This window comes from Acinetobacter sp. ABJ_C4_1 (assembly GCF_044538495.1).
In the GTDB taxonomy this organism is placed as follows: domain Bacteria; phylum Pseudomonadota; class Gammaproteobacteria; order Pseudomonadales; family Moraxellaceae; genus Acinetobacter; species Acinetobacter nosocomialis_A.
On the sequence record NZ_JBIUCQ010000004.1, the window covers coordinates 172,289 to 229,959 of the forward strand.

Consider the following 57,671-nt stretch of genomic DNA (forward strand, 5'->3'; position numbering starts at 1 on the left):
GCCCAAGGAATTTCTACTTCCCCACGGAGTAAGTCGTTAAATTTACACACGCCTTCTTCTGGTACTTTCATACGAATGACATGAGGTTCACCCGCTTCGAGACGGCGAGTGACTTCTTCTTGAGAAAGCTTTAAGCCACGGCCATCATATTTTGGTGTTTCACCACGTGCTTGCTGTTCAGCACGCATTTGGTCCAGTTCTTCTGCTGTCGCGAAACAGTAAAAAGCATGACCTTTTTCAACAAGTTCTAACGCGTATTGCTTATAAATTCCCATGCGCTCTGATTGGCGATAAGGTGCGTGAGGCCCACCCACATCTGGACCTTCAGACCAGTTTAAACCTAACCAACGTAAAGAATCTAAAATCATTTTTTCAGATTCTGGTGTAGAGCGAAGTTGGTCTGTATCTTCAATTCTTAAAATAAATTCCCCGCCATGTTGTTTCGCAAAACACATGTTGAATAAGGCAATGTAGGCAGTACCAACATGAGGGAAACCAGTAGGAGAAGGTGCAATACGAGTACGAACTTTCATAGATAATGGGTCAAAATAAAAATTGAAACTATTATAACGAAAAAGCCCAGTATTCTGACGTTTTTATTTAACGGCAGACTGGGCTTAATTTGAAACGATGAGGGGCCGTTTCAAATATTAAGAAGTATGTGGCTGGAAGATTGCCTGAACAAAACGTGAAAAACGTTCATGCTGTGCAGCAAGAAAATTTTGAGTAGGTGTCACACGAATAGTGTTAAGTACTTTTAGCTCATCATCTGTAGATGGTAAGGCTATAGTATTGCGTTTTTGTTGGTCTAGCGCTTTTTCAATAAGCGAAGACTGACGGTCCGAAACGCCTTTGCTCGGTGTATCTTTGAGTGCTGCGGCAACAGATAATTGTGATGCAAAACTGAGCACCAAACCCAAACTCAAAGCTTTTCCATACTTAGTTTTCATTTTTACTCATCCCCTCAGTACGTACATTTCGTCTATTTTTTGAGTTTAACCAAATGTAAAATTACGGTAACGCTACGATTCAAACATAAATTTTAATAAAAAAGTAGAACTATGTCACACTTTTTACAAAAAATACCTTTATTTTACGTTGGTATCTTTTAAATGTAGCCTATCTGTATCCATTACGTCTCATTATTTAACAAATTAATGTGTAGATAAAGTGAAGACTATAAATAAACTATAAGAATAATTACAAAACTTTTCTAAAATATGAATAAAAACTAAGCAAAAAGTATATCATTTAAAGTGATTAGCAAACCTTGAATTGTTATAAGTATTTGATGGAAAAATGAAAACATAAAAATATAGTATAGTTTAAAAATGAAATTGGTTTTTATAAATGAAAAGAATAGCAATAATTGCGGTTGCTACATATATGGGGTTAGCCGTAAGTGCAGTACAGGCTGCGACTACATTTTTAAATGTTTCTTATGATCCAACTCGCGAATTTTACCAAGAATATAATCAGGCTTTTGGAAAATTCTGGAAGCAACGTACAGGTCAGGACGTTGATTTTAAACAATCCCATGGTGGTTCTGGGAAACAGGCTCGAGCTGTAGCGACAGGCCTTCAAGCAGATGTGGTGACTTTGGCTTTAGCAAATGATATTGATGAAATTGTTAAAGCCGGATATATCCAGCCGAACTGGCAAAAAGAGTTTCCTAATAACTCGGCACCTTATACATCTACAGTTGTTTTTCTGGTTAGGAAAGGTAATCCAAAAAATATTCGTGATTGGAATGACTTAACTAAACCTGGCGTTGAAATTATTACGCCTAATCCGAAAACGGGTGGAGCACCGCGCTGGATTTATCTTTCTGCATGGGGATATGCTTTAAAACAGCCGGGTGGAAATGATACCAAAGCAAAAGAGCTGGTTAAAAAACTTTATCACAATGTCAAAGTGTTAGATTCTGGGGCACGTGGTTCGCTGACTACATTTGCTGAGCGTGGAATTGGAGATGTTCTACTTTCATGGGAGAACGAAGCATTATTGGCAACCAAAGGCCTTGATAAAGATAAATATGAAATTGTTTATCCATCCATTTCAATTTTGGCAGAGCCTTCTGTTGCTATTGTAGATAAAACAGTCGACAAGGACGGTAACCGTACTTTGGCAAAAGGCTATCTCAACTTCTTATATTCACCTTTAGGGCAAGAGTTGGCCGCTAAACATTATTTCCGTCCACGTAATCCTCAGGTCGCTGCAAAATATGCAGCACAATTTCCAAAAATTAAATTATTTACGATTAACGATGTTTTTGGTGGGTGGGCAAAAGCTCAGCAAACTCACTTTGTCAATGGAGCCATCTTCGATCAGATTTATGAAGGAAAATAGTAGAAATAAATATAGCTAGAGTATCCGTTAAAAAATTACTTAAACTTTTAATATTGAAGCAAGTGAACCTGAAAAGGTGAGCTTGCTTTTTTATTTTGCTTAAAAAATGCAAAGAAAACGGTTTTCTCTATGAAAAATTAATATTTTCCTACAAAAAGCCGTTTGGTGTTCATCATAAACAAGGTGATAATGTGCAGTTACATTTTTACGCTATGATTTAACTCCTATGTCGCATATTTCTGTCTTACTTTTTGAGACCGTTGAAAGCTTATTGGCAGATCGCACAACTGGGGTGTATATCGATGCAACCTTTGGACGGGGCGGGCATACGCGCTTATTATTGTCTAAACTCGATGAAAATGCCCGAGTATATGCCTTTGATAAAGACCCTCAAGCTCTGGAAGTTGCGGCTGCTTTAGCACAAGAAGACCCAAGATTTACTATTATTCATGCAAGTTTTGCTGAAATTAAAGAAAAAATGCAGGAAATTGGGGTGCAAAGTGTCGATGGAATTATGGCAGACTTAGGTGTGTCTTCTCCTCAATTAGATCAAGCTGAACGCGGCTTTAGTTTTATGCAGGATGGTCCTTTGGACATGCGTATGGATAACTCTAAAGGATTGACGGCTGCCGAGTGGTTGCTTGAAATTGAAGAGGAGCAGTTGGCGAATATCATTTATCAATATGGTGAAGAACGATATAGTCGACGTATTGCTAAAGCAATTAAACAGGCTGGAAAATTAGATACGACAGCACAATTGGCTGAACTTGTAAAAACAGCCCACCCAAAATGGGAAAAACATAAGCATCCGGCTACGCGTACTTTTCAGGCAATTCGTATTGCTATTAACAAAGAACTAGATGATATTGAAGTGTTTTTGCCGCAAGCTGTAGACTTGCTTAAACCAGAAGGACGTTTGTCTGTGATCAGCTTCCATTCGCTTGAAGACCGGTTGATTAAACAGTTTATTCAAAAAGAATCAACGCTTGCAGAGGACTCTGGTTGGGGCATGCCTCAACAACAGATTGATACGAGAAGATTAAAGAAAATTTCACGGGTTCGTGCGAGTGAAGAAGAAGTAAAAGCGAACCCACGTTCACGTAGTGCATGGCTTCGGGTTGCTGAACGCTTGGAACAAAAAGGCGCGTAATGAAAAGCAGTGATGAAATCGAAACCACAGAAAATAAAGTGGTCAAAAAAGTTGTGGTATATACAGTCATGGTGGCATTGGTTTTCATCAGTGCCATGATGGTGGTATTACAGGTATTTGAATACCGTCATGATTATAGAGAGTTAAGCTCTTATATGCGTGAACGTGACGACCTCAATGCTGAATGGGGACGTTTATTGATTGAGCAACAAACATTTGGTGCGACTGCTCAAATTGGTACGCGTGCTGTGACACAATTACGAATGTTTTCGCCACCGGCTGCAGAAACGGTGGTAATTTCTTTACCGATGACCTCAGAGCAAAATAAGTAAGGCCTTGCTGTATGGTAGATAAGCGAACAAAGCAAACACGAAAAAAACAGCAGTCTATTTCGGAAAAACCAAGTCTTGCCTTTGATATGTGGCGGTTTTATCTGCTCTGGGCAGTGGTGCTCCTGTGTTTTGTGGTATTAATTGCACGTGCATTTTACGTTCAAATCATTAATAAGGACTTTTTACAAAATAAGGCCAATGCCAATATTTTGCGTACTGAACGTGTAGAAGCCATGCGTGGTGTGATTAGTGATCGTCACGGCGTACCTTTAGCGATTAGTAGTCCAATCATGAAAATTGTGATGGACCCACGTGATTATTTTGAAACCAAACATTTATACGATCAAATTACCGCTGAACTAAAACAAGATCCGAAGAATCGTAAATTAAAACGCCAGTTACCAGATAAAAATTTGAACCTAGATGAGCTTGCCGATGTGGTCGGTGTTGACCGTGCTGATCTTAAAAAACAGATGAATGCACGTCCGCGTTCTCGCTATTTGGTTTTGAAAAAAGAAGTACCACCGCAACAAGCCGACCTCATTATGAAAGGTAACTTCCAAGGGGTTTACGCAGAAAAAACTTATAAACGTTATTATCCGCAACCACAGCCAAATGCTCAAATTATTGGCTTGACCAACAGTGAAGGTCAGGGGGTTGAAGGCTTGGAAATGCAGTTGAATAAACAGCTTTCCGGAGTAGATGGCGAACAAAAAATTATTCGTGATAAGCGCGGTAACCGTTTAAAAGTTTCTGAAGTAATCCGTGAGGGTGAGCCGGGTGAAAATATCACTTTAAGTATCGACTCTCGCTTACAGTACATTATGTACCGTGAATTGACGGCTGCTGGTGTCGCGAATAATGCACGTTCAGCAACGGCTATTGCGGTTGATGTTAAAACGGGTGAGATTTTGGCTATGACCAGTTGGCCATCTTATAACCCGAATGATAAGAATGGATTGTCTAATAAAGATGCTATGCGTAACCGTGGTGCGATCGATATGTTCGAGCCAGGTTCAACCATGAAGCCATTCACAATTTCTGCTGCTTTAGAAACGGGTCAATACACACCAAATACCATTGTAAATACCTCTCCTGGTTCAATGCGTTTAGGTTGGCATACCATTCGTGATACCCATAACTACGGGACTTTGACCGTAACAGGTGTCATTATTAAGTCTTCAAACGTGGGTTCTGCAAAAATTGCTTTATCACTTCCAAAAGAGACATTGCCAACCTTCTTTAATCGCGTTGGTTTTGGTAAGCGTTCTGCTGTGAAGTTCCCAGGGGAAAGTTCAGGTTTAGTACTTCCTGTAAGTAAGTTAAACTCTTCTCAAATTGGTACTATGGCTTATGGTTATGGTCTAAACGCAACTATTCTTCAATTGGCTCAAGGCTATGCCATGCTTGCAAATCATGGCGTAAAAATGCCATTAAGCTTGCATAAATTAGATCAGGCACCTAAAGGTGAGCAGGTTCTTAATCCGAAAATTGCTGATCAAGTCTTGTTAATGCTTGAGCAAGTGACTATGCCGGGTGGTACAGCGACACAAGCCAATATTCCAGGCTATCGAGTAGGTGGTAAAACAGGTACCGCTCATAAATTGCGCGCGGATGGTAAGGGTTACTCAAATAGTGAATATCGTGCTTTATTTGCCGGCGTTGCACCAATCAGTGATCCGCGTTTAGCTGTTATTGTGGTTGTGGAAAATCCACAAGGTCGTTATTACGGTGGTTTGGTTGCTGCCCCAGTTTTTGCTCGTATTATGCAAGAGTCGCTACGTTTAATGAACGTGCCGCTTGATAAGCCACTTAATACTCCACAGAATCCTACTCGCAGGTAAGCTATGACTGTTTCTTTTCAAGAAATTAATCCAATCGAGATTGATGCACAATGGCCTCATCAGCCATTTCATGGCTTTGGTTTAGATAGTCGTAAAATCGAAACAGGCCAAATTTTTATTGCTTTGACCAGTTATAGCCAACCTGAAAAAACACGTACATTTGCTGAAGCAGCTTTAGCAAATGGAGCGCTCGCTGTTATTAGTGAAACCGAATTAGCTGTGGCAAATGAGTGGGTATGTCCTGATGTGCGCCAGCGCATGGGTGAGTGGCAAAAACGTTATTTACAACAGACTGATACAGTTAAACCATTACGGATTATTGCTGTAACAGGGACGAATGGTAAAACGACTATTTCCCGCTTAATTGCTGAGTTAATTAGTTCACAACAGCAGCGCTGTGCTGTGATGGGGACGACTGGTAATGGTATTTTACCGGACTTGACACCTTCTACGCATACCACTCTTGATGCTCTACAATTACAAAACGAATTACATGCTTATGCTAAGCAGGGGGCAACTTTTGCTTCTTTAGAAGCAAGTTCACATGGTCTTGAGCAAGGCCGACTAAATGGTTGTGATATTGAAATTGCTGTTTATAGTAATTTAAGTCGTGACCACCTCGACTATCATGGCACCCTAGAAGCTTATGCAGAAGCAAAGGCTCGTTTGTTCCAGTTTAATTCGTTAAAAGTTGCTGTGATTAATCTAGATGATGCTCATGCAGATTTAATGATTAAGTCTGCACAGAATAATCCTGCACAACCTAAAATTTTGACTTATTCGCTTACTCAAAATACAGCCGATTATTACATTACCGATTTAAGTTATAGCTTGGCAGGTGCAACCTTTAATTTGGTAAGTCAGCAAGGTTCATTTGCGGTAGAAAGTCCGTTATTAGGTCATTTCAATGTTGAAAACCTAATTGCAGCACTTATTGCTGCTGAGCAAGCTGGTTTCGATTTACAAGCATTAGTTGATTTTGTTCCTAAACTAGTTGGTGCCCCAGGCCGAATGCAAGTCATTCGTGATGATGAGCGACTATTTGTAGTCGATTATGCGCATACGCCAGATGCATTGATTCAAGTGCTTAAAACATTAAAGCGTCATGTTTCTAATGAGCTTTGGGCAGTATTTGGATGTGGTGGTGATCGTGATCGTGGTAAGCGTCCACTTATGACTCAAGCCGCTTTAGATGGCGCAAATCCGGTTATTTTGACTTCAGATAACCCAAGAACAGAAGACCCTGAACAGATTTTTGCTGACATGAAGCAAGGAATCGATTTTTCAGGGCATCGTATGCATGAAATTCATGACCGACGTGAAGCCATTAAATTTGTTGCAGAGCAAGCTCAAGCTGGTGACATTGTGGTGATTGCCGGTAAAGGACATGAAAATTATCAAGAAATTAATGGTGTGCGTCACTGGTTTGATGATGTGGTTGAAGTGCGTTCTGCGATTGATGCACAACATCATACGGTAGATGCTGCTTACCCTGCACAATAGGAAAAATTATGCATACTTCAACCACCAGTACCGTGCCTTTGGAACCGTGGACAGCTCAACAATTACAACAGGCAACGCAGGGTTACTGGCATAAAGACCAGATCCCTCAAACTGAAATTAAACGTATTTTGACTGACTCACGTCATGCAGAAAGTGGGGACGCCTTTTTAGCACTAAAAGGTGAGCGTTTCGATGCACATGATTTCGTTGCACAAGTTGCAGCAAATGGTTGTCAAATCGCTATTGTTGAACGTCCATTAGATGTTGATATTGCTCAGCTTGTGGTTGCTGATACTCGTTTGGCTTTGGGGCAATTAGGTGCTTATCGCCGCGAACAAAATGCTCAATTGAAAGTGATTGCTTTAACAGGCAGTAGTGGCAAAACCACCACCAAAGAAATGCTAGGAAGCATACTGTCTCGTTTAGCACCCACACTCATTACCCGAGGCAACTTAAATAATGACCTAGGCGTGCCGATGATGCTGCTCGAGCTTCGTAAGGAACATCAGTATGCAGTGATGGAACTTGGCGCAAGTCATCAAGGTGAAATTGATTACACATCAAAACTTGTTCAGCCACACGTCGCTGGCATTTTAAATATTGGAACTGCTCATTTGGGTGAGTTCGGCGGGCGTGATGGCATTTGTCGTGCTAAATCGGAAATTTATCGTCATATTTTGCCTCAGGGCGTTGCTATTGTTCCGCAACAAGATGACTTCACTACCGAGATTCGTGAAGCAGCGAAAGATCATCAAATCTCTACCTTTGGTACAGGTGGTGACGTCTTTGCTACAGATATTGAATTATTGCCACAGTCTGTCAATTTTCAGTTACATACGCCTCAAGGTTCTAGCTTTGTAAGATTGCCATTTGCTGGTGAGCATAATGTACAAAATGCAACGGCAGCCGTAGCGTTTGCTCTAGCGCTAGGGATTAGCTTAGAAGATATTGTAAAAGGTTTAGAGCAAGCGCAAGGTGCGAAAGGTCGTTTGAACTTTATTCAAAAAGCGCCTTACTTGTTTATTGATGACACTTATAACGCTAATCCAACGTCCATGCGTGCTGCGGCACAAGTATTACTTCAACAAAATGGCATTAAAGTCATGGTGATGGGGGATATTGGCGAGTTAGGCGATAGCAGTTGGCAAGAACATCACGATTTAGGTCGCGACCTCGCCGAGCTTCCTTTAGACCATATTATTGCAGTGGGGCAGTTTGCCTCAGCAGCTCTCGAAGGTGCAGGCCTTCATTCTAATAAATTGAAAGCATTTCAGACTCAAGCTGAGGCGCTTCCATTTTTAATCAATCTAATCCAAACACATCAACCACAGTCCATGAGTTTCCTGTTTAAAGGTTCTCGCTTTACTCATATGGAAACGTTGATGGCTGATTTGATGGAGAAACTTTAAATGCTGTTATGGTTGTTTGAACACCTTGCGGGCTATCACAGTTCGTTTCAGGTCGTTCGTTATTTAACATTACGTTCTTTACTCAGTGTATTAACCTCACTGACCATTGGTTTGGTTCTCGGGCCGATCATGATTCGTAAATTACAGGCGTTAAAATACGGTCAGGCAGTAAGTTCATTTGCTCCTGAAAATCATGCTAAAAAAATGGGTACACCGACGATGGGTGGGATCTTAATCCTACTTTCAATCGGTATTAGTACTTTGTTATGGGCTGATTTATCTAACCCTTATGTTTGGATTGTGCTTGGTGTAATGGTTGTATTCGGCGCAGTTGGCTGGGCAGATGACTGGATTAAAATTCGCTATAAAGACAATGCTGGTTTACCTGCTCGTAAGAAGTTCTTCTGGACTTCTATTGCGTCACTCGGTGCTGGTATTGCCTTATATTTAATTGCAACTGAACAATCTAATGCAGAACACACTGCAAATATGCTGGATTTATTGATTCCTTTCTTTAAGAATCTTTCTATTCCACTTTCTATTGTTCCTTTAGGTTTGGCATTTATTGTATTTACTTATTTAGTGATTAACGGTGCGTCTAATGCAGTTAACTTAACTGACGGTTTAGATGGTTTAGCCATTATGCCAGTCGTTATGGTTGCTTCTGGTTTAGGCGTATTTGCTTACTTATCTGGCGATATCCGTTTTGCTAATTATTTGCATATTCCATATGTTAAATATACTTCAGAACTGGTTGTAATCTGTTCTGCCATGATTGGTGCGGGTTTGGCATTTCTTTGGTATAACGCGCATCCAGCTCAAGTCTTTATGGGGGATGTGGGTGCTTTAGCTCTAGGCGCAATGCTTGGAACAATTGCCGTTATGGTACGCCAAGAAATCGTATTTGCGATTATGGGTGGTGTTTTTGTGATGGAGGCTGTATCGGTCTTCTTGCAAATCGGGTCGTTGCGAATGCGGAATAAGCGCGTATTTTTGATGGCACCATTGCATCATCACTATGAAAAACAAGGGTGGAAAGAAACCCAAGTGGTTATCCGGTTCTGGATTATTACGATTATGCTAGTTGTTTTAGGCCTAATGACCTTAAAATTGCGCTAGAACTTATTTTGGTGTCAATATAAAGCCAGTTTCTACTGGCTTTTTTTATTGGAGAGGTAAATGACAAAGGTTGTTGGGCTAGACCAATTATCTGTAATTAACCAAAAAGTGGTTAGTGATGGGGAAGTGTTACCTCAAGTTGTACTTAAAGATGGCAGTCAGGTACAAACTGGAACAGTAGCGACGATGCTGCATAACATTGATTTGTATAATGCGGGGCAAAGAGGCCAAATTGAAGAGGAATTAAAAATTGCGATTCCGACTTTAATTAAAATTGGTTTATTTGATTTGTTTGAAGTAGATGAATGGATTAATGGAACAAATGCGGGCCGTACTTTTGTTGGTACGCAAGCAAAGGCTTATTTACAACAAAAAGAACAAGAGAATAATTAGAAGTGACTATGCAAAATTTAATGTGTCCAGTGTGTCGTCAGAGACTCGAATTAGTAAGTAAAACTTGGCGATGTGATCGGGGCCATAGTTATGACATTGCAAAACAAGGTTATGTGAACTTACACGTTGTACAGCATAAACACAGTAAAAATCCGGGGGATACTCCCGAGTCTGTAGATGCGCGCCGTGCCTTTTTACAAGGTGGCTATTATCAACCTCTACAGCAAGCTGTAGTTGATTTACTGAAACAGCTTAAAGCCAAAGCTGTACTTGATATTGGTTGTGGCGAGGGTTATTACACCAGTGCAATGCAGCATGTTGTTGAGCAGTGTATAGGCGTAGATATTGCAAAAAATGCAGTACAACGTGCAGCAAAGTTAAATGACAAAGTGACTTGGGTCGTCGGTACAGGAGCAACTTTACCTGTAATCGATCAAAGTATGGATGTGTGTACCAGTCTTTTTAGCCCGATTCCGCAAGCAGAAATTTTACGTGTGCTAAAAGATGATGGATATCTAATTGTTGTCACGCCTGCAACTGAACATTTATATGCGATGCGTGAAGCACTGTTTGAGCAGGTCAATCCGCACACACCGCAAAAATTTATTGAACAACTGCAAGATTTATTTGAGTTGAAAGAACAGCAAGTTATAGATGCTCCTTTATTGCTTGACCAGCAAGCTTTAAAGAACCTGATTGCTATGACCCCATATGCATATAAGGCTTCTCCAGAGCGTCGTATGCAATTAGAACAACAATCACACCTGCAAGTAACAGCATCATTTCAAATCTATCTTTTCCAAAAGCATAATAAAAAAGCCATCTAACGATGGCTTTTTTATTTTTACTCAATTTGATTAATCAAGTTTTCTAATTCATCTTTGTCACGCTTCGGCGCTGATCCTTGTGAAGGCTTCATTGCTGGAGGCGCTGCTTTAGATGGAATTACAATTTCCTCACCAGGTAAGTCATCAAAGTCATTATTGGTGTTAGCTTTCGGTTGTGGCGGTGCAGGACGATAGAGTGGACGTGCTAATGGCGGTGCAGCACGATATGTTTTCTTATCTGTTACTTCAGTAACGACAGCTTGTTTGTCACGAGAAATCGGCGCCTGAGCATCTTTATCTAAACTCACCCAAGCTGCTGGAGTACCTTTTAGGGATTGGTCCATAAAGTTAATCCAGATTGGCAATGCCGCAATACCGCCATACTCGCGACGACCAAGAGTCGTCGGTTGGTCAAAGCCGACCCATGTAATCGCAACTAACTTGCCATTAAAGCCCGCAAACCATGCATCTTTTGCATCGTTGGTTGTACCTGTTTTACCACCTAAGTCACTACGACCAATTTTAAGCGCAGCACGACCTGTACCATGCTCAATTACATCACGTAAGATATTTGCCATATCATAAGCTGAGCTTGATTTTAAAATACGCTGAGCTTGACGATATTGGCTGTTATTTTTATCAGTTTGTTTAAGGTTAAGCTGTTTAGCTGCCTTTTCTTTCTGCTCTAATTCTTTATTGGTAACTTCAACAACTTGATCATCTGGTGTAGTTGTCTGCGCATCACCTTTGGTTTCAGAGGCATTAATACATGGAATACATGCATATTCTGGTTTAGCTTCGTAAATAACTTTGCCGTATGCATCCTCAATACGTTGGATGAAATGTGGTTGAACACGGTAACCACCGTTTGCAAACGCTGCATAACCTGTTGCCATTTGAATTGGTAACACTTGAGGTGTACCTAGAGCAATCGTGTAGTTACGCGGAATTTGATCTTCTTGTAAACCAAAATCCATGAATAACTGGCGAGTACGTTCAATCCCTACTGTTTGTAAAAGTCTTACTGATACGGTATTACGCGACAAATACAAAGCACGACGTAAAGGGATCATACCTAGATAACGGCCATCAGAGTTCTTCGGTGTCCATTTACCAATGGTAATTGGACTATCGTTGACCATGCTGTAAGGAGTCATACCACGCTCTAACGCTAAAGCATAGAGGAATGGCTTGATGGTAGAACCAGGCTGACGCCAGCCTTGTAGAGCACGGTTAAATTTTGATTGATAGAAATTATAACCACCAACAATGGCTTCAATTGAGCCGTCATTTGGGTTAATTGCAATAAGCTGGCCTTGAACTTTTGGTACTTGAACTAACGACCATGCAGTTTTGGTATCATTTGGTCGTAAACGAACAATATCTTTCACTTTAACAATTTGAGATGCACGTGAAGGTGCGCCACCTACACTATTCGCATTGCGATAGGGGCGTGCCCATGACATGCCAGACCATTGCACAGTAACTGTTGAGCCATCTTGCATTAATGCTTCAAAAGAGTTGCTATTTACTTTAGTCACTTCTGCTGGATAGGTGTTGGCATAAGCTCTAAATTGGCTTAATGGTTTGTCATGTGCTTCAGCTCCACGCCAGCCATGACGACGGTCATAAGCTTCTAAGCCATCTTGTACAGATTTCTCTGCAATAGCCTGACGTTGGGCATTAATAGTTGTATAAACCTTATAGCCTGAGTCAATTGCTTGTTCACCAAAGTGTTTTACAAGCTCTGAACGGACCATTTCACCTGCATATGGGTGAATATTATTTAGGTCGCGGTTAGGCATGTTCAAGTTAATTGGCTCTGCAACAGCCTTTTGATATTCTGCTTGAGAAATATAACCGAGCTGCAACATACGTCCTAAAATCCAGTTACGGCGTTCAAGTGCGCGCTCTGGGTTAACAACCGGGTTGTATTTAGACGGTGCTTTCGGTAAGCCAGAAATCATAGCCATTTGAGCAATGCTAAGCTCATTAATACTCTTGTTATAGTAAATTTTTGCAGCAGCTGCGATACCGTAAGCATTTTTACCCAAGAAAATCTTATTGACATAAAGACTTAAGATGTCTTCTTTAGATAAGTTTTGCTCAATTTTTCGAGCCAAAAAGATTTCTGTTAGTTTGCGTTTTAATGTTCTTTCTGGACTTAAATAATAGTTCTTTGCAACCTGCATGGTGATGGTCGAACCACCTGTTTGCACATCAGAACCAGTCACACTTTCACTCAAAGCACGACCTAAACCTTTAAAGCTAATGCCACTGTGTTCAAAGAAAGAAGAATCTTCTGCTGCTAGGAAGGCATGAATAAAAGTAGGAGGAATTTGTTTGTATTCAACCGGAATAGAAAGCTTACCACCGTACTCAGCAATAAGTTGGTTGTCGGCTGTATAGACTTGCAATGGCTTTAAAAGCGGTGCTTTTTTTAGTGAACTCATTTCCGGGAGGGTTGGGGCAATATAGAGATACATGCCATAAAATCCCATCGGAAGTGAGACTAAGATAATAATAATGATCAAAAAAATTGGACGCACGAAGCCCAAACTGGATAGCTTTTTCATGATAAGTAAGCTTTAATAAGATCGAATACAAACTAATTGTGGTCAGTATAGCCTTTAGACATGCGGATTGTTAGATGAGATATTGTATCCGTGTAAAAATAAAGACCGAGATTATTGGTTTGTAATTTTTTTTGGGGATAAAAAAATAATAGGACAATAGTGTGCTCAGGTTATATCGTAAACCTAATAAGGGGTTAATGGGCGTCGATATTAGTTCGACTTCTGTTAAGTTGTTAGAGCTCTCTGTCAAGAACGGTAAATATTGGGTGGAAAGCTATGCTTTGATGCCTTTACCTGAAAACAGTGTAGTTGAAAAAAATATCTTAAATCCAGAAGCAGTGGCAGAGGCTTTGGAACGGGCGATGAATTTAGCAAATCCCCAGACCAAAAATGCTGCAATTGCTGTTCCGACATCGACGGTTATTCATAAAACTATCGAAATGGATGCAGATATGAGCGATGACGAACGTGAAGTTCAGATTCGTGTGGATGCGGAGCAGTACATACCGTTCCCGTTGGATGAGGTGAGCCTTGATTTTGAGGTTTTGCCTGATCGTCTTTCAAATCCAAATCGTGTAAATGTTCTTTTGGTCGCAACAAGAACTGAAAACGTTGAAACACGCGTTGAAGTTCTTGAGTTGGCAGATTTGAATCCTAAATTGGCAGATGTCGAGAGTTATGCGGTCGAACGTGCTTTTAGTGTGTTTGCTGATAGCTTACCGATGGGCGCAAATACGATAGGGATTTTAGATATTGGCCATACCATGACGACATTATCTGTCATGCAAAACGGCAAGATTGTTTATACCCGTGAGCAAGTCTTTGGTGGCAAGCAACTTACGCTTGAAATTCAAAGTCGTTATGGTTTGTCTTTAGAAGAAGCAAGCCGAGCGAAAAAAGACCGCACTTTACCAGATGACTATGAAATTGAAGTGCTAGACCCGTTTCTAGATGCTGTAGTTCAGCAGGCAGCTCGCTCTTTACAGTTTTTCTTTTCTTCATCGCAATTCAATGAAATTGACCATATTTTGCTTGCAGGGGGGAATGCGAATATTCCAGGCCTCGCCAAGCTTTTGCAGCAAAAATTAGGTTACCGAGTCACTATTGCCAATCCATTTTTACAAATGGGCTTTTCTCCTCAAGTCGACGTTCAAAAAATTGAAAATGATGCTTCATCTTTAATGGTGGCGTGTGGCTTGGCTTTAAGGAGTTTTGATTAATGGCAACAATTAACTTACTACCTTGGCGTGAAGAGCTGAGGGAGCAACGAAAAAAACAATTTATAACTTTATGCTTTGGGGTGGTTGTTTTGGGGATTACAACCGTATTTGGGGGATGGTTCTATTTTGATCATAAACTAGATGATCAAACGCAGGCAAATCAACTGATTACAAGTACAAATCAAAACCTTGATCAGCAATTAAAAGCATTAAACGGTTTACAAGAACAGCGTGATGCCATTATTGAGCGCATGAAGTTGATTCAAGATTTGCAGGGTCAACGTCCAGTAGTGGTGCGACTAGTTGATGAGCTCGTTCGAGTCACACCACCAGCAATGTATCTCACTAAATTTAGCCGAACCGGAGATAAATTTACAATAGAGGGTAAGGCTGAAAGTCCAAATACGGTAGCTGAATTACTCCGTAATCTTGAAGCATCTCCTTGGTATCGTAATGCTTTTATGAGCTCTTTCTTGGCGACTGAAGATAAAAAAGATAAGACTGCGAGTTCTCTTCTTCCTAGAGTAGAAGATCATTATGGCAGTTTTGTTGTGACTGTCGATTTGGGGGAAATGGGCGTGACCACAACGAATAAGGATGCTGATAAGCCAGCCGTAGCTAAAGACACGGGGGCAGCTAAATGAGTCAAGATGAACTTCAAGAATTATCATTAGAGCAATCAGCTTCAAAGAAAAAGAAATTCAATTTAGATAAATTCCTTCAGCAATTTAATACGTTGGATATGAACAACTATGGTAGTTGGCCAATATCTGTAAAAATTACTTGCTGGATTTTTATTTTCTTTGCTGTGTTAGCTTTGGGATATTTTGTTGCTATTCAGCCAAAGCTACAAGCAATTGACAATGCTCAAGCTCAGGAAAGTAATTTATTAAATGAATTTCGAGAAAAAGACTCGAAATTACGTAACCTTCAACAGTATCAAGTGCAGCTTCAAGAGATGCAGGCAAATTTCAACCAGCAATTAGAACAGTTGCCGAAAGAAACAGAGATTCCAAGTTTAGTTGAAGATATTAACTTAACTGGTGTGAACTCTGGATTGAAATTTAAAAATATCCGCTTAGAAAATGAAGTGAAGCAAGAAATTTTTATCGAACAACCTATCGCAATTGAGGCTACAGGGGACTATCACGCATTTGGAGCTTTCGTAAGTAGTATTGCTGCTTTACCGCGTATTGTAACCATGCACGATTTTACTGTTGATGCATCACCAGCCAAAGATAGTAAGTCGGATATTCCTGTACTGAATTATTCTATTAAAGCGAAAACCTATCGATATGTAGAAGCAACAGATACACCGACACAATCGGCCCAGGCTCCAGCAGCCTCTGCATCAACTAGCACTTCTGCTCAGCCGAAATAGGAGAGTGATGATGAAAATTAAGCAAATTACTCTTTATGTTTTGGCTTGTGCTGCCCTTGTAGGATGTGATTCAAGAATCGATGCTGTGAACCAGCAAATGGCAAATATCCGTAACCAGCCACCATTACCTATTGAGCCAGCCCCAATTTTTACTCCGGTACCACAATTTAATTATGCTGCTCATCAATTGAAAAGCCCATTTATGCCAAGTTCTCTGGCTGCTGAACTCAAAATTATGGCTGGAAAGCGGGTTTATCCAAATTTCTCACGTCCGCCGCAACCACTCGAAAGTTATGCACTTGAAGCTTTAAACATGAAAGGAAGCATGCGTAATAACCGTGGCCAAATATTGGCTTTAATCCAGACGCCAGATCAGCAGATCGAACGGGTACAAGTGGGTAATTATATAGGCATGAATCAGGGTCGTATTACCCATATTAGTCCGACCCAGATTGATCTGGTCGAGATCGTACCAGATGGTCGAGAGGGCTATGTCGAGAGACCGAGAACGTTGGTCTTGATTGGGCCTGCACCCTAAAACTTAGGGAATAACAACGAAAAAGTATTTTTAAAGATTATTTAATTGGGGATGGTCAGACAATGAATCAGGTATTCCGTCAGTTTTCTTTGGGGGTTGTAGCTGTTGCAATTATGCAGGCTGCATCTGCACAGGTCAGCATGACTAATATTGTACCAACGCAAATAGCAGGTCAGGGCACAGAAATTAGAGTCATGTTTAATGGCTTACCACCACAGCCACAAGCTTATCAACTTGAAAATCCTTCACGTTTAATACTAGATTTTGATAAGGCACAGCAAAGTTTAAAACAGTCTAAAATTGCAGTTGCAACCAATGAAGCAAGTTCCGTTGATGTGACTTCAGATGACCAGCGTTCACGTTTAACCGTAAACCTAAAAGATGCTGGCGCTTTTACAACACTAGTGGAAGGTAATACTTTCATTTTAAAAATTAATTCGGCTCAAACCAGTAATAAGCCTATACCTGTAGTAGCTAAACAACCACAAGGCGTTTCAAATATTGGTTTTCAACGTGGTAACCAGGGAGAAGGCTTAGTTGTTGTCGACCTTTTGGGGAGTAATACACCTGTAGATGTTCAACAACAAGGTAGTAAAGTTGTTATAAAAACAATAGGTACAAAAATTCCGACACATTTAGCGCGTCGTTTAAATGTAAATGACTTTGCAACTCCAGTTTCAAGTATTGATGCTTATAATGAAAAAGGCACTGGTGTGATTACAATTCAGTCATCTGGTAGCTATGAATATATGGCATATCAGGCGGAAAACAAGCTCACGATTAGCCTGAAACGGCCACAGGATAAAAATATAACATCTTTGTATAAAACTCCGAATTATTCAGGAAATAAACTTTCATTAGATTTTCAAGATATTGAAGTGCGCCGAGTGTTACAGCTCCTTGCTGATTTTACAGGCATTAATATGGTCGCAGCTGATAGTGTGCAAGGTAATATCACGCTACGTTTAAAAGATGTGCCTTGGGATCAAGCACTTGATATTATTTTAAAAACAAAAAATCTAGATAAACGTCGTAATGGGAATGTGATTTGGATTGCTCCAATTGCAGAGTTAATCAAAGCTGAAGAGGAAGAAGCGAAAGCTGTTGCGCAAAGTGTTAAACTTGCTCCATTACAAACTGAATATATTCAACTTAAATACGCTAAATCTGGCGATATCATGGGTTTGATTACACAAGGCTCAAATAATAATAATGGTTTACAACATACATCAGGTGCAGGTACTTCAACTTCAACTAATCTAAATACTGGAGTTGATAGCTTAGGTAATAATGTGGGAAGTTTATTGAGTCCACGTGGTACGATTACTCAAGATGATCGAACCAATACTCTCATTATTAATGATACAGCTCAGTCAATTGATCAGATTAGAAAAATGATTGATTTGCTTGATGTGCAAGTTAAACAGGTTATGGTGGAAGCGCGTATTGTTAGAGCCTCTACTTCATTTACCAAAGAACTTGGGGTGAAGTGGGGCATTCTTTCACAAGGAATTACTAATAATAAAAATTTGTTGGTTGGTGGTAGTGAAACAACCCTGTGGAATTTGCGTGAGCCTAAAAAAGATGAGACTACGGGAGGCTATAAATATACTATTGAGCGCCCTGATAACTTAAACGTTGACTTGGGAGTTTCTAATCCAGCGGGAAGTATTGCCTTTGGTCTCATCAGTATGTCTGACTTCATGTTGGATCTTGAGTTATCTGCTTTACAAGCTGATGGCTATGGTGAAGTGATTTCAACACCTAAAGTCATGACTGCTGATAAACAAACTGCGAAAGTAGCCACTGGTCAGCAAGTTCCTTATCAATCTACAACAAATTCCGCTGCAGGCTCAACAGCTACTACATCTTTTAAAGATGCATTGCTAAGTTTAAATGTGACACCAAGTATTACACCTGATGGTAAGATCCAAATGAAGTTGGATATTTCTAAAGACTCTGTAGCAGGTGCGGCTCCAAATGGTGAGCTAATTCTCAATAAGAATAATATTAATACTAATGTGCTCGTTGATAATGGAGAAACCGTCATTTTAGGTGGTGTATTTGAGCAAACAACTACGAATTCTCAAACTAAAGTTCCTTTCTTTGGTGATATTCCTGTAGTTGGGCGTTTATTTAGAAAAGACGTAAAGTCTGATGATAAACAAGAGTTGCTGATTTTCGTTACACCACGAATTGTTAATGACACTTTAGCGAGAAATCATTAATATATTTTTTAATGAAAGCAATTGAAATAGGTGGCGCCTTGCCAAGCAAAGCGTTTGAAACCCTACCAAATATTTATTTGGTAGGGCCCATGGGGGCAGGAAAAACAACCGTTGGACGTCATTTAGCAGAACTATTAGGGCGTGAATTTTTAGATAGTGATCATGAAATTGAGCGCAAGACAGGGGCAACTATTCCCTGGATTTTTGAAAAAGAAGGAGAAGTTGGATTTCGTACCCGTGAAACTGTGGTCTTAAATGAACTTACTTCACGTAAAGCATTAGTGCTTGCAACGGGTGGCGGGGCTATTACCCAAGCACCTAATCGAGAATTTTTAAAGCAACGTGGAATTGTTGTTTATCTCTATACTCCTGTCGAATTACAACTACAAAGAACCTATCGCGATAAAAACAGACCTTTATTACAAGTTGAAAATCCTGAACAAAAACTACGGGATTTATTAAAGATTAGAGATCCTTTGTATCGCGAAGTTGCACACTATACGATTGAAACAAATCAAGGTGCTGCACGTGATCTTGCACAAAAGATTTTGCAACTTATTCTATCGAACAAGTTAAAATAGACGAACTGACTAGTGGTTTTATAAATTCATGCAAACTTTACATGTTGAATTAGGCGAACGCCGTTATCCTATTTTTATTGGTAGTCAACTTGACCCGAAACAATTACTAGAACCATATATTCATGGTCAACAGGTCATGATTGTAAGTAATGTTACGGTTGCGCCTTTATATTTAAGCCACTATCAGGAAGCTTTAAAGAGTCTAGGTAAAACGGTTGCGACCTGTATTTTACCTGATGGCGAAAAGTATAAAGATATTCAGCATTTAAACTTAATTTTTGATGCATTGCTTGAAGCTGGTTTTAACCGCGATTGTACGGTTTTAGCTTTAGGTGGTGGTGTCATTGGTGATATGGCTGGTTTTGCTTCTGCTTGTTTCCAACGTGGCGTTTACTTTGTACAGGTTCCTACAACCCTGCTTTCACAAGTAGACTCAAGTGTTGGTGGAAAAACAGGAATCAATCATCCGCTTGGCAAGAATATGTTAGGTGCTTTTCAGCAACCACAGGTTGTTTTGGCTGATATGGCACAATTGAATACATTACCAGAACGTGAGCTTTCAGCGGGTTTAGCTGAAGTGATTAAATATGCACTTTTAGGTGATGTAGATTTCTTGGTTTGGCTTGAGGAAAATATGGATGGCCTTGTTGCAAGAGATGCTAATTTACTTGCAGAAGCTGTCTATCGTTCATGTGCTCATAAAGCGCGTATTGTTGCGAATGATGAAAAAGAACAAGGTGAGCGCGCTTTACTTAATTTAGGCCATACTTTCGGTCATGCGATTGAGTCATATCTTGGTTATGGTACTTGGTTACATGGTGAAGCTGTAGCAACCGGTATGGTCATGGCGGCAGATTTATCACAACGTTTGGGCTGGATCTCAAATGAAGATGTAGCTCGTACAAAAAAAATCATTCAACGTGCGAATTTGCCGATATCATGTCCACAAATTCCATTGGATGATTTCCTTGGATATATGGCTCATGACAAAAAAGTTCTCAATGGGCAATTACGTTTGGTGTTGTTAAAGCAACTTGGGCAAGCAGTAATTACCAAAGACTTTGATGTCGAATTGATGAAACAGGCTATTTTGGCAAATCAACACGGATAACAAATAAGGTAAAGCATGACTGTATCACGTACACTTTGGCAGAATGTTCAACAATATATCTGGTTGGTTGGTGGTATTGCCTGCTTATTCCTTGCTTTTATTTTTTGGGTAATTACCGATAGCAAAAAACTGGTTGAAGTTGAAAAGTCGGCAGATTCTGAGGCACCTGTACAAATTCAACCAGAGAAAGTTTCTACAACTCCTAACCTGGGTGCTTTAGCGGATGAAGTTCGTCCACTCGATTTGACCACTCGTACAGTTGCTTCGGGTGAGCATGAGCCTGAGTTCCGTGGTACAAAGTTTATTAATGAAAATCAAAAACAATGGACGCTTGAGCTATTCCGTGCCTCTGATGAAGACATTATTAAAAACTTTTTAAAAAACCGTACCGACCGTAATAAATTTATTTATTTCCGCTTAAGTGGGGAACAACAAGCAGAGCAGTATGTGTTGGTTTATGGCACATTCAAACGTTCAGAAGATGCAATTCAGCAATTAACACAAATTAATCTGCAATTACCTGAGTCAGTTAAACCTCAGCCACAACAGTTCTCAAGTTATGCCTCACTGGTAAATGATTTGGGGGCAGATGAGATGAAAGGTGGTAATAATCAGCTTTATGAAGTTCGATTGCGTCCAGCAGCTTTGCCTACAATTGATGAATCTTTATTGATGGCAGGTGCTACCAGTAGTGCTACAAATGCTCAGCCGAAAGCGGCTAGTACAAACTCAGCTACAAAAACGACGATAGTTCGTCGTGATGCAGAAGGAAATGTGGTTGATGTACAGCAATCAAATTCCAATATTGATCAACCTAATAGAACTGCGCAAACACGAATAAATGATGGACAACAGAAAAATGCCACAAATGAGGGCACAAAAGGGAATTAATCCACCTCGTAATGTGCGCAAAAATGGTGCAAATTAGTTAAATAATAATATTTTTTGACCAGATGTGGTGCATATTTAGTCATTTTCTTACATGATAACGTGAATAAAATAACTATATTTATAATAAATATAAGGGTTTAGTCTTAATTTTTTAATATGGCACACTTTTTGCTTTATTGTTGTGCTTATTAATGTGCTGCAAACTATTTTAGCCCTCTAAGAAGTGAATTCTATGCAGAGTCGTGGGGTCGAACTGCTTTAAAAGAGTGCGAAATAAGTCAAAACATTTTTCTAGCAAAAACCAGTGTACGTAAAAATGGAACAGCGTATATTGGCTTATCAGCCCAAAATTTTTTGTTTGCGAAACATTGAGCTAACTATCATCCGTAGGCACTATCGCAAAAAGAAGTTGTTTGTTTGACGCTCGAAAGAGCCTTATTGAAAGAAGGGTACGCTATGCACATGCCATCGCCTAATACTGTAGCTCCCGCTCAAGGTTTATATCAGCCTGATGAGTTTAAGGATAACTGTGGTTTTGGACTGATTGCCCATATGAAGGGTGAATCAAGTCATCATCTAGTAGAAACCGCGATTCACAGTTTAAGTTGCATGACGCACCGTGGTGGTATTGCCGCAGATGGCAAGACGGGAGATGGTTGCGGCTTATTATTGGCGATGCCAAAGCAATTTTTCCGTGATGAAGCAAAAAAACTAAGTGATATTACACTAAGTGAAATTTTTGCTGTGGGTACGGTATTTTTAAATATTGATCCAGCATTAGCACAGCACTCTAAAAATATTTTAACGAAAGAAATCGAGTCAGAAGGTTTACGTGTTCTCGCTTGGCGTATCGTTCCTACAAACAACGATGCATTAGGTGAAATTGCACTTCAATCTTTACCAGCTTTTGAACAAGTCATTGTGAACTGTCCAATGGGTGTAACTGAGGTTGAATTTAACCGTAAGTTATTCTTGGCGCGTCGCCGTGCGGAACAACAACTCCAAAAAGATCCGTTATTTTATGTGACTACGCTTTGTTCAACAGTCATTAGCTATAAAGGCTTGATGATGCCTGCGGCAATTGCTGAGTTCTATACAGACTTAGCAGATGAGCGCTTAAAATCGCATATTGTGGTATTCCACCAACGTTTCTCTACAAATACATTACCGCGTTGGCCTTTGGCTCAGCCATTCCGTTACCTTGCGCATAATGGTGAAATCAACACTATTACAGCAAACCGTAACTGGGCATTAGCGCGTACTCCTAAATTCGAAAACCCATTATTACCAGGTCTTACTGAGCTTAATCCGATTGTAAACCGTACAGGTTCAGATTCTTCAAGCTTGGATAACATGCTTGAGATCTTGGTGGGTGGTGGTATGGATTTATTCCGTGCTTTGCGTATGCTCGTTCCACCAGCTTGGCAAAACGTTGAAACTCTAGATGCAGACTTACGTGCATTCTATGAATTCAACTCTAAGCATATGGAAGCTTGGGATGGTCCTGCTGGTCTTGTTATTCAAGATGGTCGTCATGCAATCTGTATGCTTGACCGTAATGGTTTACGTCCTGCACGTTGGGTCATTACCAAAAATGATTACATTACCTTGGCATCTGAAATCGGTGTTTGGGGCTATGAACCTGAAGACGTAGTTTCTAAAGGTCGTGTAGGCCCAGGTCAGATTTTGGTAGTTGATACCCTAACAGGTAAAGTACTTGATACTAAAGATGTTAGTACGCATTTGAAGAACATGCGCCCATACCGTGAATGGTTACGTGATCATGCGATTCGATTAAATGCAAACCCAGAACTTGAAGAACAACTTGTTGATAAAGGTTTAACTGGCGAAACATTAAAAGCAGCTCAAAAAATGTTTATGGTGACATTTGAAGAGCGCGACCAGTTATTACGTCCAATCGCTGAAAGCGGTCAGGAAGCAGTTGGCTCTATGGGTGACGATACACCAATGGCTGTATTGTCTCGTCAAGTTCGCCATGTGACAGATTATTTCCGTCAACAGTTTGCCCAAGTTACCAACCCACCAATTGACCCACTGCGTGAATCAATTGTCATGTCGCTTGAAACCTGTTTAGGTCGTGAGCAAAATGTATTTGAGCAAGGTCCTGAGCATGCTGATCGTATCATCATCTCTAGTCCTGTACTGTCAAATTCAAAAATGCAGCAAATCCGTAGCATTGAGCGTCCGGGTTATGAAGCAGTTGATATTGATTTGAACTATGCTGAAACAGAAGGTTTGCAAGCTGCAATTACACGTATTTGTGAAGAATCTGCACAAGCTGTTCGTGATGGTAAAACTCTAATTGTTTTAACTGATAAAAACATTCGTGAAGGTTACTTACCTGCAAACGCTGCACTTGCAACGGGTGCGGTACACCATTACCTCATTAAAACTGGTTTGCGTACTGATGCAAACATTATGGTTGAAACTGGTTTTGCACGTGATCCGCACCAATTTGCGGTATTACTTGGTTTTGGTGCGACTGCTGTTTACCCATACCTTGCATACGACGTAATCAATGACTTGATTGCGAAAGGTGAGCTTTTAGGTGATCCGATTCATGCACAAGCAAACTTCCGTAAAGGTATTGAGAAAGGCTTATTAAAAGTTCTTTCAAAAATGGGTATCTCTACAGTTGCTTCTTACCGTGGTGGTCAGCTTTTTGAAGCAGTAGGTTTATCTTCTGAAGTTGTAGATCAGTGTTTCTTGGGTGTTCCAAGTCGTATCCAAGGAGCAACATTTGCTGATCTCGAAAATGATCAGAAAAAATTAGCAGCAACAGCTTGGTCAAGTCGTAAACCAATTGATCAGGGTGGTTTACTGAAATTCGTATTTGGTAAAGAGTACCATGCGTTTAACCCAGATGTGATTAACTCATTACATAAAGCGGTTCGCTCTGGTAAATACGAAGACTTTAAAGAATATGCTGAATTGGTAAATAACCGTCCAGTAGCAACTATTCGTGACTTATTTAAGTTAAAAACAACTAACCCGATCCCAGTTGAACAAGTTGAATCGGTTGAAGAGATCTTGCCTCGTTTCGACTCAGCAGGGATGTCTTTAGGTGCGCTTTCTCCAGAAGCTCATGAAGCTATTGCAATTGCGATGAACACCATTGGAGGTCGTTCAAACTCTGGTGAGGGTGGTGAAGACCCTGCGCGTTACGGCACAATTCGTAACTCGAAAATCAAGCAAATCGCATCTGGTCGTTTCGGTGTAACACCTGCATATTTAACTTCTGCTGAAGTATTGCAAATTAAAGTTGCTCAAGGTGCAAAACCGGGTGAAGGTGGTCAGTTACCAGGTGGTAAAGTGAATGGCTTGATTGCACGTTTACGTTACTCAGTACCGGGTGTGACACTTATTTCACCTCCGCCACACCACGACATTTACTCAATTGAAGATTTGTCACAACTTATCTTTGACTTGAAACAAGTTAACCCGAAAGCCATGGTATCCGTGAAGTTAGTATCTGAACCAGGTGTAGGTACGATTGCTGCTGGTGTTGCTAAAGCATATGCAGACTTTATTACTATTTCAGGTTATGACGGTGGTACTGCTGCATCTCCGCTTTCATCAATTCACCATGCGGGTTCGCCATGGGAGCTTGGTCTAAGTGAAGCGCATCAGGCACTTCGTGTAAATGACTTACGTGGCAAAGTACGTGTACAAACTGACGGTGGTTTAAAAACTGGTCTTGATGTGATTAAGGCTGCAATTTTAGGCGCTGAAAGTTTCGGTTTTGGTTCAACACCAATGATCGCTTTAGGCTGTAAATACCTCCGTATTTGTCACTTAAACAACTGTGCAACTGGTGTTGCAACTCAACAAGATCATTTACGTCAAGAACACTATATTGGCGAGCCAGAAATGCTCATTAATTTCTTCCACTTTATTGCGGAAGAAACTCGTGAATGGTTGGCAGCATTAGGTGTTTCTTCATTGAAAGACTTAATTGGTCGTGTGGACTTGCTTGAAGTATTACCGGGTGAAACTGAAAAACATGCTCACCTTGATTTAAGTGCGTTATTAACTTCTCATCCTTCTGCTGAAGGTAAAGCGCAGTACTGTGAAGTTCAAGGTAATGCACCATTTGATAAGGGCGTATTGGCTGAGAAAATGGTTGCAGAAATGCTTCCTGCAATTGAGTCAAGTGCAGGTGGTCAATTCAACTTTAACGTCGTGAACTGTGACCGTTCAATTGGCGCACGTGTATCGGGTGAAATTGCTCGCCGTTATGGCAACTTGGGTATGGAAGCACATCCAGTTGTAATGAACTTAACAGGTACAGCTGGTCAGTCACTTGGTGTATGGAACGCTGGTGGTTTGCACATCCGTCTTGAAGGTGATGCAAACGACTATGTAGGTAAAGGTATGGCTGGTGGTCGTATCTCGATCTTCCCACCAAAAGGTTCACCTTTCCAAACTCAAAATACAGCAATTATTGGTAATACCTGTTTATATGGTGCAACAGGCGGCAAGTTATTTGCAGCTGGTACAGCAGGTGAGCGTTTCGCAGTTCGTAACTCTGGTGCGTTCGCTGTTATTGAAGGTGCAGGCGACCACTGCTGTGAATATATGACTGGTGGTGTTGTGACTGTACTTGGAAAAGTGGGTCATAACTTCGGTGCAGGTATGACAGGCGGTTTTGCTTATGTACTTGACCTCGATAATGACTTTGTAGATTACTACAACCACGAGTTAATTGACTTGACTCGTATTTCAACAGAATCTATGGAAGATCATAAAGAGTTCTTGTTGCGTATTATCGATGAGCACATCAAAGAAACAGGTAGTGCTTGGGCTTATAAAATCCGCAATGAGTTCGACTTCTACAGCCGTAAATTCTGGCTTGTAAAACCAAAAGCTGCTAACTTGCAATCGCTTTTGAAAACTACACAAGCTGACCCACAATAATTCCACGACTGCAAAGACATAGGCAGGTGCGGGCAACAGTGAAATCCGCGCCTACCCACGGAGAGAGACATGGCAGAACGCCTAAATAATGACTTTCAATTTCTGGATGTACCACGTCAAGATCCAGAGAAAAAAGATATTACTGTCCGCAAAGCAGAATTTGTGGAAATTTATAAGCCTTTTACTTCGGAAACAGTCACTAATCAGACTCACCGTTGTTTAGGTTGTGGTAACCCTTATTGCGAATGGAAATGTCCAGTACATAACTACATTCCAAACTGGCTCAAACTCATTGCTGAAGGTCAAATTTTCCAAGCTGCTGAGCTTTGCCATCAAACAAATACTTTACCTGAGGTATGTGGTCGTGTATGTCCGCAAGACCGTTTGTGTGAAGGTGCTTGTACCTTAAATGATGGGTTTGGTGCGGTCACTATTGGTAATGCTGAAAAATATATCAATGACACAGCTTTTGCTTTGGGTTGGCGCCCAGACATGTCACATGTGAAATGGACAGGTAAAAAAGTTGCAATTATTGGTGCAGGTCCTGCGGGTCTAGGCTGTGCAGATATTTTAGCCCGTGGTGGTGTTAAGCCAGTTGTATTCGATAAGCGTCCTGAAATTGGTGGCTTGCTGACATTTGGTATTCCAGAATTCAAAATGGAAAAAGATGTCATGAAACGCCGCCGTGAAATTTTCACAGGTATGGGTATCGAATTCCGTTTAAATACTGAAATTGGTAAAGACGTCACTATTGATGAATTACTTGCAGAATATGATGCAGTATTCATGGGTATGGGAACTTACACTTATATGAAGGGTGGTTTCCCTGGTGAAGATCTTGATGGTGTTTATGATGCGTTGGATTTCTTGATCTCTAACGTAAATCGTTGCCAAGGTTGGGAAAAAGATCCAAGTGAATATATCAGCTTAGATGGTAAAAAAGTTATTGTTCTAGGTGGTGGTGATACCGCAATGGACTGTAACCGTACTTCTTTACGTCAGGGTGCTCACGATGTAACTTGTGCATACCGCCGTGATGAAAGCAATATGCCAGGCTCTGCACGTGAAGTAAAAAATGCCTACGAAGAGGGTGTGAAATTCCTATTCAATCGTCAACCGATCGAGATTGTTGGTGAGAATGGCAAAGTGACAGGCGTAAAAGTGGTAACGACACAAATGGGTGAACCAGATAGTCGTGGCCGTCGTAGTCCTGAGCCAATCCCAGGTTCTGAAGAAGTATTACCAGCTGATGCAGTTTTACTAGCATTCGGTTTCCGTCCAAGCCCAGCAGACTGGTTCGGTAATGTGAATATCAATCTTGATGGTTCAGGTCGTGTTCTTGCACCTGAACAGCAAGAATTTAAATTCCAGACATCAAATCCAAAAATCTTTGCTGGTGGTGATATGGTCCGTGGTTCAGACCTTGTAGTTACAGCAATCTGGGAAGGTCGCCAAGCTGCTGAAGGTATTTTAGATTACCTTGGTGTTTAATCTAAAAATCATTACTAAAGTTTTTGATAAAGCCTGCGATATGCAGGCTTTATTTTTTACCATTAATCGGTTTGACGTTTTTGGCAAATACAATAAGCTTTTTTGCCCTTTTTAGTGCCTAAGTCCCACGACATACTCAAAGCTCTCTTCTTCAATACAGTAGGTGTTGAGCATGAACATCGCAGGTATGACGGCAGAAAAATCATATTTAAATCGTCGAAAAGCGTTGGGTATTACGGTGCGTCGGCTTGAGTTTAATCCTCAAGCAATCAAGCGCTATTATTTTGCAAATTCGCCTTTAATGTCCCATTTTTTAACTGCACTCTCTTCAACATTTCCAGTTGGAGAACAGTTTTTTGTAAATAGTGTGCGCAATGTACGCGACAAAGTTTCAGACCCTCAACTACAAGCACAAATTGCAGCTTTTATTGGGCAAGAAGCGATGCATTCAAAAGCACATGGTGAGTTTAATGAGGCTTGGCGCCGTGATGACTATAATTTGGATCGTTTTCAAGCGTGGTTAAATGAACGTGATAAATACTTAAGGACAATTCCACCTAAGCTACAGCTGGCACTGACATGTGCATTTGAGCATTTTACGGCTTTGCTTGGAGGATATATTTTACAGCATCCAGAACTTCTAAAAACTTTGGATCAAGATGCGTTAAAGCTTTGGGTCTGGCACGCCATTGAAGAAATTGAACATCGTTCAGTTGCATTTGATGTCTATCAACATGTCTATGGCGATGACCGTATTCGCAGATTATTAATGCGTAGTGTCACTACAGGATTTGCGAGTCTTGCTTTTTATGGTACGACGCGATTATTTTGGCAAGATAAATGGAAAAGCTTGCCTAAAATGGGAGGAAATATTTTTGGTGTGTATTTGCTTGTTAAAATGATTATACAACTGACACCAGAATACTTTGCTTATTACAAAAAGGACTTTCATCCGAGCCAAAAAAATTATGGCCAGATGGTCGATTACTGGAAGAGTTATTTGGCTGATGAATATCAAATGACAAGTTTCCAAAAGGAAACAAGGTTAAGACCAAGTTAGAATAAAAACCGGATTTAAAGATCCGGTTTTTTTAAATCTATAAAATAAAAGCAACACAATAATGCCAAATTCATCATACAATCGAGACAAGAGGTTAAAAATATAAAGAAAAACTTGAGGATAAAGTGACGATGAAAACGTTTAAACAACTTGTAATCGCGACAACACTTGCAAGCACCTTACTATTTTCCGGCTGTGGCTATAATACTTTACAGGTCAAAGATGAGGCTGTAACAGCGGCTTGGTCTGAGGTACAGAACCAATATCAACGTCGATCAGATTTGGTACCAAACCTTGTAAACGTAGTTAAAGGCTATGCTAAGCATGAAGAGCAAGTATTAACAGAAGTCACTCAGGCACGTGCAAATGTTGCAGGCTTGAAGGTCGATAAAGAAGTATTAGAAGACCCAGCATTACTTGAGAAATATCAACAAGCACAAAGCCAGTTAACAGGTGCGTTATCTCGACTTATTGCTGTTTCAGAAAATTACCCAGACTTAAAAGCCAATACCCAATTCCAAGAGTTACAGGTTCAGCTTGAGGGTACAGAAAACCGAATTGCTGTGGCACGTAATCGTTATATTACAACTGTTCAGGACTATAACTCTTATGTCCGTCAGTTCCCGCAAGCCGTAACAGCAAAAGTGATTGGTATGCATCCGAAAGCTAATTTCTCTGCGGAAGCATCAGCTCAACAGGTTCCAAAAGTTTCTTTTGATTAATTTAAATCAAGGAAGTGCCGCATGAGAAATACTATATTGCTTCAGTCTAAGCAAATTAGGGTATTTGTTATTACCTTAATTATGCTCTGCTGTAGTGTTCTGTTTCAGAGTGCGGCTTGGAGTGAGAATAATATTGCCACTGCTACAGATGAAACTGACACGGTGTTGGCAGGTAAAATTATTCAACAGCAGCAAGCTCAAGCATCGAAGCCTAAAGTAAATGAGCAGGCTGCTTCGGGTGCCGCCCCTCAAGTTCAAGTTGCGAATGACATGGCTGATGGTGAATCAATTCGTGGTTTACCTACATTAAATCAGCCTGTCATTGATCAAGCTAATATTTTAAGTGAAGCTGAAAAGCAGCAACTTAACCAGAAAATTTTAAATTTGTACCAGCAAGGTAAGGCACAAATAGGTATTGTAATTGTACCGACTACGGGTCAAGAAGATATTTTTGATTACGCTTTACGTGTTGGTGAAAAATGGCAACTTGGTTCGAGTAAACGTGATAATGGATTACTCATTGCAGTTGCAATTAATGATCACCGCATACAAATTCTAACTGGATATGGTCTAGAAGGCGTATTGCCTGATATTGTGGCAAGCCGAATTATTCGAAATCAAATTACACCTTATTTTAAACAAGCCCAATATGCACAAGGCTTAAACGCTGGTGTTGATGAAATCGGAAGAATTTTAAATTTAGATCCGGAAGTTGCTCAGCAAGCTGCTCAAGATTTAAAAGAACGCCAACATCAAGCTGCGGAAGAGCAACAAGCTAAACAGACAACCCTGACAATGGCTTTATTTATTCTTGTTGCTGGAATTGTAGGCTCATTTATTGTTGGTCGACCTCTTAGTGCCTCTACCGCAGGTGTTGCCGCAGCAGTAGCAAGCTTTGTAAACGGTGCTGGTGTGGTTACTAGTTTGCTACTTGGATTCGGTATCTTCTTTTTACTTATTACCTCAATTGCTCAACTTATTTTACAGGCCATTCTAAGTGGCTCTGGCGGTGGTGGACGTGGAGGCGGTTTCGGTGGTGGAGGTGGCGGTTATGGTGGCGGCGGAGGTCGTTTTGGTGGTGGAGGTGCTTCAGGCTCATGGTAACAACATCAGAAACAACACAAATTATTACTCAACCAAAAATTGAGGAATATGTAGAGCCAAGTTTAAGACGTTGGTTTAAGCATCTTTGTTATTTCCCTGCTAGTAGTCGTTATTTCAATAAAAAAGATAAACAGGCTATTGCTGAAGCTGTTCAACAGGCAGAACTTGGTCATGTTGGAGAAATACAGGTCGTTATAGAAGGGCATATTCCTTGTTCACAAGCGTATAGGCAAAATACGCGCTTAAGGGCACAGCAGTTATTTGCAGAACTTGGTGTTTGGGATACTGAACTTAATAGCGGTGTACTGCTCTATTTAAATTTATGTGAACGCACAGTAGAAATTATATTTGACCGTGGTATTAGAAGCGCGACGACTGATCAGGTATGGCAACAGATTTGTGAGTCTATTGTGCAGCAGCTTAAACAAAAACAGTATCTACAAGCTGTAGTGATTGGGGTTCAGCAAATTGGTGATGTGATGTCACGCTTTTACGATGAAAATATGCCAGATCAAAATAATGAATTAGGGAATGCACCTATCATTATTAATTAAGTTATTTGCCCTCTGATTAGCTGTTTTTTAAATTCACGCTTAGTATGTCGGCTGACAAAAAATGTCATCTATTTAACTGCTTTTAAAGAGATTTTTATCACATTAAAGAATAAAAAAAAGAAGTGGGTTGTGAAGTGGTTTTTTATTGGTGATTTAATCCTAATAAAATTGGAGTGACAATTTTTGTCAGTTATTTGCCTAATATACTCTTGGGTTTAATTGTTATAAACCATAACTTATTGTTTTTAAATTAAAATAAAAGTTGGCATAGATGCTGCAATATATTTTATAGCTCAAAAAGCTTATATAAAAACATACATACATCTTTGGGGAAAAGGCTATGAATGCACAAAAAGGTTTTACATTAATTGAACTCATGATCGTAGTTGCCATTATTGGTATTTTGGCAGCAGTTGCTTTACCTGCATATCAAGATTATACGGTTCGTGCAAAAGTATCTGAAGCAATTTTAGCAGGTTCAGCATGCCGTACAACTGTGACAGAAGTTTATCAATCAGCAAGTGGTTCTTTACCAGCAGCAAATGGGTGGGGATGTGAAGTTGGTTCTACTACAAGTGCAGCTTCTAAATATGTACAGCAAGTACAAACAGATCAAAATGGTGTAATCACTGTAACTACTACAAATGACTCATCTTTAAAAGCTGCTGGAAGTAGTACGATTGTTATGACACCAACTTTAGCTAATGGTACTGCTATGACAAATACAAATATTGGTACTTCTGTTGGTGCGTGGAAATGTGGCCCAGGTACTACAAATCCTATGCCTACAAAATTTTTACCAGGTTCTTGCCGCGGTGCTTAATTAATAGCTTAGTAGTATAGAGGGGATGTTTATACATCCCTTTCTTTTTATTTTAAATAAGAAATTATTATGTTAGTAAGATATGTTTTTATTTTTGCAGCATTTTTAATGAGTGCTGCTTGGTTGATTCCTAACCATTATATGCCTTGGCTTGCTGCACATAGTGATTTTCTTGCATTTTTAGCATTATTAATTTTAAGTATAGTTTTTATTAAACAAAAGCAAATGATATTTTTACCTTTGCCCTTTATATATTTATCTTTAATTGCTTTTATTCCAATTTTACAGTTCATGGCAGGTAAGATATTTTTTTTGGGAGATACCTTAATAACAGTCATTTATATATTAGGTTTTGTGCTCGCTTTATTATACGGTTTTCTGTTAGGGAGAAAAAATAAAGAAATTTATAAATGGTTTTTTTTTCTCATTTTACTTAATAGTTTAATCTGTATTTATATTGAGATGAATCAATGGTTGTTATTAAGTAATGGAAGTATATGGGTGGTTGATCTATCTCAATCATCTAGACCTTATGCTAATTTTGCTCAACCTAACACATGCGCAACTTTTCTTTCAATGGGATTGATGTCAACTTTATATATATATGAAAAAAAATATATTAATAAAAGTGGTCTTGTTGTAATTGGTACTTTTATTTTGTTTGGTATCGCATTAACTCAATCGCGTACATCTTGGGTTTTTATTTCACTTTTTATAATTTGGTGGTTTTGGAAAAATAATTACCTGAAAACAAGATTAAATAAAAGATTAATGTTTTATTTTTTAATAATTTATATATTTTTTATATTAATTTTGCCAGAAATTTCAAACTCATTAGGAGTAATCGGCACAGCTGATATTGTAACTCGTACTACAACTGGTTATTTACGTATTCCAATGTGGAAACAGATGCTAATAGCAATAAAAGAACAACCCTTATTTGGTTATGGATGGAATCAGGTAAGTATCGCACAATTATCTGTTTTTCTAAAATATCCAACACATGAGTGGGTTGAACATAGTCATAATATTATATTAGATATATTTATATGGAATGGAATACCATTAGGTATATTAATTATTAGTTTTATTGGGTGGTGGTTATATCAATTAAATAAACTAGCTATTTCTATAGAAGCTTTTGCTGCTTTATCTATGGTGGGGGCAGTTTTAGTTCATGCAATGTTAGAGTTTCCGCTGGAATATGCCTTTTTTCTTTTACCAGTTGGATTTTTATTAGGATTGGTACAGAGCGAAAATAATAATACGAAAACTATAAGTGTGAATAATAAATTATTTTCTATGTTTATAGTTTCTGCTTTTTCTTTATATATTTGGATTTTTTTAGAATATAGAGCGATAGAAAAAGATGTTCAATTAGCACGTTTTGAGTCTCTTAATATTGGAAATATTCATGCTAATCGATCAGCTCCTAAAATTTTATTACTTAGTCAACTTCGAGACCAACTGAAATTTATTCGTACTCCTCCCGTAGCTAATATGTCAAAAGATGAATTAAAGTGGATGAAATCAGTATCATATCGTTATGCTACACCAACTGCTTTATACCGTTATGCACAGGCCCTTGCTCTAAATAACCAGCTTCATGAAGCAAAAAAGCATTTATTGATTATTGAAAAATTACATCATAAAAAATTTAGTAAAGAATCTTTGTATCAAGTCAATAACTCATTGATATTTGGTTGGAAAAACACGGGGAAATGAAACTATGAAAAAACTATTAACAAAAAGATCTAAGTTCTTTTTGCGCCATTTATTAATTTCTTTCTTGTTCGCTTTTTTTATTCTTATGTGGGTGTTTTTTGTCTGGTATCCACAACCCTTAGCAAAAGCTGTAGGTGTTATTCATATCTTTATAATGCTGATAGCGATAGATGTTATATTAGGCCCTACTTTAAGTTTTTTTGTATATAAAGAAGCAAAAAAGACACTTAAATTTGATTTAGCAGTAATTATTCTCATCCAAATTTTAGCTTTAGGGTATGGTTTATATAGCATTGCTCAAGGTCGGCCTGCTTGGTTAATTTATAATGTAGATCGTTTTGAACTTGTGCGTAATAATGAAATTATTGAGGCCAATATTCAAATAACTCAGCCACAGTTCCGGTCCCCTTCTTGGTTTAATCCGCAATTTGCCGCTGTTAAAGTGCCAAAAAATAAGGAAGAACGTAGCAAAAGTATGTTTGAAGAAATATTTAGTGGTATTTCTTCTGCTCAACGACCAGAACTTTATGTTGATTTGGTGCAGGTTAAACCACTTATACGAAATAAAGTTCAAAATTTGAATGAACTGGAAAAATTTAACCCTAAACAGCAAGTAGAAAATATTTTGAAAAAATACCCAGAAGCGAATGCATGGGTTCCTTTAAAAGCCAATGCTGTAGATATGGTTGTTTTAATGGATAAAAACTCAGCTCAAGTGGTTAAAATTGTAGATTTGAGACCATGGAAATAAGTTGGGACCTCTTGTGAGAAGATACATATACAAGCTAATTCTTCTCACTTTCTTCCATGTATAATTCTTCTCAAGTTTTTGGTCTGTAACCTGTCACTATGCAAGTATTCTTTCTATTCCTCGCAGCAATCCTGTTAGGTTTTGCGTGGTTATCACCATTTCACTATAACCCTTGGGTGATGTTTTCTAGCGAAATGAGTACCTTTGCAGCAGGTCTAAGTGTCTTAGCTGCAATTTTTTATCAAAATATAAAAATTCCACGTGCACAATTATTACTATTGCCATTTATTTTAATTCCCATAGTGCAGTGGGCTTTTGGTCTAATTTTCGATTTTAGTACAGCTTTGTTAAGCTCACTTTACTTACTAGGCTTCTGGTTTATGGTGGTGGCTGGCTATAATCTATCATTAGAGCCACAACAAAGAGATCAAATTTTTACAGGGTTTAGTTTACTTACCGTTATCGTTTCAGTTGCCACTAGCCTTATTGCAATTTGTCAGTGGTTAAATATTGATACACATTTTGCTCATATGTTGCATTTAATTGGTAACCGTCCATACGGTAACTTTGGCCAACCGAATAATATGGCAACCTTTCTCATTATGGGGCTATTAGGATGCTTATATTTATATGAAAAGAATAAAGCATCGGTTTGGTTACTTTTGCCATCAGCGCTAACTATTTTATTTGCAGTTGTCCTGAGCCAATCACGCACTTCTTGGATTGTTTTTCCATTTTTACTCACCTATTGGGCTATTAAGCAATTTAATAAACCTAAGCGTTTTGGGGTGTTTCAAGGCCTGTTATGGTGTGCTGGTTTTTTCTTGATGGCTGGTTTGGTATTACCATTTATCACAAGCTTAATTGAAACATGGACGCATACAGATATAACTCAGGCGAGTAGCTTGGCTGAAAGGGCTAGTTCTGGATATTTACGTTTTAACATTTGGACGCAAATGTTACTCGCTGTACAGCAACATCCTTGGTTGGGATATGGGTGGAATCAAACCAGTGTTGCTCAAATGTCTGCTTATGCTCTTTTTCCAACGACGGAGTGGACGACCAGCGCTCATAATGTGTTGCTAGATCTTATTATTTGGAATGGTATTCCACTTGGTACAGTAATTATTGCTTACTTTGCATGTTGGTTGTTTTGGTTAAATCAACAAGCAAAAGAAACAATTTCGATTATTGCAGTGATGATGGTTTGTACTGTGCTTATTCATGCCATGTTGGAGTTTCCGCAGCGTTATGCTTATTTCTTGCTGACTTGTGGCTTTTTATTAGGTGTAATTCAAGCACAGATTCCTATACTAAAAGGCTTTGTACTAAGTAAACAACTTCTGCGTTTAATATGGTGCGTCAGCTTAATACTTATGATCGCAATTTGGCGCGACTACAATGTTTATGTCATGAACAGTAATTTACTATTTAAAAATAAGCAGCCAAATGCTGAGCTTATGGGAAGTGACCAGATTTTTGTACTAACCCAATTCGAGCAGCGTTTAAAATGGATTGTACTCAATCCTAATGTAACTTTATCTGAAGCAGAATTAGTTCAATGGGGAAATTTTGTGAAGAACAAAGCAACCCCTTATAATTTGCGTAAATATGCTCAGTTACTTGCTTACAATGGAAAAGTAGATCAAGCAGAGCAACAAATATTTATTTTGCAGCACCTTTATAGACAGCAAATAACACTGTCAGAATTAATAAAAGATAAATAAAAAAATCCCCTTGTACTCAAGGGGATTTTTTTATGAAAAATTACATTTGACTCTGAATATAATTTTCAATACCAACGCTACCGATGAGATCAATTTGAGTATCTAGCCAATCCCAATATTCTTCTTCTTTTTCCAGAATCTCTTGAACAAGATCACGAGTTACATAATCTTGTTCTGTTTCAGCTAAAGCGACTGCTTTTTGAATGGCTTCAATGTTTTCTTTCACTTTGCGAATATCACATTGCAGAACTTCTTCTGTATGTTGACCGATATATAATTTACCCAGATGTTGAAGATTCGGAAGGCCTTCTAAAAATAGAATACGTTCAATAATTTTATCTGCATGCTTCATTTGACGAATTGATTCTTTATATTCAGCAGAACCGAGTTGTTCAATTCCCCAGTCATTAAACATGCGAGAGTGTAAAAAGTATTGGTTAATTGCAGTTAAATGATGATACAGCACTTGGTTAAGCTGATTAATCACATCACGATTGCCTTTCATTGTAGCTACTCCAAAACAATTTCTGCCTTAATCCAATTAAGGCAATCTATGAATTCATTTTAGTGAACAATCATGGATATGGCGAGTAATTTATAGAACAGCAAATGAAAATCGCAATCAAAAACAACACAATATTGGTAAAGGTGAATCTCCTTCCAAAAAAAACCGCTTGAATGAGGAACAATTAACGTTCCGCAAAAAGCGGTGGAGGAGTCAATAATTTACTGTTAAATACTAATTTTTATTATGCGGCTACAGAAATGCGTGCAGCAATTTCTGCTAATTCTTCACTAATAATAGCACGTGCTTCTGGTGCACAGCGTCCACAGCAAGTACCAAGATCAAGCAAATCGCGAATTTCACGATAGCTTTCAGCGCCATTTTCAATAGCGTCTTTAATATCCTGATCGGTAATGCCACGACACAAGCAAACGTACATGGGAGTGATCCCCAAATATAAATGCGATAATTGATATTATTGATAATTATTATCGTTTGTCAATGAAATTCATTTAAAATCTCATTTATCTTTATTGGGATTTTGGATAAAAAAATACCACCTAAGCGGAAATCTAATAATTGTTCAGATTTCTAAGCGTGGCGGTATCTAATTTTAGAGCTAAATATTTAAGGATTGATCTGTAGTTAAAGTTTTATCTTATTGATTAATAATTACAATTCCGTCCATTTCTACTAATGCACCTTTAGGTAAGCTTGCTACCCCAAGTGCTGCACGAGCTGGGTATGGCTGAGCAAAATATTCGCCCATAATTTGGTTTACAAGCTGGAAATTAGATAAATCAGTAAGGAAAATATTGAGCTTTGCAATATCTGCAAGTGAGCCACCTGCAGCTTCACATACTGCTTTTAGGTTATCAAATACACGGCGGATTTGAGCTTCAATACCGTCTACAAGTTCCATACTGTAAGGGTCTAAACCAATTTGCCCAGATAGATATAGTGTGTTACCTACTAAAATGGCTTGAGAATATGTGCCAATAGCAGCAGGGGCATTTTCAGTATGAATGACTTGGCGGGACATTTGGTTCTCCTTGATTAAATCTTTTTCCATCATAATCGATGATACGTTTTGACAAAAGTATCATCGATTTAATTGATTATGTGCTTCTGGAAAGTTAGATTTTAGTAAAGTAGAACAAATTTTAGCTGACTTTGGAAATTTCCGCTTGTGGGGCAGGGGCATCTAAACGTTCAATACGTGGGAACCCATAGTGCATGCGTAAATCACGAATAACTTTTGCAATGTGCTTACGATTATTCACCACGATGTTCACAAAAGTCCGCTGCTCATTGGAGTGTACCATTTCTACCCCTGCATTATTTTTACGACATTGATAGATGAGGTCTGATACCTGCTCATCATTCATTGCCATATAAATCGCAAGGTAGGCAGTAAAACGTACATCATCTACGTCATCTGCTTTCCATTGAAGCGGCATAATATTTTCTGGATGCAAATGTTGTTCGTGAAGTAAATTATGACAACGAATACGGTGCACAATTAATCCGCGGCGCGTTAAATGACCCTGAATGAGATCGCCTAAAACTGGATTACAGCAATGAGCATATTTAACATCGATGCCTTCAGTACCCTGAATTAAACGGTCTGAATTTTCTACTTGTGGATGTTTGTCATTTGCAAACAAATGGTTGGCTACGAGTTGAGGAAGTAAGTCTCCAACTGCGATTTGCTCAAATAATGCATCTTTATTATCAATATGACGCCATTGTAAGAGGTCTAGCCAATCTGCTTCTGAAAGATCATTGATTGAACGGTTAAAGAGTTTCAGTGCTCGTGAAAGTGCTTGTGCACCCACTAAACGTTGTTCTTCAATATCTTGATCTTTAAGTACATGCTGTAATGCACGACGCGCTTTTTGCGTATTAATAAAGCTTAGCCAGTCTGGGTTTGGTGTCGCTAAAACATCCGTAATAATCTCGATAACCTGACCACTAACTAATGGTGTAGAGAGTGGTTTAATCTCTCCATCAACTTTTGCGCCTACTGCATGGTTACCCAAGAAAAGACTTGCTGAATAGGCGAAGTCCACTACTGTTGCGCCTTGTGGTAATTCATGTAATTGGCCATGTGGGGTATAGACCCAAATTTTTTCTTGATGTAAGTAGTCTAATAAATCGTTAAAAGTTGTTTTAGCGCATTCACCATCAATGAGTGTATTTAGGTTTTGCATTGATGCCTGAATGGCAGAACGACAAGTTTGCGGGGCATTTTCACCTAATACCACACCAAAACGTGCAGCTTTACGCATGAGCTCAGTTTGGACAGTGAGCGATAATGTAGTTTTCTCGCCTTTAAGCTTGATCAATAAAGACTGATTACCACCAGGCAATGGACGACGGATATGATCTTGATATTGGATGACTTGGAAATTTTCTTTTAATGCTGCAAATAAACGGTCGCAGTCGGCAATAGACTGTAAAACGATTTCAAAAGCATGGCTATGAGTAAGCTCTTGCAAATCCATCTCGTTTTTAACGAAGTGGCGTAATAATTCAATATTATTATTTTTCTTTTTAATACGGCCTTGGATATGATAATTGTGCAGAAGCTCTGCAAGATTTTGCTCCCAGATACTTTGGTATTTACATCGTTCTGGTTTGGTTTGGAGTAAAGCATTCTGGACGTTATCAAACATGTCTAAATCTAGATTTTGATAACATAAGTTTTCAAGATTATCAGCCATTTCATTCATGCCGACTAATCTTGCCATGGGTACAAAAATATCAAAAGTTTCTTGCGCGATACGAGCACGTTTATCGGGACGTAAAGCACCCAACGTTGTCATATTATGATAGCGATCGGCTAGTTTAATAATAATGACACGCGGATCTTGTAACGTTGCTTGCAAAATTTTTCTGAAAGACGCAGCTTTATTATATTCTTTGTCGCTTGATTGGCTTAACTTAGTTACACCATCAACGAGCTCTGCAACAGTTTGTCCGAATCGCTCAATAATATCTTCTTTGGTATATTGAGTATCTTCAATGACATCATGTAAAAGCGCTGCCATTAAAGTTTCAGGGTCCAGTCGCATATTAGCTAAAATACAGCTAACAGCAATTGGATGCAGAATATAGGGTTCGCCACTTTTACGTGTAATACCAGTGTGTGCCAGATCTCCAAAATCACAGGCAGCAAGCACTTTCTCGACCTCGCTTACTGATAAGTAAGGTTCGATAATTAATTTGAGCTGTTGCTTGGCTTGGCTGACCTCTTCGCCTGGCATAGACCACCCTTTTTCTGTTGCTTAAAAAACTAAATCTATCTACTTCTTAATGAAAAGCATATTGCGGAACTTGTCAATTTTTTCATTTGAAAAAGTGTATTTTTTTTCAATGAAAATAATTGCTTTTGCCAATATGTTTTAAATATGAAGAAGCCAAATAAAAAACCATCGCAAAGAAACGATGGTTTTTTATAGAAACAGGAGTAATTAGAAAGAAAAACCTTCTAAATTTAAGCTGTTTGTAGAAAGGGCAAGATCAAGACTAGAAGTTTGGTAATCTTGCTCACGTTGTTTAAGAATTTCTTTCGTTACGTGACCTACAGCGATTTCACGTAAAGCAACAACTGTTGGTTTGTCGTTATCCCATTCTACAGTTGGCTCCATGCCTTGACGTGCCAATTGACGAGCACGTTTACTTGCAACGAGCACAAGCTCAAAACGGTTGTCTACATGATCTAAACAATCTTCAACGGTGACGCGTGCCATAAAAGTTCTCGTTTTGGAATGGTAAATTTGAACAGACTAAATAGTATAAAAGGCTTTCGTTCTAGACTCAAGTTATTCCTGTTTTGGTTGAGGAGTAATCAAGTCTTGAATTAAGGTTTGGTGTCTTTTTGCTTGCTGAGATAGCACTAAACGGTTCGCTGTGATCACAGCTTCAAGCTCATGTAAGGCTTTATTAAAATCATCATTAATAATGATGTAGTCAAAGTTCGTATAATGCTGCATATCTTCAACAGCGCAGCTTAAACGATGTTCAATAACTTCAACAGAATCTGTACCACGGTTAGATAAACGCTGACGTAAATCGAATTGAGTAGGCGGTAAAATAAAGATTTGTTTAGATTCAGGAAACAGCTTACGTACTTGCTCTGCACCTTGCCAATCAATTTCAAGCAAGACATCATGTCCTTGAGCTAACTGTTGTTTTACAGTTGCTTGCGAAGTGCCATAGTAGTTACCAAATACTTCAGCGTATTCAATAAATCCACCTTGGTCTACTTGGTCTAAAAAGTCATCTTTTGTTGTGAAATGATAGTGAACACCATCTAATTCACCTGGTCGTTGACCTCGGGTAGTATGCGAAACTGAAACATGTAAATTGCTTACACGGTCAAGTAGGGCTTTCACCAAAGATGTTTTGCCCGTTCCTGATGCAGCAGAAACGACAAACAATAGACCCGACATGATATTTTTCCTGATATGATAAAATATCTTCGCTATTGTAGTGTACCGTGCGTTTAAACTGAATAGTTTTAACTGCAAATATTTACGAGAAATTCCCCTGTTTTATTAATTTTGAGGCTGTTATGGAAATTGTGTTAGCTAATCCGCGTGGTTTTTGTGCCGGTGTTGATCGAGCCATAGCAATCGTCAATCGGGCTTTGGAATGTTTTAATCCTCCTATTTATGTGCGTCATGAAGTTGTCCATAACAAATTTGTGGTAGATGACTTACGTCAAAGAGGGGCGGTTTTCGTTGATGAACTAGATCAAGTACCAGATGATTCGATTGTCATTTTTAGTGCGCACGGGGTTTCAAAAGCAGTTCAGCAAGAAGCAGAGCGTCGAGGTCTAAAAGTTTTTGATGCGACTTGTCCGCTTGTTACTAAAGTACATATTGAAGTAACTAAATATGCTCGTGAAGGAACTGAAGCGATTTTAATTGGTCATGAAGGGCATCCAGAAGTTGAAGGAACTATGGGGCAATATGACAAATTAAAAGGCGGTGATATTTATTTGGTTGAAGATGAAGCTGATGTGGCAGCACTTGAAGTCAGACATCCAGAAAAATTGGCTTTTGTTACTCAAACAACTTTATCTATTGATGATACAGCGAAAGTTATTGATGCCTTGCGTGCGAAGTTCCCTAAAATTCAAGGGCCGCGCAAAGATGATATTTGTTATGCAACTCAAAACAGACAAGATGCAGTACGTGACTTAGCTGAAAAATGTGATGTCGTACTGGTTGTTGGTTCACCTAATTCATCAAATTCGAACCGTTTACGCGAGCTTGCTGAACGCATGGGTAAAGCCGCTTATCTTGTGGATAACGCCGATCAGCTTGAACAATCATGGTTCAATGAAACTTGTAAAATTGGTGTAACAGCTGGTGCCTCGGCTCCAGAAATTTTAATTAAGCAAGTCATTCAACGGTTACAAGATTGGGGAGCCCAAGCGCCTAAAGAGTTAGAAGGACGTGAAGAAAATATTACTTTTAGTCTTCCTAAAGAATTACGTATTCATGTAACACAAGCATAAAATGTGACTTATTTAACATACTGATTTTAAAAAGTTAAACAGATAATTGTGATATGACAGTTATCTGTTTTTTTATACCCTTTATCTGGTTTGTATTCGTTTTGTAAAAGTAAAACGTAAAATTTATATAGAAATAAAATTTTTAAATTCATTTGGGGTTATGGGGATGAGGGGGATTATTCCGCAAGAAGGGTTCACCTTAATTGAGCTCATGGTAACCATCGCAATAATGGCAATTATTGCAATGATGACGGCACCGTCTTTTACTAAAACAATTCGTAAAAATGAATTGATAGTTGATACCAGTAATTTTGTTAACTTACTGTCTGAGACTCGTTCAGAAGCTGTATTTAAACAAAGTAATCGAGTGTTGGCTTTAGATAGTAGCGTGACTGCCTTTTATAAAAAATGGATACCTTCTAGCCGCGTTGAGAAATACAGTGGTGTTACAAGTGTTACTTATAACCGCCAAGGGCAATCCACGGCAACTGGGAATTTATGTTTTGTATTCCGGCATACTTTAGATAACACTTTAATATCTTATGTTTATGTACAAAAAGATGGCATCGTTTTTTACGATAAATCGGCAACCAGCTGTCCAAATTAATTGGGGAAAGAATAATGATAACTTCTCAAAAAGGTGCTGGTTTAATGGAAGTGCTTGTTGCACTACTTTTATTGAGTGTTGCTGTACTTGGTTTTATTGCTTTACAAATACGAGCAGTTGCAGCAAGTACTGAAGCAGGTCAGAACATTCAAGCAACCAATATTGCCCGAGATTTGGCAGAGCGTATACGTGTAAACCGAGGTGGTTTGAGTAAGTATGCAGAGATTGGTGCAAGTGACGTATTGCCAACTTGTTCTACAGGGGAGTGTGATGCTGATCAGATGGCAAAATACGATTATGCCCAAGTCAAACAACGTGCTACAGATTTAGGTATGAGTCTTTCAATATTAAATTGTAAAGGTTTTTCATCACAACGAACTCGTCAATGTATATATGTAGCATGGGGTGGTACAACAGCTACAGATGGTAATGGTAGTCCGAATTGTACTAATGGTACCGCCTATGTACCTGACGCAAAATGTATCATTATGGAGGTTTATAACTATGATTAAACCTCAACAAGCTTTTACTTTGATTGAACTTATGATCGCTTTGGCGCTTGGTTTACTAATTGTCGCTGCAGGGCTTGCCGTTTTTTTAAGTAGTCAGCGTTCATTGGGACTACAAAGTAGCTTAGGAGGCTTACAGCAAAATGCCAATTTTGGACTTTCATCTTTAACACATGATTTACGACATGCCAATTTGAATACCCCATCCAATCAATATATAAACAATAAAATGGTTGGTTCAGGTATTGTTTTCGCTAAAGAAAATTTCCCTTCAACGTTGCAAAATATTACTGATTTAGAAACTAAATTTGTGTCCTTACAGGATAAGGATACTGACAATACTTCTGGGAAAAGTGATCAATTAACCATCCAGTTTGTACCTGCTACAAATGAAATTATAGATTGTGAGGGGGATACGATTACCGATGCACAGTCTAAAACTATAGTCCAACGTTACTTCCTAAAAGAGATTAATAAACCTACAGGTGAGCCAGTTTCTTATTCATTGGCCTGTGATGCAGGATGGTACGCTACTGACGATACCGCAATTACTGGTCTAGATAATAACGCACAACAAATTATGCAATATATTGATGCTTTTAAAGTGCGATTAGGTGTTAAAAATTTAGTAAATAATAAGTTGCGTTATATGACATTGAATGAATATAAAGCAGCTATGGGGAATAGTGTGACTGATCCCAAAAATTATTTACAAGTGGTTTCAGTTGAAATTGGGGTGTTAGCGCGTTCAACTGGAAAAATTGGTTCTGATTCAAATTTAAATACCCAAAAAACATTTAACTTGGCAGGACAGACTGTGACATTAAATGGAACAGATGCAGTTAATCAAAAATATTTACGACAGGCTGTAAGTCAAGTGGTGGCATTAAGAAACACATTGGGGGCCTCATGAGCAGAAAGCAGCACGGTGCAACACTCATTGTTGTTCTTATTATTTTAATTATGGTGACTTTATTAGGCACTCTTGCGATTAAATCAGGCATCTTAGGCTTAAAAATTGCGACTAATAGTCAAGTAAATGCTTTGTTGCTCGAAAACTCTGACGCAGCATTATTTAATATTGAGAATCCAGCAAAGATTGAACAGCAATTAGCTTTAAATGGCATGTTTGCCTATTTTAACTCGGCAGATAATGCACAAGATGAGTTGGTATTTTGTTATAAGGCATCAGAAGATACATTTTTTAGTTTACAAAAAGCAAGTGCGATTACTTCTGATGGTGGTACAACGAAAATTGGTGTGGACGGTTTTTGTAAGTCCAATTGGTTTGCAACAGGTCGTTCAGCTGTTTTATCTCAAATTTATTTAACCCGTGCACCAACTACAGCAACTCCTTTTGGAAATGTGCCTTTAGGTACGAGCCAAGGGCAAAGTAGTATTCCTAGTATTTCGAATAATATTGGAGCTACTGTGATTTCAGTGTTGCCAAGTTTTTCTGGAGCGAGTAGCTCACAAATAGAAAATTGCTTTAAACAACGCGCTTCTTTGGTAGGTGCTTGTTTTGATAGGTTGAATATACCTTATAACATGCAGCATGCAGATTATACCGTTGGTGGTTCACCACAGTTGGCATCGTAATGTGGAAAGATTGGGGATTGAAAAAAATGATGAATTTAAAAAAAAGAAAATTGCTTTCTGTGATGGTGTCAACTTTAATGGCGTGTAGTAGCATATCGGTATTCGCCAGTGATATTGATATTTATAAGATACCTCGCGCAAGTAAAATTACTCTATTTCTGATGTTTGATACTTCAGGAAGTATGGGATGGGGAGATAACTATACTGATCTAAATAGTAGAAATTCTGCTAGTAGTCTCTATCAAGATTACAATATTTGTCCATGGAGTAATACAGGGACTTCTCGTTATCCTAATTATGTTTCTGATGTGAATGTTGAAAGTAAAACTTATCAAGTAAGGGGGGGGACGCAAAAAACTTATAACGTTAATTACTGTAATGTATCTAATACAACTTACAATAATTTAGCTACTTTATATAAAAATCGAATTTTAAATGAATGTGTTAAAACTAGCTCAACTTCTGATAGTTATAGATGTTATGACCGTTTATCTCGTTTAAAGATTGCATTAACTCAAATTCTGAGTAGTGATGAGCTTCCTGATACAACACGGATAGGTCTGGGGCAGTTTTCTAGCCCAACAAGTACATCTACATATTCGCATGATGGAAAAAGTGGGCGTGTAATTTATCCGGTTGTAGCATTAACTCAAGCAAATAGAGAAAAGCTGATTGATATAGTAACGGGATTAAGTGCTTATAATGGAACTCCTTCTGCCGCTGCTTATGGAGAAGCTGGGGCATATTTTTTAGGTGCTAATACTTATGGGCTAACAAATAGTGGTTATAGCTATTCTGTAACTACTGCAAAAAATAATAATAATGGATATATAGCACCATTAAGTGCCTCGGAAAGAGCGGATACTTGTAATGGGCAAGGAATTTATTTTTTAACAGATGGTGTTGCTAATAATTCTACCAGTAGTTACACATCTGCAATTATGAATAAATCTATTCCGCTGTCAGGTACTGGATTAAGTGGAGGAGGAAGTGATGCTGGTTGGGCTGAAATAGGAAAGTTTTCTAAATTACTTAGAGGTACAAACTATAATATTAAAACTGCGGTAGTGGGTTTCGGGAGCGATTTCCCCAATAGTTCAACTTATGTTAAAGATTTACCAGTTGATATTCTAGATCAGGATGGCGATGTAGTTGAATCAGTTAATCGTCGTTTTTATGACTGTTCGGCTTTACCTGATGGAGATATTAAAAATACATGTAACTGGGGAGCAAAACCACATGCTCAATTGTCAAGTAGTGTAGGTGGGTTTGGTAATGGCGGATTTTATTCTGCACAATCAACACAGGATGTGATTAATAGTATCAAATATTTTGTGGATGATATTCGCCCTCGGTTTAAACCTGTTCTTACTGGATCGCCAACCTTACCTCAAGATGCATTAAATTCATTGCGTATTCAGCCTTATGCTTATTATGCCTCTTTTACACCAAAACCTCAGGATCCTACTCAGCTTTGGGTTGGAAATATGAATAAGTATAATGTCAAAAGTGGTCAATTGTACGCAAAAGATAAATCGACAAAACTATTTAATACAGATGGGTCATTGAACCAGGCTGCCATAGGTATGTGGGATGGTGGTGTAACTCAGCAACTACCATTAGGTACACATTTAAATACAGATAATATTCGAGTTGAAGATAGAACGCTTTATACCAACCGAGAAATTAAAGGGAATGCAGCACCTTATACTGCTACTGAAAGTGATTCACTCAATAAAGTAAGTTTGCAGAACTTATTTGCAATAGATCCAAGTGGTTCTGCATCATTTCAAAATGATCCTGCTAAAAACTATTGGTTAAATTTACTGGGATATAATATTGGTGAAAATGAAACGGTAACTTTAGATGATGTGATAAAGAAACCTGAACTTCGTCAAGTCGGTGCAATAATGCATTCAACCCCAATTCTCTTGACACAAGAGGGTAAAATTACGATATCAGGTGGGCAATTAGATACTACAAATCGCAAAGACTATTTACTGTTTGGTAGTACCCAAGGTCTATTACATATTGTTGATGCAGAAACTGGAAAAGAAACTTTTGCTTTTGTACCAAATGAAATTATGCAAAAACAATCTAAAGCATTTTTAAGTGAGACTTCTAGTGCAGGAGGTAGTAGTCTTTTATTTTATGGTATAGATGCTCCTTGGAGTGCTTATACGCAGTATGTGGCTAAAACCGATGGTACATTGACGGTAAAAAATTCAGGACGTACTGTAACAGATAGTACGAGCGGTAAAGACATTGCTTTAAAAGGATTGCAATGGGTTTACGGCGGTTTGCGTATGGGAGGGCGTAGTTATTACGCGTTAGATTTAACGGATATAACGAGTCCTACGCTTAAGTTTCATATTAATCCAGCTGGTGCAGATAATACGGATGGAACATTAAATACAGCTAAGGCACTAAGCTATATGGGACAAAGCTGGTCAAAACCAACATTGGCTTACGTCAAATTTGGAGGTCAGAAGAAATTAGTGATGTTTGTGGGGGGGGGCTATGATGAGGGTTATGAAGACCCAGCCTATGAACAGACTAATAAGAAAGGTTCTGGTGTCTATATGTTTGATGCCAACAATGGTAATTTGCTCTGGTGGTCAAGTGCAAATGCTACAGAAAATAAAGGCGCAGACGCATATACTCAGAATAATGATTTAAAATACAGCGTAGTCAGTCAAATTAATGCTGTTGATCGTGATAGTGATGGTTTGGTTGATCATTTGTATTTTGGAGATTTAGGAGGTCAAGTTTTTCGTATTGATTTTAATAATGAATCTACTGATAAAACAGATTTTGCAAAACATGTGGTAAGAATATTTAATCAGCATGATAGCGCTGGAATGGGTGCTAGTCCACGTTTCTATGAAATGCCAAGTTTTTCTGTTTCTAGGGATGGAAATGGTTCCATAGTGGGTGTAGTTGCCCTGAGTTCAGGTAATCGTAGTTCACCCTTATCAGGTGTAACTGGTACAAATAATCTGACTCCGTCAACCAGTGCGAGTGATGGCGTATTTGTTCTTTTTGACAAGGATGTGGCGAACGCGAATTTATATAGTTTGGCTGATGCTGATTTAAAAACAAAGGATATTGCTCTTGCTTCTTTAAATGCATATTTTACTGATAAATTTACTAGTGATGCATATAAAAATGGAGTGGATATCGCGACAAAAAATGGTTGGAAATATACTTATTCAAATAGTGCAGGTGTATATAAAGGCATGAACGGGCTTTATGCCTTAGATGGTATGCTCTATGTCAATGTGTTTTATCGTGATGGCAACGGGATAAATGGTTCTTGTGGTGGTGGAGTGAAAGGTAATTCAAAGCTTTATCAATTTTGCTTGCCAACTGGAAAATGTGATTTTTATGGTAGTACTACAACGCAACCAAATAATACTGATTTAGGTGCTGGTATTTTGGGAACAGGACTAGGAGACTATTCGGGTAATACTACGGGTAATAAACTGATAAAAAATGTAGTTTCAACTGATCTTGATTGTACAAAAGCAGCCAATAAAAACTTACCAGAATGTCAAGTATTTAGTACGGCAGTAAAATTGCAACATTTGCGCTGGTATGAAGCTCGTTAAGAGGTGGAAAAATGTTGAAGCAAAAGGCATTTACCTTAATTGAGTTGATGATCACACTTATAGTAATCGCAGTTTTAGCTGCGATTACGTATCCCAATTATAGAAGATATATGGAAAAAAGAGACCTGGCTGTGGCACAACAGGAGGCGCAACATCTTGCTTCAGAACTAGAACGGTTTAAAGCCAAAAATTTTAGCTATAAAGGTTTTGATGCAAGTTATATTTATAATGCTGGAACGGTCACTCCTTATGAGGCAACCACTGGTAGTCTATTGTTGCCACTGGATGCTGCTACATCAACAACTGCAAAGTATACACTGACTTTATTAGATGCCACTCAACATTTACCTTTATCTATTTTAAAAGGCTCTGATGGTAACGAGACAACAGATTCTGCGAAAGTCCAGGGTTTAAACTGGGTTATTATTGTTGAACGGGCTAAGAATAGTAGTGGTGAACCTAAGCAAGCTAATAATTATGATTTACTTATAAACAGCGATGGTTTTCGTTGTATGACAAAAGTTAAAAATGTAGTCAGTGGATATACCGACTGTGGTAGCAATAGTGAGACATGGTAATGAAAAAATATGAAGGTTTTACCCTCATAGAGCTAATGATTGTGGTTGCTATTATTGCAATTTTGGCAGCAATTGCTTACCCCTCCTATACAAAGTATAGAATTCGGACGAATCGTGCGGATGTGCAAAGTGAAATGATGCAAACAGCGCAACGTCTACAAAGTTACTATGTGATTAATCATAATTATACTAGTGCTACACTCAATAATGGTTTAACTACTAAAGATTATCCAGCATCCAATCCAATTTATACTATTGCACTAGTCACAAACTCTCAAACATGGACGCTTACTGCAACTCCTAAAACAACTACGATTCAAGCTGGAAATGGGACTGTACTTTTGAATAGTGACGGGCAGAAATGTTGGACTAAAGGTCAGTCTTGTACAACTTCAACCACTTCCAATTGGGATGGACGCTAATTTAAATTCAAAACTGCGGATAACTCAAAATTTAATCTTTCTTTCAGGGTGAAAATCACGTAGAATGTCGCCCTCTATGAAAGGGGTTTGAAGTGTTGCCGATGGTCGGCGCAGGGATAATCCGTAAGAATTATAAGGCTTTTATCATGGTTGTTATTCGTTTAGCACGTGGCGGCGCAAAAAAACGTCCATTCTATCAAATCGTTGTGACTGATAGCCGCAATGCACGTGATGGTCGTTTCATCGAGCGTATCGGTTTCTTTAACCCAACTGCACAAGGTCAAGCAGAAAAACTTCGTTTAGATGCAGACCGTTTTGCTCACTGGGTTTCTCAAGGTGCTCAACCTTCAGAACGTGTTGCTTCTTTAGCTGCTCAAGCTAAAAAAGCTACTGCATAATTTTTTGTAGTAGGTAGCCCATGACACCAACACAGAATGTTCCCGAAGATCGTATTCAGATTGGACAGTTACGTTCAGCTTATGGATTGAATGGGTGGCTCTGGGTGTATTCCAATACAGAACCTATGAGCAACATGTTTGACTACTTGCCTTGGTACATTGAGACCAAGGCCGGTTGGCAAACAATAGATGTAAAACGTTGGAAACCACATGGCAAAGGCCTAGTTGTCGCTTTAAAAGGTGTGAGTGATCGCACTGGTGCGGAAAGCTTGGTTGGCGCTAATATCTGGATTGCTAAATCTCAACTGCCAAAAGCAGATGTAGATGAGTACTACTGGTCAGATTTAAAAGGCTTAACAGTGTTAGGACTTGATGATGATGAACAGGAAGTTAACTTAGGGCAAATTCATGAGTTGTTTGAAACTGGAGCTAATGACGTGATGGTTGTACGCGCTACACCAGACAGCATTGATTCAGAAGAACGCATGATTCCTTGGCATAAAGATGTGGTACAACGCGTTGATCTTGAAGCTGGTCGCATTTACGTCAATTGGGGCGTAGATTATTAGTCCTTTTTAGAGGATTAACGCAGCAGGAAAATAGAGGAGTCTGCGGTGTTTTTTGCAGTCATTACGCTTTTTCCTGAAATGTTTGAAGCGATTACAGCCTACGGGATTAGCGGGCGCGCAGCAAAACGTGACATTGTGCAAGTAACTTGTATTAATCCACGTGATTTTGCTGAAGGGAGTTACCGAAGAGTGGATGAACGTCCATTTGGTGGTGGTCCTGGTATGGTAATGATGGCTGAGCCGCTGGCAAAAGCAATTAACCATGCCAAACAACTTGCTTCGCAAGCAGGGTGTGTTCATGTACCTGTGGTGTATATGTCTCCACAAGGCAAAACTTTAAATGAACAGGCAGTACAGCAGTTTGTTGATTATGACGGCTTAATTGTATTGTGTGGGCGTTATGAAGGTGTCGATGAACGTTTAATCCAGCATTATGTTGATCAGGAATGGTCAATTGGGGATTATGTTTTATCTGGCGGTGAACTACCTGCCATGGTGTTGCTTGATAGTATTATTCGCCGTTTGCCGAATGTAATGTCAGATGAGCAATCAGCGATACAGGATTCTTTTGTAGATGGTCTTCTAGATTGTCCGCAATATACTAAGCCAGACCAGTTTGAAGGGTTGGATGTTCCTGAAATTTTAAAGTCAGGGCATCATGCCAACATTGAAAAATGGCGCTTTTTGCAGCGATATCAACGAACTTTAGAACGCCGACCAGAGTTGGTAGAAAAAGTAGAGTTGACTAAGCAGCAGAAGAAATGGCTAAAAGATACATAAGAGAATGGTGGTAATTCTTAATCACTATTCTCTGGAACGAAAGTTCTACAACAAGACGAGAAGCAATGCTTCGAGTTAGAATCATAGGTCTATTTTACTTTATAGATTTATGTGTACTTAAGGCTCTTTACGGTTGTCGTAAAGGGAAAGTTAAACGGGTTGATATGCGCTTTAGCCTCTATCCCCAGCGGAAAATCAGACCTCTTCTGACTCCGCACATATGGAGATTCCCACAATGAGTGGTAAACATCCTTTAGTTCAAGCTGTTGAAAATGCACAGTTAAAAACTGACCTTCCTGAATTTGCTCCTGGTGATACAGTAGTTGTTCAAGTTAAAGTAAAAGAAGGTGACCGTGAACGTCTTCAGGCATTTGAAGGTGTTGTAATCGCTAAGAAAAACCGTGGTTTGAACTCTGCGTTCACAGTACGTAAAATTTCTAGCGGTGTTGGTGTTGAGCGTGTATTCCAAACTCACTCACCAGTTGTTGCTAAAATCGAAGTGAAACGTCGTGGTGACGTTCGTCGTGCTAAACTTTACTACCTCCGTGACTTGTCTGGTAAAGCTGCACGTATTCGTGAAAAATTACCAGCTCGTAAAGCGTAAGCTTATACCGAGTAAAAAAATGCGCCTTTTGGCGCATTTTTTTGTTTAAAAATTATAGTCCTTGAAGTTTTAAACGATTCGCATGTTGGCGGTAAACCGAAACAGGGTCTGCTGCAAAAATAGAACGTATCCCCATGATTTGATTGACTTCATCTAAATGATTCCAGTTGTAATCATCACGAATAGTTTTACCAAATTTAGCGCTACATCTAGAAACCAGTCCATCATTATCCCCAAATGGGTCGACAACCAGACTACTTCCTGTTAATGCAATATCAAAAGGATCTAATGGGTTGGTTAGTGCCTTATTGCCAGAGAAGGAATACATATAAATGCCTTTCTCTTGATAAGCACCTTCACCACAAGAAGTAGTAGGAACACCCATAGGAAATTGTGCATTAAACTGCGCTGAGCCTTGAGTTGATAGGCTATGAGCACCCGCTAAAGAGTCATGCGGATAACTGGTTGAGTCTAGGCCCTCTGCCCAAGTAATCGCTGCTGAAAACCAGTTTACTAATGTTGCCAGTCCCGACAGAGGAGTACCCTCAACGTTCAGGATGACATCTGCCATTGGAGATCCTTTATGAGGTGCTCCGATAGTAGTAAGTGAAGCAACTTTCTCTGGCATGATACCAGCGACATAGCGAACTGTTGGTCCCCCGTGACTATGTCCGATTAAGTTGACTTTAGGTTTTCCCGTAATAGCAATAATTTCTTCTACTTGTTGGGCAAGTTGTTCTCCGCGAACTTCGGTTGAGTTAAACGGTGAAACCCTTGTTGCCCAGACATTTCCTCCGTTACGCGCAAGGTCAGGAAGAATCTGATACCAATAATCAAGACCAAGCGTATCTGTCCCAACTCGGCTAAAACCGGCCATACCATGATTAAAAACCAATGGATATTTGGTTTGGGCATAATTCGAATAGACAAATGAGCTTTTTACTTGCTCGGCATTTGTGGCATGGGTTGCTGAAACACTCAGTCCTGAGAGCATTGCAGCACAGAAAAATATTAAGTTCCTTTTCATTTTTTACTCACTATTTTTATTTTGTATGAGCAGCAGCTTTTGCTGCTGGATAAGGTTCGGCTAACTTCAAAATAGAAAAGCCTAGTAGTTAAATGGTAGTTCACCTCCTTGATCATGGACTTTTTCAAAAGTTTGAAGACGAAGTTGTTCCTGTGATGAGTTAAATTGTTGTTGGCGGAGTTGTTGAATCGCTTGATTTTTAGCGCTATCGCTCATGTTGCTATGCAGGACTTCATCACGCTGATTTAAGTAGCCTGTAACTCGCTGTTGCCAAGCATTACGCTGTGTATCTAAAGTTTCTAATCTTTGCGTTGCCTCGGCTCCAACGAGAGCTGTACGCATTTGCCGAAGTTCCTCTGCTGAGCCATTACGCGCTTTAATTTGTTTGGTCAGGGTATGCAAATCATCAAGTTTTGATAGTTCTTGCAGGTTTTGTTTCCAATCTTGTGGTAATTGCTCAAACCGTTCTTTCAGTTTTTTAGCTTTTTCAATTTCACTTAAAGATGAATCTTCTAAAATTTTCATACGATCTAACGTGTAGTTCTGGTAGATATCTTCTGTCGAAAAGAGTCCTTCAATTTCAGAGGCAGAAAAGAAACGCTTTCTGATATCTTGAATTGAACTGAAGATCTTTTGAAAATAACTTTGATCTTGCTGTTTAGATTGAGGTGGTTGAATTTGTGCAAGTTGTTCGCGGTATTTTAAATAACGGGTCCACAAGTCAATAATCTGTGAGCGGGCTGGTTCTAAATACTGATCTTGTATAAATTTCTCAAAATGAGTTTTAACCTGTTGTAAATTGGATTCCCCATACTGCGTAATAAAATATTCAAAGCAGTCCCGAGTTTGACTATTTACAACTAAATGTTGAGAGCTATCAATTTTTAACTGGCAGTTAACTTGGGTATCTTGTTGACTTTGGCTTAAATAAGCATTTCCACTTAACGATGAGTTTGAAGTGGTTTGAGGAGTAGATGCTAAGCTTTTTGCCTCATCCTGATTGAGCCGAGGTGAAGTATTTTTTGAGTCTGGGCTTAGCCAATATACACATGCAATGAGGCTCAAAATAAAAAATCCGAGCACACACCACCATATCTTTTTCTGCATCCTTTGCATAAAGATATCTTCCTTAAGTTTTAATTTGTTGTTTTTTTACTCGATCATTAATGTGCCATAAAATAAGTGAAAAGGCACCTAAATATTATGAAAATATCTTGCTGAATTTGCTAACATGTCGGCACTTTTCTCTAGCTTTGTGTTCCAGTAAAAATGACGACAAAAAATCAAAAAATTTCTCGTCGCCATATCAGTGGTGTATTTCTATTAAATAAACCATTAGGGCTTAGTTCAAACGCCGCTTTGCAAAAAGTGCGTTGGCTGTATCGTGCCCAAAAGGCGGGTCATACTGGCGCATTAGATCCATTAGCGACCGGTTTACTTCCTATTTGTTTGGGAGAGGCGACCAAGTTTTCACATTATTTGCTGGACTCAACAAAGCGTTATCAAACGACTGTTCGATTGGGACAAACGACAACAACTGGCGATGTAGAAGGCGACATTTTACAAGAACGTTCTGTTCCTGTTCTTAGCCAAGAGCTTATTGAGCAAACTCTAGAAAAATTTAGAGGTGATATTCAACAAGTTCCACCGATGTATTCGGCATTAAAAAAAGAGGGTAAGCCATTATATGAGCTTGCTCGAAAAGGAATCGAGATTGAACGTGAAGCGCGTCCAGTTACGATTTATGCTTTAGAGCTTATTGAGTTTACCGAAAATAGTATCACTCTGGATGTAACCTGTTCTAAAGGAACATATATTCGTGTGTTAGGTGAAGATATTGGTGAAGCTCTTGGCTGTGGTGGTCATTTAACCATGCTTCACCGTATTCAAACTGGGCATTTTGAATTAATCCCAAGTTACACCATTGAATATTTAGAAAGCTTAACGGAAGAGCAAAGAGAAGCTTTGTTACTACCAGTGTACGCGCCAATTGATCATTTCTTAAAAATACAGGTTCCCGAAGGACGGGAAAAATATTTTTGCAATGGTTTAGAAAGCAATATTGATCATTCTGCAGAAGCAGAAGTGTTGGTTTTTTCGGGTGAGCGCTGTTTAGGTTTGGCTGAGATTACTGATAAAAAACGGTTGGTACCTAAGCGTATCTTAAATTTGTAGTAGATGTAGAGTATAGAGCATGGGCATGGAATGGGATGTTATCCTTAGTTTGATCTTTTTTGCGTTTACTGCGGGAGCAATTGATGCTGCTGTTGGTGGCGGTGGACTCATCCAGATTCCCGGTATCATGAGCACTTTTCCAACCATGCAGACTGCTACGGTGATTGGTACAAATAAGGTCTCATCCATTTTTGGTACTGCATCGGCTGCTTACACTTTTGCAAAAAGAGTGAAGTTGCAATGGAAGCTTCTGGCAGTCATTGCCATTTGTGCTTTGATTAGCTCATTTGCTGGTGCAGCATGTTTATCGCTTATTCCTCAATCTGTATTACGTCCTTTTGTGTTTGTAATGCTGATCGTAATAGCCATCTATACCTTGGTGAAAAAGAACTTTGGACAAGTTCATACTGAGCAAAAAATTACTACGAAAATGCTAGTGTTAGCAGGTATTGGTAGTTTGGCGATTGGTTTCTATGACGGTATTTTTGGACCGGGTACGGGTAGCTTCTTTATCTTTTTCTTTATCCGTTTTTTACAAGTCGACTTTTTACATGCTTCAGCATTGTCAAAAATCGGTAACTTCATGACTAACCTTGCGGCGTTGAGTTTTCTTATTCCGACTGGTCACGCTATTTTGCATATTGGTTTAATGATGGCGGCTGCAAACGTTATAGGCTCTATTGTTGGGGTGCGTACTGCGCTCAAATACGGTAGTGGTTTTGTTCGGATTATCTTTTTAATTTTAGTCAGTATTTTGATTTGCCGTTTAGGTTATCAAATTTTTGTGACGGGCTAAATTAAGTTTAAAAGTATGAGCTGACTCTCGCGGACAGTTCATACTTTTTATGTATCATTTAATATTAGAAATATAAAAATCATTACAGAAATTTACTAGAAAGAAAACTGTGTAAAAAATAGTCTCATTTTAAGCTACGTAAACAATATAAATTTCAACGTATCATAAACCTTGAAATAAAAAAGATTTTTTAGCTAAAAATGAGGAAGAGAATGAATATTTTCGAAGCATTAAGAGAAAGCCATGAAAATCAACGAAACCTTTCTGAACAATTAATCCAGACACATGGTTTAACCGAAGAACGAAAAGAACTATTTGATGCATTAAAAAATGAACTTTATGCCCATTCAGTTGCCGAAGATCGTTATTTATATATTCCTTTGATGTTTGATGATGTCGGTTTAGATATCACTCGCCATGCCTTAGCTGAACACCATGAAATGGATGAGTTGGTGGAGCAGCTCGAAAAAACCGATATGAGCAGCCCGAGCTGGTTAGCAACCGCCAAACAGTTAAGTGAGAAAGTCCATCATCATTTAAAAGAAGAAGAGCATAAGTTTTTTCAACAAGCTGGAAAAATTCTTAAAGACAGCGAAAAAGAGACACTCGGCAATAAATATTTAAAGGAATATAAAAAGTATAAAAAGCCGCAGTAAAGTAAACCTATGCAGCTTTTTTAGTACTTCTTAAAGTAACCCCAATAGAGGCTAGCATTACGCAAGCTAAAGCCATCCATTGCAGCATGCTGATTTCTTCATGAAGTAATAAGAAACCTGTTAATGCTGCTAATGCTGGTGCCAAACTCGTTAGAGTGCCATAAGTTAATTTATTGAGTTGTTTGAGTGCCATTAAGTCGAGTGCATAGGGAATTGCAGTCGCTAAAATAGCGATAAGTAGGGCTTTACCCCAGTACTGTGTTTCAAGTAATGCAGGAGCATTATGCCAAATTCCAATTGGCAATAAGGCAAGTGCGGATACACCGATCCCTATTGTTAAGGCGTGCATCCCTATATTTTGAGTTACAACTTTTTGCCCAAAATAAATATAGAAGGCCCAACACAGACCTGCACCTAGTGCACAGGCTGCACCTACGTAGGAAAAGTGATGCTGTGCTGAATCTTGCCAAGGTACCATCAGGGCAATACCTAACATAGCAAGTGCTACCCAAATATAGTCACTTTTTTGTTTGATAGACAGTAGAGCTAGACCTAATGGGCCAATGAACTCTAAGCCTACGGCAATCCCTTGAGGTAATTTTCCAAGAGACGTATAAAACAAAATATTCATTATCCCTAAAGATGCACAATACATTAATAAATCGCGCCATTTTAAATAGGGTAATCGAGACCAGATTTTCCATGAACGAAACATGAATGCAACAATAACGGTCGCAAAACTTAATCTTAAAATAGTAACGGTAAGTGGATCTAAAGCTGCAATAAGCTGTTTGGCAAATGAAGCACTGATTTGATATGAAACCATCGACAAAATCATATACAGCACAGCAATAATTGGAAGATTTTGCATGGAAATACCTTAGCGCTTCATTTGATATTTAAAAAAATAATAGTAGTCAATTATAGCCAATACTACGTTTCAGCCAGCAGATTTTAT

General features: G+C 38.9%; 54 protein-coding genes and 2 pseudogenes (1 of these 56 cut by a window edge). 42 read left to right on the forward strand and 14 right to left on the reverse strand.

Annotation, left to right across the window (positions count from 1 at the left end):
- Both gltX and ACIF8R_RS07735 read right to left on the reverse strand, forming a co-directional pair.
- A protein-coding gene (gene gltX, locus ACIF8R_RS07730; RefSeq protein WP_311086535.1) for a glutamate--tRNA ligase crosses the window boundary here: on the reverse strand, positions 1 to 533 show its start. The gene continues 976 nt to the left of window position 1, outside the view; 533 of the gene's 1,509 nt are visible here — the first part of the coding sequence; the start codon lies at positions 531 to 533; its stop codon lies beyond the left edge, outside the window.
- 117 nt (positions 534 to 650) lie between these two features.
- Positions 651 to 950, reverse strand: a complete 300-nt coding sequence (locus ACIF8R_RS07735) for a DUF4179 domain-containing protein (protein WP_311086534.1) — start codon at positions 948 to 950, stop codon at positions 651 to 653.
- A gap of 400 nt (positions 951 to 1,350) precedes the next feature.
- Between ACIF8R_RS07735 and ACIF8R_RS07740 the strand changes: the two genes are divergently transcribed.
- The 9 genes from ACIF8R_RS07740 (at position 1,351) to ACIF8R_RS07780 (ending at position 10,926) form a co-directional block, all read left to right on the forward strand.
- The gene (locus tag ACIF8R_RS07740; protein WP_396480070.1) at positions 1,351 to 2,349 is read left to right on the forward strand and encodes a sulfate ABC transporter substrate-binding protein; all 999 of its coding nucleotides are present in this window, start codon (positions 1,351 to 1,353) and stop codon (positions 2,347 to 2,349) included.
- 226 nt (positions 2,350 to 2,575) lie between these two features.
- Positions 2,576 to 3,499, forward strand: a complete 924-nt coding sequence (gene rsmH, locus ACIF8R_RS07745; RefSeq protein ID WP_396480072.1) for a 16S rRNA (cytosine(1402)-N(4))-methyltransferase RsmH — start codon at positions 2,576 to 2,578, stop codon at positions 3,497 to 3,499.
- A complete protein-coding gene (locus ACIF8R_RS07750; protein WP_396462580.1) occupies positions 3,499 to 3,831 on the forward strand; it encodes a cell division protein FtsL in 333 nt (110 codons plus the stop codon). The genes rsmH and ACIF8R_RS07750 overlap by 1 nt, the downstream gene beginning before the upstream one ends.
- An 11-nt stretch (positions 3,832 to 3,842) precedes the next feature.
- Positions 3,843 to 5,675: a penicillin-binding protein PBP3 gene (ftsI, locus tag ACIF8R_RS07755; RefSeq protein ID WP_263614742.1), complete on the forward strand. Its 1,833-nt coding sequence runs from the start codon at positions 3,843 to 3,845 to the stop codon at positions 5,673 to 5,675.
- A 3-nt stretch (positions 5,676 to 5,678) separates the two neighbouring features.
- Positions 5,679 to 7,178: a UDP-N-acetylmuramoyl-L-alanyl-D-glutamate--2,6-diaminopimelate ligase gene (locus tag ACIF8R_RS07760; RefSeq protein WP_396480074.1), complete on the forward strand. Its 1,500-nt coding sequence runs from the start codon at positions 5,679 to 5,681 to the stop codon at positions 7,176 to 7,178.
- Between the two features lie 8 nt (positions 7,179 to 7,186).
- Complete coding sequence (murF, locus tag ACIF8R_RS07765; protein WP_311069810.1) at positions 7,187 to 8,587, forward strand: UDP-N-acetylmuramoyl-tripeptide--D-alanyl-D-alanine ligase; 1,401 nt, start codon at positions 7,187 to 7,189, stop codon at positions 8,585 to 8,587.
- Entirely contained in the window at positions 8,588 to 9,706 is a 1,119-nt protein-coding gene (gene mraY / locus ACIF8R_RS07770; RefSeq protein WP_263614739.1) for a phospho-N-acetylmuramoyl-pentapeptide-transferase, read from the forward strand.
- Between the two features lie 60 nt (positions 9,707 to 9,766).
- Positions 9,767 to 10,099 (forward strand): hypothetical protein, encoded by a 333-nt coding sequence (locus ACIF8R_RS07775; protein WP_263614738.1) that lies wholly within the window; start codon positions 9,767 to 9,769, stop codon positions 10,097 to 10,099.
- 2 nt (positions 10,100 to 10,101) lie between these two features.
- Positions 10,102 to 10,926 (forward strand): putative RNA methyltransferase, encoded by an 825-nt coding sequence (locus ACIF8R_RS07780; RefSeq protein WP_396480077.1) that lies wholly within the window; start codon positions 10,102 to 10,104, stop codon positions 10,924 to 10,926.
- 17 nt (positions 10,927 to 10,943) lie between these two features.
- Here the strand turns inward: ACIF8R_RS07780 and ponA are convergent, their stop codons facing one another.
- On the reverse strand, positions 10,944 to 13,502 hold the full coding sequence (gene ponA / locus ACIF8R_RS07785; protein WP_396480079.1) for a penicillin-binding protein PBP1a: 2,559 nt from the start codon (positions 13,500 to 13,502) through the stop codon (positions 10,944 to 10,946).
- A gap of 161 nt (positions 13,503 to 13,663) precedes the next feature.
- Between ponA and ACIF8R_RS07790 the strand changes: the two genes are divergently transcribed.
- The 18 genes from ACIF8R_RS07790 to ACIF8R_RS07875 all read left to right on the forward strand — a co-directional run bounded on the left by ACIF8R_RS07790 (position 13,664) and on the right by ACIF8R_RS07875 (position 36,347).
- On the forward strand, positions 13,664 to 14,722 hold the full coding sequence (locus ACIF8R_RS07790; protein ID WP_311086530.1) for a pilus assembly protein PilM: 1,059 nt from the start codon (positions 13,664 to 13,666) through the stop codon (positions 14,720 to 14,722).
- Positions 14,722 to 15,366, forward strand: coding sequence for a PilN domain-containing protein (locus ACIF8R_RS07795; protein ID WP_031956429.1), 645 nt, complete (start codon positions 14,722 to 14,724; stop codon positions 15,364 to 15,366). Before ACIF8R_RS07790 ends, ACIF8R_RS07795 begins: the two co-directional genes overlap by 1 nt.
- Positions 15,363 to 16,103, forward strand: coding sequence for a type 4a pilus biogenesis protein PilO (locus ACIF8R_RS07800; RefSeq protein WP_263614733.1), 741 nt, complete (start codon positions 15,363 to 15,365; stop codon positions 16,101 to 16,103). Before ACIF8R_RS07795 ends, ACIF8R_RS07800 begins: the two co-directional genes overlap by 4 nt.
- A gap of 10 nt (positions 16,104 to 16,113) precedes the next feature.
- The gene (locus ACIF8R_RS07805; protein ID WP_396480142.1) at positions 16,114 to 16,641 is read left to right on the forward strand and encodes a pilus assembly protein PilP; all 528 of its coding nucleotides are present in this window, start codon (positions 16,114 to 16,116) and stop codon (positions 16,639 to 16,641) included.
- A gap of 62 nt (positions 16,642 to 16,703) precedes the next feature.
- On the forward strand, positions 16,704 to 18,869 hold the full coding sequence (gene pilQ / locus ACIF8R_RS07810) for a type IV pilus secretin PilQ (RefSeq protein ID WP_396480081.1): 2,166 nt from the start codon (positions 16,704 to 16,706) through the stop codon (positions 18,867 to 18,869).
- An 11-nt stretch (positions 18,870 to 18,880) separates the two neighbouring features.
- A complete protein-coding gene (gene aroK / locus ACIF8R_RS07815) occupies positions 18,881 to 19,450 on the forward strand; it encodes a shikimate kinase AroK (protein ID WP_000643712.1) in 570 nt (189 codons plus the stop codon).
- Between the two features lie 28 nt (positions 19,451 to 19,478).
- The gene (gene aroB, locus ACIF8R_RS07820) at positions 19,479 to 20,561 is read left to right on the forward strand and encodes a 3-dehydroquinate synthase (RefSeq protein ID WP_077164851.1); all 1,083 of its coding nucleotides are present in this window, start codon (positions 19,479 to 19,481) and stop codon (positions 20,559 to 20,561) included.
- A gap of 15 nt (positions 20,562 to 20,576) precedes the next feature.
- Complete coding sequence (locus ACIF8R_RS07825; protein ID WP_396480083.1) at positions 20,577 to 21,452, forward strand: hypothetical protein; 876 nt, start codon at positions 20,577 to 20,579, stop codon at positions 21,450 to 21,452.
- A gap of 462 nt (positions 21,453 to 21,914) precedes the next feature.
- Entirely contained in the window at positions 21,915 to 26,390 is a 4,476-nt protein-coding gene (gene gltB, locus ACIF8R_RS07830; protein WP_396480085.1) for a glutamate synthase large subunit, read from the forward strand.
- A 69-nt stretch (positions 26,391 to 26,459) separates the two neighbouring features.
- A complete protein-coding gene (locus tag ACIF8R_RS07835; RefSeq protein ID WP_396480087.1) occupies positions 26,460 to 27,881 on the forward strand; it encodes a glutamate synthase subunit beta in 1,422 nt (473 codons plus the stop codon).
- Positions 27,882 to 28,053: 172 nt separating this feature from the next.
- Complete coding sequence (locus ACIF8R_RS07840) at positions 28,054 to 28,941, forward strand: metal-dependent hydrolase (protein WP_004705204.1); 888 nt, start codon at positions 28,054 to 28,056, stop codon at positions 28,939 to 28,941.
- 131 nt (positions 28,942 to 29,072) lie between these two features.
- Positions 29,073 to 29,663 (forward strand): LemA family protein, encoded by a 591-nt coding sequence (locus ACIF8R_RS07845; RefSeq protein WP_396480088.1) that lies wholly within the window; start codon positions 29,073 to 29,075, stop codon positions 29,661 to 29,663.
- Positions 29,664 to 29,684: 21 nt separating this feature from the next.
- Positions 29,685 to 30,767 carry a TPM domain-containing protein gene (locus tag ACIF8R_RS07850; RefSeq protein WP_396480090.1) on the forward strand — a complete coding sequence of 361 codons (1,083 nt, stop codon included), beginning with the start codon at positions 29,685 to 29,687 and terminating at the stop codon, positions 30,765 to 30,767.
- On the forward strand, positions 30,761 to 31,321 hold the full coding sequence (locus tag ACIF8R_RS07855; protein ID WP_396480092.1) for a TPM domain-containing protein: 561 nt from the start codon (positions 30,761 to 30,763) through the stop codon (positions 31,319 to 31,321). Before ACIF8R_RS07850 ends, ACIF8R_RS07855 begins: the two co-directional genes overlap by 7 nt.
- Positions 31,322 to 31,661: 340 nt before the next feature.
- Entirely contained in the window at positions 31,662 to 32,144 is a 483-nt protein-coding gene (locus ACIF8R_RS07860) for a pilin (RefSeq protein ID WP_396480094.1), read from the forward strand.
- 69 nt (positions 32,145 to 32,213) lie between these two features.
- Positions 32,214 to 33,869, forward strand: a complete 1,656-nt coding sequence (locus ACIF8R_RS07865; RefSeq protein WP_396480096.1) for a Wzy polymerase domain-containing protein — start codon at positions 32,214 to 32,216, stop codon at positions 33,867 to 33,869.
- Between the two features lie 4 nt (positions 33,870 to 33,873).
- Positions 33,874 to 34,620 carry a TfpX/TfpZ family type IV pilin accessory protein gene (tfpZ, locus tag ACIF8R_RS07870; RefSeq protein WP_396480098.1) on the forward strand — a complete coding sequence of 249 codons (747 nt, stop codon included), beginning with the start codon at positions 33,874 to 33,876 and terminating at the stop codon, positions 34,618 to 34,620.
- 98 nt (positions 34,621 to 34,718) lie between these two features.
- Positions 34,719 to 36,347, forward strand: a complete 1,629-nt coding sequence (locus tag ACIF8R_RS07875; protein ID WP_396480100.1) for a Wzy polymerase domain-containing protein — start codon at positions 34,719 to 34,721, stop codon at positions 36,345 to 36,347.
- 40 nt (positions 36,348 to 36,387) lie between these two features.
- Here the strand turns inward: ACIF8R_RS07875 and bfr are convergent, their stop codons facing one another.
- The 7 genes and pseudogenes from bfr to gmk all read right to left on the reverse strand — a co-directional run bounded on the left by bfr (position 36,388) and on the right by gmk (position 41,309).
- On the reverse strand, positions 36,388 to 36,852 hold the full coding sequence (bfr, locus tag ACIF8R_RS07880; RefSeq protein ID WP_000678123.1) for a bacterioferritin: 465 nt from the start codon (positions 36,850 to 36,852) through the stop codon (positions 36,388 to 36,390).
- A gap of 244 nt (positions 36,853 to 37,096) precedes the next feature.
- Positions 37,097 to 37,291 carry a bacterioferritin-associated ferredoxin gene (locus tag ACIF8R_RS07885; RefSeq protein WP_000289091.1) on the reverse strand — a complete coding sequence of 65 codons (195 nt, stop codon included), beginning with the start codon at positions 37,289 to 37,291 and terminating at the stop codon, positions 37,097 to 37,099.
- A 219-nt stretch (positions 37,292 to 37,510) separates the two neighbouring features.
- Positions 37,511 to 37,894, reverse strand: a complete 384-nt coding sequence (locus ACIF8R_RS07890) for a RidA family protein (protein WP_002051728.1) — start codon at positions 37,892 to 37,894, stop codon at positions 37,511 to 37,513.
- A 121-nt stretch (positions 37,895 to 38,015) separates the two neighbouring features.
- A complete protein-coding gene (locus ACIF8R_RS07895; RefSeq protein WP_263614721.1) occupies positions 38,016 to 40,121 on the reverse strand; it encodes a bifunctional (p)ppGpp synthetase/guanosine-3',5'-bis(diphosphate) 3'-pyrophosphohydrolase in 2,106 nt (701 codons plus the stop codon).
- Between the two features lie 39 nt (positions 40,122 to 40,160).
- Positions 40,161 to 40,290, reverse strand: a pseudogene (locus tag ACIF8R_RS07900) (hypothetical protein).
- Between the two features lie 38 nt (positions 40,291 to 40,328).
- A complete protein-coding gene (rpoZ, locus tag ACIF8R_RS07905; RefSeq protein ID WP_000135049.1) occupies positions 40,329 to 40,607 on the reverse strand; it encodes a DNA-directed RNA polymerase subunit omega in 279 nt (92 codons plus the stop codon).
- Positions 40,608 to 40,679: 72 nt separating this feature from the next.
- Positions 40,680 to 41,309 carry a guanylate kinase gene (gmk, locus tag ACIF8R_RS07910; protein ID WP_263614720.1) on the reverse strand — a complete coding sequence of 210 codons (630 nt, stop codon included), beginning with the start codon at positions 41,307 to 41,309 and terminating at the stop codon, positions 40,680 to 40,682.
- A gap of 122 nt (positions 41,310 to 41,431) precedes the next feature.
- On the opposite strand from gmk, the gene ispH reads away from it, so the two are divergent.
- A complete protein-coding gene (gene ispH / locus ACIF8R_RS07915) occupies positions 41,432 to 42,382 on the forward strand; it encodes a 4-hydroxy-3-methylbut-2-enyl diphosphate reductase (RefSeq protein WP_396480102.1) in 951 nt (316 codons plus the stop codon).
- A 12-nt stretch (positions 42,383 to 42,394) separates the two neighbouring features.
- Here the strand turns inward: ispH and ACIF8R_RS07920 are convergent.
- Positions 42,395 to 42,643, reverse strand: a pseudogene (locus tag ACIF8R_RS07920) (hypothetical protein); the annotation flags it as partial.
- Between ACIF8R_RS07920 and ACIF8R_RS07925 the strand changes: the two are divergent.
- The 11 genes from ACIF8R_RS07925 to rplS all read left to right on the forward strand — a co-directional run bounded on the left by ACIF8R_RS07925 (position 42,549) and on the right by rplS (position 52,059).
- Complete coding sequence (locus ACIF8R_RS07925) at positions 42,549 to 42,989, forward strand: Tfp pilus assembly protein FimT/FimU (protein WP_396480104.1); 441 nt, start codon at positions 42,549 to 42,551, stop codon at positions 42,987 to 42,989. The pseudogene ACIF8R_RS07920 and the gene ACIF8R_RS07925 sit on opposite strands and share 95 nt — an antisense overlap.
- A gap of 14 nt (positions 42,990 to 43,003) precedes the next feature.
- Positions 43,004 to 43,501 (forward strand): type IV pilus modification protein PilV, encoded by a 498-nt coding sequence (pilV, locus tag ACIF8R_RS07930; protein ID WP_396480106.1) that lies wholly within the window; start codon positions 43,004 to 43,006, stop codon positions 43,499 to 43,501.
- Complete coding sequence (locus ACIF8R_RS07935) at positions 43,494 to 44,411, forward strand: PilW family protein (RefSeq protein ID WP_396480108.1); 918 nt, start codon at positions 43,494 to 43,496, stop codon at positions 44,409 to 44,411. The genes pilV and ACIF8R_RS07935 overlap by 8 nt, the downstream gene beginning before the upstream one ends.
- Entirely contained in the window at positions 44,408 to 45,097 is a 690-nt protein-coding gene (locus tag ACIF8R_RS07940; RefSeq protein ID WP_396480110.1) for a pilus assembly protein PilX, read from the forward strand. Before ACIF8R_RS07935 ends, ACIF8R_RS07940 begins: the two co-directional genes overlap by 4 nt.
- On the forward strand, positions 45,097 to 48,708 hold the full coding sequence (locus tag ACIF8R_RS07945) for a pilus assembly protein (RefSeq protein ID WP_396480112.1): 3,612 nt from the start codon (positions 45,097 to 45,099) through the stop codon (positions 48,706 to 48,708). Before ACIF8R_RS07940 ends, ACIF8R_RS07945 begins: the two co-directional genes overlap by 1 nt.
- A gap of 11 nt (positions 48,709 to 48,719) precedes the next feature.
- Positions 48,720 to 49,286 (forward strand): type IV pilin protein, encoded by a 567-nt coding sequence (locus ACIF8R_RS07950; RefSeq protein WP_396480114.1) that lies wholly within the window; start codon positions 48,720 to 48,722, stop codon positions 49,284 to 49,286.
- Positions 49,286 to 49,708, forward strand: a complete 423-nt coding sequence (locus ACIF8R_RS07955; RefSeq protein WP_396480144.1) for a type IV pilin protein — start codon at positions 49,286 to 49,288, stop codon at positions 49,706 to 49,708. The genes ACIF8R_RS07950 and ACIF8R_RS07955 overlap by 1 nt, the downstream gene beginning before the upstream one ends.
- A 146-nt stretch (positions 49,709 to 49,854) precedes the next feature.
- Entirely contained in the window at positions 49,855 to 50,106 is a 252-nt protein-coding gene (rpsP, locus tag ACIF8R_RS07960; RefSeq protein ID WP_000260334.1) for a 30S ribosomal protein S16, read from the forward strand.
- Positions 50,107 to 50,126: 20 nt separating this feature from the next.
- Positions 50,127 to 50,675, forward strand: a complete 549-nt coding sequence (gene rimM / locus ACIF8R_RS07965) for a ribosome maturation factor RimM (RefSeq protein WP_311069787.1) — start codon at positions 50,127 to 50,129, stop codon at positions 50,673 to 50,675.
- 45 nt (positions 50,676 to 50,720) lie between these two features.
- Complete coding sequence (trmD, locus tag ACIF8R_RS07970; RefSeq protein WP_311086517.1) at positions 50,721 to 51,455, forward strand: tRNA (guanosine(37)-N1)-methyltransferase TrmD; 735 nt, start codon at positions 50,721 to 50,723, stop codon at positions 51,453 to 51,455.
- Between the two features lie 235 nt (positions 51,456 to 51,690).
- On the forward strand, positions 51,691 to 52,059 hold the full coding sequence (gene rplS / locus ACIF8R_RS07975) for a 50S ribosomal protein L19 (protein WP_002051668.1): 369 nt from the start codon (positions 51,691 to 51,693) through the stop codon (positions 52,057 to 52,059).
- Between the two features lie 52 nt (positions 52,060 to 52,111).
- On the opposite strand, the gene ACIF8R_RS07980 is transcribed toward rplS, so the two are convergent.
- Together ACIF8R_RS07980 and ACIF8R_RS07985 are read right to left on the reverse strand one after the other, a co-directional pair.
- On the reverse strand, positions 52,112 to 53,053 hold the full coding sequence (locus tag ACIF8R_RS07980; protein WP_396480146.1) for a lipase family alpha/beta hydrolase: 942 nt from the start codon (positions 53,051 to 53,053) through the stop codon (positions 52,112 to 52,114).
- A 114-nt stretch (positions 53,054 to 53,167) separates the two neighbouring features.
- A complete protein-coding gene (locus tag ACIF8R_RS07985) occupies positions 53,168 to 54,202 on the reverse strand; it encodes a lipase secretion chaperone (RefSeq protein ID WP_396480117.1) in 1,035 nt (344 codons plus the stop codon).
- Between the two features lie 153 nt (positions 54,203 to 54,355).
- Between ACIF8R_RS07985 and truB the strand changes: the two genes are divergently transcribed.
- From truB to ACIF8R_RS08000, 3 genes are all read left to right on the forward strand, one after another.
- Positions 54,356 to 55,261, forward strand: coding sequence for a tRNA pseudouridine(55) synthase TruB (truB, locus tag ACIF8R_RS07990; protein WP_263614708.1), 906 nt, complete (start codon positions 54,356 to 54,358; stop codon positions 55,259 to 55,261).
- 19 nt (positions 55,262 to 55,280) lie between these two features.
- Entirely contained in the window at positions 55,281 to 56,057 is a 777-nt protein-coding gene (locus ACIF8R_RS07995; protein ID WP_263614707.1) for a TSUP family transporter, read from the forward strand.
- A 212-nt stretch (positions 56,058 to 56,269) separates the two neighbouring features.
- Positions 56,270 to 56,713, forward strand: coding sequence for a hemerythrin domain-containing protein (locus ACIF8R_RS08000; protein ID WP_263614706.1), 444 nt, complete (start codon positions 56,270 to 56,272; stop codon positions 56,711 to 56,713).
- A 7-nt stretch (positions 56,714 to 56,720) separates the two neighbouring features.
- Here ACIF8R_RS08000 and ACIF8R_RS08005 read toward each other — a convergent pair whose 3' ends face one another.
- A complete protein-coding gene (locus ACIF8R_RS08005) occupies positions 56,721 to 57,584 on the reverse strand; it encodes an EamA family transporter (protein ID WP_396480120.1) in 864 nt (287 codons plus the stop codon).
- Positions 57,585 to 57,671: the final 87 nt, after the last annotated feature.

What these genes read in the sequence shown, in the direction of transcription:
- ACIF8R_RS07735 (WP_311086534.1), bottom strand. Translation starts at nt 950, where the DNA reads ATGAAAACTAAGTATGGAAAAGCTTTGAGTTTGGGTTTGGTGCTCAGT.
- ACIF8R_RS07740 (WP_396480070.1), top strand. Translation starts at nt 1,351, where the DNA reads ATGAAAAGAATAGCAATAATTGCGGTTGCTACATATATGGGGTTAGCC.
- rsmH (WP_396480072.1), top strand. Translation starts at nt 2,576, where the DNA reads ATGTCGCATATTTCTGTCTTACTTTTTGAGACCGTTGAAAGCTTATTG.
- ACIF8R_RS07750 (WP_396462580.1), top strand. Translation starts at nt 3,499, where the DNA reads ATGAAAAGCAGTGATGAAATCGAAACCACAGAAAATAAAGTGGTCAAA.
- ftsI (WP_263614742.1), top strand. Translation starts at nt 3,843, where the DNA reads ATGGTAGATAAGCGAACAAAGCAAACACGAAAAAAACAGCAGTCTATT.
- ACIF8R_RS07760 (WP_396480074.1), top strand. Translation starts at nt 5,679, where the DNA reads ATGACTGTTTCTTTTCAAGAAATTAATCCAATCGAGATTGATGCACAA.
- murF (WP_311069810.1), top strand. Translation starts at nt 7,187, where the DNA reads ATGCATACTTCAACCACCAGTACCGTGCCTTTGGAACCGTGGACAGCT.
- mraY (WP_263614739.1), top strand. Translation starts at nt 8,588, where the DNA reads ATGCTGTTATGGTTGTTTGAACACCTTGCGGGCTATCACAGTTCGTTT.
- ACIF8R_RS07775 (WP_263614738.1), top strand. Translation starts at nt 9,767, where the DNA reads ATGACAAAGGTTGTTGGGCTAGACCAATTATCTGTAATTAACCAAAAA.
- ponA (WP_396480079.1), bottom strand. Translation starts at nt 13,502, where the DNA reads ATGAAAAAGCTATCCAGTTTGGGCTTCGTGCGTCCAATTTTTTTGATC.
- ACIF8R_RS07795 (WP_031956429.1), top strand. Translation starts at nt 14,722, where the DNA reads ATGGCAACAATTAACTTACTACCTTGGCGTGAAGAGCTGAGGGAGCAA.
- ACIF8R_RS07800 (WP_263614733.1), top strand. Translation starts at nt 15,363, where the DNA reads ATGAGTCAAGATGAACTTCAAGAATTATCATTAGAGCAATCAGCTTCA.
- ACIF8R_RS07805 (WP_396480142.1), top strand. Translation starts at nt 16,114, where the DNA reads ATGAAAATTAAGCAAATTACTCTTTATGTTTTGGCTTGTGCTGCCCTT.
- pilQ (WP_396480081.1), top strand. Translation starts at nt 16,704, where the DNA reads ATGAATCAGGTATTCCGTCAGTTTTCTTTGGGGGTTGTAGCTGTTGCA.
- aroK (WP_000643712.1), top strand. Translation starts at nt 18,881, where the DNA reads ATGAAAGCAATTGAAATAGGTGGCGCCTTGCCAAGCAAAGCGTTTGAA.
- aroB (WP_077164851.1), top strand. Translation starts at nt 19,479, where the DNA reads ATGCAAACTTTACATGTTGAATTAGGCGAACGCCGTTATCCTATTTTT.
- ACIF8R_RS07825 (WP_396480083.1), top strand. Translation starts at nt 20,577, where the DNA reads ATGACTGTATCACGTACACTTTGGCAGAATGTTCAACAATATATCTGG.
- gltB (WP_396480085.1), top strand. Translation starts at nt 21,915, where the DNA reads ATGCCATCGCCTAATACTGTAGCTCCCGCTCAAGGTTTATATCAGCCT.
- ACIF8R_RS07835 (WP_396480087.1), top strand. Translation starts at nt 26,460, where the DNA reads ATGGCAGAACGCCTAAATAATGACTTTCAATTTCTGGATGTACCACGT.
- ACIF8R_RS07840 (WP_004705204.1), top strand. Translation starts at nt 28,054, where the DNA reads ATGAACATCGCAGGTATGACGGCAGAAAAATCATATTTAAATCGTCGA.
- ACIF8R_RS07845 (WP_396480088.1), top strand. Translation starts at nt 29,073, where the DNA reads ATGAAAACGTTTAAACAACTTGTAATCGCGACAACACTTGCAAGCACC.
- ACIF8R_RS07850 (WP_396480090.1), top strand. Translation starts at nt 29,685, where the DNA reads ATGAGAAATACTATATTGCTTCAGTCTAAGCAAATTAGGGTATTTGTT.
- ACIF8R_RS07855 (WP_396480092.1), top strand. Translation starts at nt 30,761, where the DNA reads ATGGTAACAACATCAGAAACAACACAAATTATTACTCAACCAAAAATT.
- ACIF8R_RS07860 (WP_396480094.1), top strand. Translation starts at nt 31,662, where the DNA reads ATGAATGCACAAAAAGGTTTTACATTAATTGAACTCATGATCGTAGTT.
- ACIF8R_RS07865 (WP_396480096.1), top strand. Translation starts at nt 32,214, where the DNA reads ATGTTAGTAAGATATGTTTTTATTTTTGCAGCATTTTTAATGAGTGCT.
- tfpZ (WP_396480098.1), top strand. Translation starts at nt 33,874, where the DNA reads ATGAAAAAACTATTAACAAAAAGATCTAAGTTCTTTTTGCGCCATTTA.
- ACIF8R_RS07875 (WP_396480100.1), top strand. Translation starts at nt 34,719, where the DNA reads ATGCAAGTATTCTTTCTATTCCTCGCAGCAATCCTGTTAGGTTTTGCG.
- bfr (WP_000678123.1), bottom strand. Translation starts at nt 36,852, where the DNA reads ATGAAAGGCAATCGTGATGTGATTAATCAGCTTAACCAAGTGCTGTAT.
- ACIF8R_RS07885 (WP_000289091.1), bottom strand. Translation starts at nt 37,291, where the DNA reads ATGTACGTTTGCTTGTGTCGTGGCATTACCGATCAGGATATTAAAGAC.
- ACIF8R_RS07890 (WP_002051728.1), bottom strand. Translation starts at nt 37,894, where the DNA reads ATGTCCCGCCAAGTCATTCATACTGAAAATGCCCCTGCTGCTATTGGC.
- ACIF8R_RS07895 (WP_263614721.1), bottom strand. Translation starts at nt 40,121, where the DNA reads ATGCCAGGCGAAGAGGTCAGCCAAGCCAAGCAACAGCTCAAATTAATT.
- rpoZ (WP_000135049.1), bottom strand. Translation starts at nt 40,607, where the DNA reads ATGGCACGCGTCACCGTTGAAGATTGTTTAGATCATGTAGACAACCGT.
- gmk (WP_263614720.1), bottom strand. Translation starts at nt 41,309, where the DNA reads ATGTCGGGTCTATTGTTTGTCGTTTCTGCTGCATCAGGAACGGGCAAA.
- ispH (WP_396480102.1), top strand. Translation starts at nt 41,432, where the DNA reads ATGGAAATTGTGTTAGCTAATCCGCGTGGTTTTTGTGCCGGTGTTGAT.
- ACIF8R_RS07925 (WP_396480104.1), top strand. Translation starts at nt 42,549, where the DNA reads ATGAGGGGGATTATTCCGCAAGAAGGGTTCACCTTAATTGAGCTCATG.
- pilV (WP_396480106.1), top strand. Translation starts at nt 43,004, where the DNA reads ATGATAACTTCTCAAAAAGGTGCTGGTTTAATGGAAGTGCTTGTTGCA.
- ACIF8R_RS07935 (WP_396480108.1), top strand. Translation starts at nt 43,494, where the DNA reads ATGATTAAACCTCAACAAGCTTTTACTTTGATTGAACTTATGATCGCT.
- ACIF8R_RS07940 (WP_396480110.1), top strand. Translation starts at nt 44,408, where the DNA reads ATGAGCAGAAAGCAGCACGGTGCAACACTCATTGTTGTTCTTATTATT.
- ACIF8R_RS07945 (WP_396480112.1), top strand. Translation starts at nt 45,097, where the DNA reads ATGTGGAAAGATTGGGGATTGAAAAAAATGATGAATTTAAAAAAAAGA.
- ACIF8R_RS07950 (WP_396480114.1), top strand. Translation starts at nt 48,720, where the DNA reads ATGTTGAAGCAAAAGGCATTTACCTTAATTGAGTTGATGATCACACTT.
- ACIF8R_RS07955 (WP_396480144.1), top strand. Translation starts at nt 49,286, where the DNA reads ATGAAAAAATATGAAGGTTTTACCCTCATAGAGCTAATGATTGTGGTT.
- rpsP (WP_000260334.1), top strand. Translation starts at nt 49,855, where the DNA reads ATGGTTGTTATTCGTTTAGCACGTGGCGGCGCAAAAAAACGTCCATTC.
- rimM (WP_311069787.1), top strand. Translation starts at nt 50,127, where the DNA reads ATGACACCAACACAGAATGTTCCCGAAGATCGTATTCAGATTGGACAG.
- rplS (WP_002051668.1), top strand. Translation starts at nt 51,691, where the DNA reads ATGAGTGGTAAACATCCTTTAGTTCAAGCTGTTGAAAATGCACAGTTA.
- ACIF8R_RS07980 (WP_396480146.1), bottom strand. Translation starts at nt 53,053, where the DNA reads ATGCTCTCAGGACTGAGTGTTTCAGCAACCCATGCCACAAATGCCGAG.
- ACIF8R_RS07985 (WP_396480117.1), bottom strand. Translation starts at nt 54,202, where the DNA reads ATGCAAAGGATGCAGAAAAAGATATGGTGGTGTGTGCTCGGATTTTTT.
- truB (WP_263614708.1), top strand. Translation starts at nt 54,356, where the DNA reads ATGACGACAAAAAATCAAAAAATTTCTCGTCGCCATATCAGTGGTGTA.
- ACIF8R_RS07995 (WP_263614707.1), top strand. Translation starts at nt 55,281, where the DNA reads ATGGGCATGGAATGGGATGTTATCCTTAGTTTGATCTTTTTTGCGTTT.
- ACIF8R_RS08000 (WP_263614706.1), top strand. Translation starts at nt 56,270, where the DNA reads ATGAATATTTTCGAAGCATTAAGAGAAAGCCATGAAAATCAACGAAAC.
- ACIF8R_RS08005 (WP_396480120.1), bottom strand. Translation starts at nt 57,584, where the DNA reads ATGCAAAATCTTCCAATTATTGCTGTGCTGTATATGATTTTGTCGATG.